General features: G+C 50.0%; 41 protein-coding genes (1 of these 41 running past the window's edge). 17 read left to right on the top strand and 24 right to left on the bottom strand.

Features of this window, described 5'->3' with window-relative positions:
• The 3 genes from upp to PN498_RS10235 all read right to left on the bottom strand — a co-directional run.
• A protein-coding gene (upp, locus tag PN498_RS10245) for a uracil phosphoribosyltransferase (RefSeq protein ID WP_272062645.1) crosses the window boundary here: on the bottom strand, nucleotides 1–272 show its 5' end (the start). 361 nt of this gene lie to the left of the window's left edge; 272 of the gene's 633 nt are visible here — the first part of the coding sequence; its start codon is at nucleotides 270–272; its stop codon lies beyond the left edge, outside the window.
• Between the two features lie 258 nt (nucleotides 273–530).
• Nucleotides 531–1,766, bottom strand: coding sequence for a URC4/urg3 family protein (locus PN498_RS10240; protein WP_272062644.1), 1,236 nt, complete (start codon nucleotides 1,764–1,766; stop codon nucleotides 531–533).
• On the bottom strand, nucleotides 1,763–3,031 hold the full coding sequence (locus tag PN498_RS10235) for a GTP cyclohydrolase II (RefSeq protein WP_272062643.1): 1,269 nt from the start codon (nucleotides 3,029–3,031) through the stop codon (nucleotides 1,763–1,765). The genes PN498_RS10240 and PN498_RS10235 overlap by 4 nt, the downstream gene beginning before the upstream one ends.
• A 547-nt stretch (nucleotides 3,032–3,578) precedes the next feature.
• On the opposite strand from PN498_RS10235, the gene PN498_RS10230 reads away from it, so the two are divergent.
• Entirely contained in the window at nucleotides 3,579–4,202 is a 624-nt protein-coding gene (locus tag PN498_RS10230) for a TMEM165/GDT1 family protein (RefSeq protein ID WP_334312241.1), read from the top strand.
• Between the two features lie 88 nt (nucleotides 4,203–4,290).
• Here PN498_RS10230 and PN498_RS10225 read toward each other — a convergent pair whose 3' ends face one another.
• The gene (locus tag PN498_RS10225) at nucleotides 4,291–5,049 is read right to left on the bottom strand and encodes a nickel/cobalt transporter (RefSeq protein WP_272062642.1); all 759 of its coding nucleotides are present in this window, start codon (nucleotides 5,047–5,049) and stop codon (nucleotides 4,291–4,293) included.
• A gap of 107 nt (nucleotides 5,050–5,156) precedes the next feature.
• Entirely contained in the window at nucleotides 5,157–5,954 is a 798-nt protein-coding gene (locus tag PN498_RS10220) for an MlaE family lipid ABC transporter permease subunit (RefSeq protein ID WP_272062641.1), read from the bottom strand.
• Nucleotides 5,955–6,257: 303 nt separating this feature from the next.
• On the opposite strand from PN498_RS10220, the gene PN498_RS10215 reads away from it, so the two are divergent.
• Together PN498_RS10215 and PN498_RS10210 are read left to right on the top strand one after the other, a co-directional pair.
• Nucleotides 6,258–7,835, top strand: a complete 1,578-nt coding sequence (locus PN498_RS10215; RefSeq protein ID WP_272062640.1) for a M16 family metallopeptidase — start codon at nucleotides 6,258–6,260, stop codon at nucleotides 7,833–7,835.
• A 49-nt stretch (nucleotides 7,836–7,884) separates the two neighbouring features.
• The gene (locus PN498_RS10210) at nucleotides 7,885–9,381 is read left to right on the top strand and encodes a M16 family metallopeptidase (RefSeq protein WP_272062639.1); all 1,497 of its coding nucleotides are present in this window, start codon (nucleotides 7,885–7,887) and stop codon (nucleotides 9,379–9,381) included.
• 337 nt (nucleotides 9,382–9,718) lie between these two features.
• Here the strand turns inward: PN498_RS10210 and PN498_RS10205 are convergent, their stop codons facing one another.
• Nucleotides 9,719–10,354 (bottom strand): hypothetical protein, encoded by a 636-nt coding sequence (locus PN498_RS10205; protein WP_272062638.1) that lies wholly within the window; start codon nucleotides 10,352–10,354, stop codon nucleotides 9,719–9,721.
• A 206-nt stretch (nucleotides 10,355–10,560) separates the two neighbouring features.
• Nucleotides 10,561–11,046 (bottom strand): allophycocyanin subunit alpha-B, encoded by a 486-nt coding sequence (locus tag PN498_RS10200; RefSeq protein WP_272062637.1) that lies wholly within the window; start codon nucleotides 11,044–11,046, stop codon nucleotides 10,561–10,563.
• Between the two features lie 173 nt (nucleotides 11,047–11,219).
• On the opposite strand from PN498_RS10200, the gene PN498_RS10195 reads away from it, so the two are divergent.
• Nucleotides 11,220–11,432: a hypothetical protein gene (locus PN498_RS10195; RefSeq protein WP_272062636.1), complete on the top strand. Its 213-nt coding sequence runs from the start codon at nucleotides 11,220–11,222 to the stop codon at nucleotides 11,430–11,432.
• Between the two features lie 99 nt (nucleotides 11,433–11,531).
• Nucleotides 11,532–12,311, top strand: coding sequence for a DUF4058 family protein (locus PN498_RS10190; RefSeq protein ID WP_272062635.1), 780 nt, complete (start codon nucleotides 11,532–11,534; stop codon nucleotides 12,309–12,311).
• Between the two features lie 120 nt (nucleotides 12,312–12,431).
• Here the strand turns inward: PN498_RS10190 and PN498_RS10185 are convergent, their stop codons facing one another.
• Complete coding sequence (locus PN498_RS10185; protein WP_272062634.1) at nucleotides 12,432–13,082, bottom strand: HAD-IA family hydrolase; 651 nt, start codon at nucleotides 13,080–13,082, stop codon at nucleotides 12,432–12,434.
• A 7-nt stretch (nucleotides 13,083–13,089) separates the two neighbouring features.
• Nucleotides 13,090–14,283: an NAD(P)/FAD-dependent oxidoreductase gene (locus PN498_RS10180; RefSeq protein WP_272062657.1), complete on the bottom strand. Its 1,194-nt coding sequence runs from the start codon at nucleotides 14,281–14,283 to the stop codon at nucleotides 13,090–13,092.
• A 125-nt stretch (nucleotides 14,284–14,408) separates the two neighbouring features.
• Here PN498_RS10180 and PN498_RS10175 point away from each other — a divergent pair, with 125 nt between their 5' ends.
• From PN498_RS10175 to PN498_RS10165, 3 genes are all read left to right on the top strand, one after another.
• Nucleotides 14,409–15,725: a recombinase family protein gene (locus PN498_RS10175; RefSeq protein ID WP_272062633.1), complete on the top strand. Its 1,317-nt coding sequence runs from the start codon at nucleotides 14,409–14,411 to the stop codon at nucleotides 15,723–15,725.
• A 319-nt stretch (nucleotides 15,726–16,044) separates the two neighbouring features.
• A complete protein-coding gene (locus PN498_RS10170) occupies nucleotides 16,045–16,686 on the top strand; it encodes a Uma2 family endonuclease (protein ID WP_272062632.1) in 642 nt (213 codons plus the stop codon).
• Nucleotides 16,687–16,807: 121 nt separating this feature from the next.
• The gene (locus tag PN498_RS10165; RefSeq protein ID WP_272062631.1) at nucleotides 16,808–17,044 is read left to right on the top strand and encodes a hypothetical protein; all 237 of its coding nucleotides are present in this window, start codon (nucleotides 16,808–16,810) and stop codon (nucleotides 17,042–17,044) included.
• Between the two features lie 340 nt (nucleotides 17,045–17,384).
• On the opposite strand, the gene ggt is transcribed toward PN498_RS10165, so the two are convergent.
• From ggt to leuS, 3 genes are all read right to left on the bottom strand, one after another.
• Nucleotides 17,385–18,986, bottom strand: a complete 1,602-nt coding sequence (gene ggt / locus PN498_RS10160) for a gamma-glutamyltransferase (RefSeq protein WP_272062630.1) — start codon at nucleotides 18,984–18,986, stop codon at nucleotides 17,385–17,387.
• A gap of 26 nt (nucleotides 18,987–19,012) precedes the next feature.
• Nucleotides 19,013–19,774: a response regulator transcription factor gene (locus tag PN498_RS10155; protein ID WP_272062629.1), complete on the bottom strand. Its 762-nt coding sequence runs from the start codon at nucleotides 19,772–19,774 to the stop codon at nucleotides 19,013–19,015.
• Between the two features lie 875 nt (nucleotides 19,775–20,649).
• Nucleotides 20,650–23,229: a leucine--tRNA ligase gene (leuS, locus tag PN498_RS10150; protein ID WP_272062628.1), complete on the bottom strand. Its 2,580-nt coding sequence runs from the start codon at nucleotides 23,227–23,229 to the stop codon at nucleotides 20,650–20,652.
• 840 nt (nucleotides 23,230–24,069) lie between these two features.
• Between leuS and PN498_RS10145 the strand changes: the two genes are divergently transcribed.
• Together PN498_RS10145 and PN498_RS10140 are read left to right on the top strand one after the other, a co-directional pair.
• Entirely contained in the window at nucleotides 24,070–25,443 is a 1,374-nt protein-coding gene (locus PN498_RS10145; RefSeq protein ID WP_272062627.1) for a hypothetical protein, read from the top strand.
• A 423-nt stretch (nucleotides 25,444–25,866) separates the two neighbouring features.
• Nucleotides 25,867–26,751: a hypothetical protein gene (locus PN498_RS10140; RefSeq protein WP_272062626.1), complete on the top strand. Its 885-nt coding sequence runs from the start codon at nucleotides 25,867–25,869 to the stop codon at nucleotides 26,749–26,751.
• Between the two features lie 14 nt (nucleotides 26,752–26,765).
• Here PN498_RS10140 and arfB read toward each other — a convergent pair whose 3' ends face one another.
• From arfB to PN498_RS10120, 4 genes are all read right to left on the bottom strand, one after another.
• Nucleotides 26,766–27,170, bottom strand: a complete 405-nt coding sequence (gene arfB / locus PN498_RS10135) for an alternative ribosome rescue aminoacyl-tRNA hydrolase ArfB (protein WP_442951411.1) — start codon at nucleotides 27,168–27,170, stop codon at nucleotides 26,766–26,768.
• Between the two features lie 189 nt (nucleotides 27,171–27,359).
• A complete protein-coding gene (locus tag PN498_RS10130; protein ID WP_272062623.1) occupies nucleotides 27,360–27,608 on the bottom strand; it encodes a hypothetical protein in 249 nt (82 codons plus the stop codon).
• A gap of 334 nt (nucleotides 27,609–27,942) precedes the next feature.
• The gene (locus PN498_RS10125) at nucleotides 27,943–28,113 is read right to left on the bottom strand and encodes a chlorophyll a/b-binding protein (protein WP_272062622.1); all 171 of its coding nucleotides are present in this window, start codon (nucleotides 28,111–28,113) and stop codon (nucleotides 27,943–27,945) included.
• A gap of 256 nt (nucleotides 28,114–28,369) precedes the next feature.
• Nucleotides 28,370–28,738, bottom strand: coding sequence for a YccF domain-containing protein (locus tag PN498_RS10120; RefSeq protein WP_272062656.1), 369 nt, complete (start codon nucleotides 28,736–28,738; stop codon nucleotides 28,370–28,372).
• A gap of 300 nt (nucleotides 28,739–29,038) precedes the next feature.
• Between PN498_RS10120 and PN498_RS10115 the strand changes: the two genes are divergently transcribed.
• Entirely contained in the window at nucleotides 29,039–29,506 is a 468-nt protein-coding gene (locus tag PN498_RS10115) for an orange carotenoid protein N-terminal domain-containing protein (protein WP_272062620.1), read from the top strand.
• A 221-nt stretch (nucleotides 29,507–29,727) separates the two neighbouring features.
• Here the strand turns inward: PN498_RS10115 and PN498_RS10110 are convergent, their stop codons facing one another.
• A complete protein-coding gene (locus PN498_RS10110; RefSeq protein WP_272062619.1) occupies nucleotides 29,728–30,207 on the bottom strand; it encodes an S-layer homology domain-containing protein in 480 nt (159 codons plus the stop codon).
• 207 nt (nucleotides 30,208–30,414) lie between these two features.
• Between PN498_RS10110 and thrB the strand changes: the two genes are divergently transcribed.
• Both thrB and PN498_RS10100 read left to right on the top strand, forming a co-directional pair.
• On the top strand, nucleotides 30,415–31,353 hold the full coding sequence (thrB, locus tag PN498_RS10105; RefSeq protein ID WP_272062618.1) for a homoserine kinase: 939 nt from the start codon (nucleotides 30,415–30,417) through the stop codon (nucleotides 31,351–31,353).
• Nucleotides 31,354–31,469: 116 nt separating this feature from the next.
• Entirely contained in the window at nucleotides 31,470–32,291 is an 822-nt protein-coding gene (locus PN498_RS10100; RefSeq protein ID WP_272062617.1) for a DUF3598 family protein, read from the top strand.
• A gap of 69 nt (nucleotides 32,292–32,360) precedes the next feature.
• Here the strand turns inward: PN498_RS10100 and PN498_RS10095 are convergent, their stop codons facing one another.
• Entirely contained in the window at nucleotides 32,361–36,743 is a 4,383-nt protein-coding gene (locus PN498_RS10095) for a choice-of-anchor Q domain-containing protein (protein ID WP_272062616.1), read from the bottom strand.
• Between the two features lie 609 nt (nucleotides 36,744–37,352).
• Between PN498_RS10095 and rlmN the strand changes: the two genes are divergently transcribed.
• Nucleotides 37,353–38,429 carry a 23S rRNA (adenine(2503)-C(2))-methyltransferase RlmN gene (gene rlmN / locus PN498_RS10090; RefSeq protein WP_272062615.1) on the top strand — a complete coding sequence of 359 codons (1,077 nt, stop codon included), beginning with the start codon at nucleotides 37,353–37,355 and terminating at the stop codon, nucleotides 38,427–38,429.
• Between the two features lie 37 nt (nucleotides 38,430–38,466).
• On the opposite strand, the gene PN498_RS10085 is transcribed toward rlmN, so the two are convergent.
• From PN498_RS10085 to PN498_RS10060, 6 genes are all read right to left on the bottom strand, one after another.
• Entirely contained in the window at nucleotides 38,467–38,991 is a 525-nt protein-coding gene (locus tag PN498_RS10085; RefSeq protein WP_272062614.1) for a chemotaxis protein CheW, read from the bottom strand.
• Between the two features lie 82 nt (nucleotides 38,992–39,073).
• The gene (locus PN498_RS10080; protein WP_272062613.1) at nucleotides 39,074–42,130 is read right to left on the bottom strand and encodes a hybrid sensor histidine kinase/response regulator; all 3,057 of its coding nucleotides are present in this window, start codon (nucleotides 42,128–42,130) and stop codon (nucleotides 39,074–39,076) included.
• A 138-nt stretch (nucleotides 42,131–42,268) separates the two neighbouring features.
• Complete coding sequence (locus PN498_RS10075) at nucleotides 42,269–45,799, bottom strand: GAF domain-containing protein (protein ID WP_272062612.1); 3,531 nt, start codon at nucleotides 45,797–45,799, stop codon at nucleotides 42,269–42,271.
• A gap of 262 nt (nucleotides 45,800–46,061) precedes the next feature.
• The gene (locus PN498_RS10070; RefSeq protein ID WP_272062611.1) at nucleotides 46,062–46,580 is read right to left on the bottom strand and encodes a chemotaxis protein CheW; all 519 of its coding nucleotides are present in this window, start codon (nucleotides 46,578–46,580) and stop codon (nucleotides 46,062–46,064) included.
• Nucleotides 46,577–46,963: a response regulator transcription factor gene (locus tag PN498_RS10065; RefSeq protein ID WP_272062610.1), complete on the bottom strand. Its 387-nt coding sequence runs from the start codon at nucleotides 46,961–46,963 to the stop codon at nucleotides 46,577–46,579. The genes PN498_RS10070 and PN498_RS10065 overlap by 4 nt, the downstream gene beginning before the upstream one ends.
• 312 nt (nucleotides 46,964–47,275) lie before the next feature.
• The gene (locus tag PN498_RS10060; RefSeq protein ID WP_272062609.1) at nucleotides 47,276–48,424 is read right to left on the bottom strand and encodes a response regulator; all 1,149 of its coding nucleotides are present in this window, start codon (nucleotides 48,422–48,424) and stop codon (nucleotides 47,276–47,278) included.
• Nucleotides 48,425–50,679: 2,255 nt separating this feature from the next.
• Between PN498_RS10060 and PN498_RS10055 the strand changes: the two genes are divergently transcribed.
• The 3 genes from PN498_RS10055 to PN498_RS10045 all read left to right on the top strand — a co-directional run bounded on the left by PN498_RS10055 (nucleotide 50,680) and on the right by PN498_RS10045 (nucleotide 57,628).
• The gene (locus PN498_RS10055; protein ID WP_272062608.1) at nucleotides 50,680–52,473 is read left to right on the top strand and encodes a hypothetical protein; all 1,794 of its coding nucleotides are present in this window, start codon (nucleotides 50,680–50,682) and stop codon (nucleotides 52,471–52,473) included.
• 202 nt (nucleotides 52,474–52,675) lie between these two features.
• Nucleotides 52,676–54,958 carry a tetratricopeptide repeat protein gene (locus PN498_RS10050; protein WP_272062607.1) on the top strand — a complete coding sequence of 761 codons (2,283 nt, stop codon included), beginning with the start codon at nucleotides 52,676–52,678 and terminating at the stop codon, nucleotides 54,956–54,958.
• A 300-nt stretch (nucleotides 54,959–55,258) separates the two neighbouring features.
• Nucleotides 55,259–57,628, top strand: coding sequence for a cellulose biosynthesis cyclic di-GMP-binding regulatory protein BcsB (locus PN498_RS10045; RefSeq protein WP_272062606.1), 2,370 nt, complete (start codon nucleotides 55,259–55,261; stop codon nucleotides 57,626–57,628).
• Nucleotides 57,629–57,671 lie beyond the last annotated feature (43 nt).

The following is a 57,671-nucleotide window of genomic DNA, read 5'->3' as shown; positions in this document are numbered from 1 at the left end:
TGCAACATGCCGTCTAGAATCCCCTGTCCGGCCCGCATGATGGAGATGAGAACGAGCTTTTTGCCTGCCAGCACGGGGGCGTCCATTGAGGCTAGAGGCGTTTCAATGAGAACTTTTTCGAGGGGCATACTGCGGGTGACCTCATAAGCCAACAACATGCTGATCTCACCTAGAAGCTGGCGAAATTTAGCAGTGCTGGTATCTTTTTGCCGCATTAGCGTGAGCTTATGTTGGATCAGCGGATGGTCAATCAGGGTCACAGAGTTGTTCATAGAAGGGGTTAAAAAATAAGGGTCTGAGGAGCAGAGAGCAGGAAAGGGTTACCTAGCAGCCTTATCAAGGCCATGTTCAGAGCGCTATTGGCTGAAGAGAGATTGCTGTGGCTTGCAGACTGGGGGTTGTAGTGCGTTCAGGACAAAATAGTGAGCTATTTATGGCGGTTTGGAACCCAGTGAACCCCAGCGGCATTAAACACGGATGGGCAAGTCTTGTGATCTAGAGAAATCTGGGGCAATAGAAGCGGGCAAGGATTAGAAAACGGTGCCGTCGCTTTGAATCGTGATGGGGGGTGCCCCAGTTTCAGGCCTGAGGTGTTTGGCAATACGACGCCCAGCTGTCCAGGTGCCGCCTTGCAGGATTTTGATCAGGGGGAGTTCATCAGCCGTTTTGTTGAGCTGGGTGCGAACCCGATCGCCTACCCGATCTAACATCATTACCGTTAGTGCTCGCCATTCAACCACGATAGGTGAACTTGGCAGGTGAGCATCTTTGATGACAGCAGGATGTTTCGGAATCAGCAGTCCCAGATCGACACACAGACCCCCGTTGCGATATTCCGCTAATCCTGTTAGGGCATTGAGATTTTGAACGGTGAGTCCTGCTGTCTGCAAGGGTTCTACCAAAGAGTAAGTGAGCCACTGAGAAAGCTTGTGCAAGGGCACTAAATTGGAGCCGAGATCAGTCTCTGGTAGTGCCGGATGGGGCCAAACGTCGCCCAGATTAGTTTGAGCGATCGCGACTCTGCCGGGCCAAATGGAACTAAAGCTCTCCAACACGTCTGTCAGCAACTTTCCAGCATCCAGCGTTTGACCAAAAGCAGACTGCCAATAGTCCAACAAATTTCCAGGTCGAGGACAGTAATCACCAAAGCGCTGGGGCTGAGAGGCAATCGTTTCACCTAACTGATGGAGCAGCGTGAGGCGACCCGACAGTCCGACTAGGGGATTGTCAGCAGTGACCTGAAAGATGGCAGCTAGATCGGTTTCAGTGAGCTTTTGCAGCGCGGTGGCATCGACTTGGTAGGGTGCTTTGGGATCAGACGAGAAAAGTCCTTTTTGAAATGCGCGAAGACTCGCGACAGCCAGCCCTTCGGAACGACTCAGGGTTTGATCGACATCGTGGTCGTAATAGCGCCACTGGCTGCCTGCGCCTGCATCTAGCAAGACGCTGATAATGGCTAGGTCCAACCGCGATCGCGCGGCCTCTTCTAGCAACAAACCTGATAACGCTGCATTCAGCGCAGGCAAACGGGAAACGCCATCCGTATCGAAATGACGCCAACGGCTATGGAAAGGGACATCGAAATTAGGATAGTCCTGCTGCGTTGTCTTAATCACGTAGTCTGCAACGGGGTCTAGCTGAGCCAGATCGCAGGCAAAATGGTCGAGTTGATCCGCCTGACATAGCTCGAAAAGGTCGTGGCAGCGTTCGCGAATGGCCTGAGGCTGACGAAGATAAGCGATCGCAGTGTGTTCGTCGGGCGTCATTGCACATCCTCATATTGCCGACCAATCGTTTGTGCTAGGTCGGATTCATCAGGAACGTCATCCTCGGTATAGTAACCTGCGGCTTTCTTTGCGTTAATTTCGACCTGAGCGTCTGCAGGAATGAGGTCCTCTGGAATGGTGACGCGCTCTACGATCTCGATGCCGGATTCAGTAACGGCATCGTACTTCAGATTGCTCATGGAGACGAACTGGTCAATGCGAGTCATTCCTAGCCAGTGCATCACATCGGGCATTAGTTCTTGAAAACGCATATCTTGAACGCCTGCAACGCACTCCGTACGAGCGAAGTAAGTATCAGCGCGATCGCCTCCCTCCTGTCGCTTGCGAGCATTGTAGACCAGGAACTTAGTCACCTCGCCCAAAGCCCGGCCTTCTTTGCGAGCATAAATAACGACTCCGGCACCGCCTGCCTGAGCTGTCGTCAGAGCGACCTCAATGCCGTGTACTAAATAGGGGCGGCAGGTACAGATATCGGAGCCAAAAACATCAGAGCCGTTGCATTCATCATGGATGCGAACGGCTAGAGGCCGTTCTGGATCAGTAATAGCGTCAAGATCGCCCAGAATATAAACCGTATGTCCACCAATCGGCGGTAAGAAAACCTCTAAGTCAGGGCGCGTCACTAATTCTGGGAACATCCCGCCGGTTTGTTCAAACAAAGTCCGACGCAAATCGCTTTCAGCCACGCCAAATCGATGGGCAATACCCGGTAAGTGCCAAACGGGTTCGATCGCCGCTTTTGTCACAACCAGTTCGCCACCAGGCTTCAAAATCTTGCCATCAACGTTGAGGCGTCCCTTCGTAACGGCTTCCTGGAGTTCAGGCAAGTTGATGTGAGCTTTTGTGATGGCGATCGAAGGACGAATGTCATAGCCTTGTGCCCGAAGGTCTGAGAATAGGCCGTTGTCAAGGGCACCAAAGGGATCAAGCGAGACAATTTTGTGAGGATCACCCCAACTCGGGTGAGGGCCAATCGCCGTCGTTGGTGCTGTATTGGTTAGGTCAGCGCGATGGTCGCGTTCTAAACTGCCGCTCGCGATCGCCAGTGCTCGATAAACCGCATAGCCGCCTGAATGCGTCCCAATTGCGTTGCGATGTGAGCGATTCCCTAACGTTGCAATAACAGGGCCTCGCTCGTTGGGATCAGGCTTCCCCCACTGAATAGGACATGCTTGGTTGCCAGATTGCCCAGGGTGAGAGGTCAGAACAATGTGCTTATGGCGCGGTGACTTAGCCGATGTCATCGTAGAGTCCCTTTGACGTAAAGATTGAACCTATCTTGTCAAAGTACCTCAGACTGTATTGCAAATTGCAATGTTTCGGTGGGAAGAGATAGATCAAAGGGCAGGAAAACCGCTCTACTTGTTTACTGGTTCGGGGGTTGAGATCAACCCTTGATTTGACTACAGTCTTTTGAAAGCGATCGCTTTTAAAGCCTGAAAGCGGGTATTAAAACCTTGATTCGAAGTTATTCAAATATGAATTAAAAATGAGTAAAAATGGCTGGCTGAATATCAAAAAACAAATCGGTTGTGAGTTTAAAGGCCTTTTTTGTGAGGCTTTTTCATGGTAGTATTGCAATTAATGAAGGGGAGTAGCTCTGACTTTCTGTGAAGGTCAATGTGTCTGAATCAACATGCTGACGATGAGTCTGGTTCAGGCAGCAAGTTGCAAGTTGCAAGTGATTTGTTAGCGAGACCTTCACCGAGTCCACTAGTTGAGATGGGCTTGGTGGGGGCTTTTGAGTTTTCCGTCAAGCCTGCTCAATGGTTACTTAATTGAGAGGTAGATATGACTATACTGACAGGCTTTACTGCCGGACTCAGTCTGATTACACTGTCAGAATTGGGTGATAAGACTTTTTTTATTGGTGCCATTTTATCGATGAAACACCCTCGCCGTTGGGTGTTTTTGGGAGTCACAGCTGCTCTATTCTTGATGACGATTCTATCGGTTCTGTTAGGGCAAATAGCAACCCTTTTGCCGCGACATTATGTTCAAGCGTTAGTCATTACTCTTTTTTTGGGTTGCGGTATCAAGCTTTTATATGATGCGAGTCGATTATCTGCGCCGATGGGATTGTCTGGTGAACAGGAAGAGGCTTTAGAGGCTATTGAGCAACGAGAGCAAGGCGTGGTGAGGTGGACGATAGGCAGTGTTTTGATAGAGGCGTTTAGTCTGACCTTTGTGGCTGAGTGGGGCGATCGCACTCAGCTCGCAACAATGACACTGGCGGCGGCTCACCATCCAGTGGGTGTTGTGGCAGGGGCAACATTGGGGCATGCAGTGTGCGCAGCGATCGCGGTCGCGTGCGGCAAGCTAATTGCTGGACGGATTTCAGAGCGACTGCTCGCAGGATTAGGCGGTACTTTATTTATTCTCTTTGGTTTAATTGCCGCTTGGGATATGGCCTAGAGAAGGCCGTAGGACGACGCAAGTTTGACTCGATCTACTGCCTCGTAGATCTCTGGGTTAGTCCTATGGGGAAATTTTTTAGGTGACTTTAGCCCATAATGGCTACTGTTGTCAGGCTTAGGCCCAGGCAAACTGTAATAGCGGCGCTGAGTACCGAGAGTTTTTGGATTAAATCGCCTGCAATTGTCATCTGCTCTAACCAACGGCGGGCGTAGACGGCTGTTAATCCCAAGCCTGTCAAAACAGCGGCTAGACCGAGGCTAAATCCGCTGATCAGGACTAGTCCATAGGCCACCTGATGGAGTGCGATCGCGCTGAGCAGCAAAACTAGTGCTGCTGGGCATGGCACTATTCCCCCAGAAATTCCAATCGTTAGAAGAGAAGGCCAGTCGGTAGGAGGATCGTGAGTATGGTCGTGGTTATGAGAATGAGGATGGGCGTGAGGATGTTCAGTGCTGCCTGCACGGAGACGAATCCACAGTAGCCGTAACCCAACCCAACAAATCGTCAATCCACTGAGTGCCCCTAAGACAGGATAGATCTGATCCAGATCAAGGTATTGAGCCGTGATCAGTGTCGTCAAACCTAAGATGAAGACTGTCAAGGTATGGGTAATTGTGGTCGTGATTCCTAGCCAAAGAGCGGCCCCTGGCGTTCCTTGACTGCCCACGAGGTAAGCTCCCACAAGCGCCTTGCCGTGACCCGGGGAGAGAGCATGAACAGCACCCAAGGCGACTGCGATCGCCATACCGGTCGCGATCGCTCCGGTACTCAATGGTGTTTCCAGCAGTCTAGTTAGTTGATGAGCTGCTTCAACATGAGCCAGAATTAGCGTCAGTGTCGTCATGACATCCTCTGCAAGACTGTTTTCAGAATCATAGCGATAACTGATTGAACCATGATCATTCCCTGTGCTCAACTGAACTAGGGGAACTGACGATAGTTATATGAGAATCAAAAGTTACCGATAACGGCACTTCCAGTCCCTTGGAACATGAGCCAAGACAGAAAGAAATTGCTGATAAAAATAGCCAGCAGCGCCGTTACAACCGCTGTTGTTGTGGATTGCCCCACACCCTTAGCACCACCAGACGTTGTTAAGCCCCAGCTACATCCAATGACGGCAATTAAAATGCCAAACACAAACGCTTTGATAATCGCGGTGACCAAATCCCAAATAGACAAAAAATTTTGGGCTGAGTTCACAAAAACGGTTTGCGAGATACCGTACAAATTGGTTGCAATAATAAAGCCGCCCGTCATGCCTGTAATGAAAGACAGCAGGCTTAAAACGGGCAACATCAAGGCACAAGCAACGACTCGCGGGATGACAAGATAGTCAACCGGATCAGTTTTCAGAATTTGTAGGGCATCAATCTGCTCCGTCACTTTCATAGTGCCAATTTCTGCAGCAAATGCTGAACCCACGCGCCCGGCTAAAATCACTGCTGTCAATACAGGTGCTAACTCACGTGCCAGCGTCAGAGCCAGAACCCCGCCAACAGCAGTCCCGGCGCCAAAATTTAGGAATTCTCGCGTCACTTGAATAGTGAACACCATTCCTACGAAGCTTGCTGTCAGCAGAGCAATCATCAGTGATTCGGGGCCAACAGCAGCCATTTGATCAATGGTATTGCGATTATGGATAGGGCGGGAAATCAGATGAATAACCACTTGCCCACCTAGCATGACTGCTGCAAATAGGCGGCGTCCCCACTGTGCAAGGCTGGAAAGTTCTACGGCCTGAGCCAAGGAATACCTCTCAAGTGCTATCAATTAAGTGCAATGCAGCGCACTGTTACCCGAGCGACAACGAAGACGCTGTAGTTCAGCGCCTAGTCTAGTTTTAACGTCATTATATAAACAACGTTCTTCACTACACACAGGGGTTAGAACGCGCGAAGGCAAAATAAGAGCAAGGTGTGTTGCAAACCTCAAATTAAATTCTCTTCTCCATCAGAAAAAGTTGCATCTTCCCAAGAATTGGGTTGTTTAAATGGTCATGAATGGAATTCATGTGCTGAAATGACTATGGAATGGTGATGGGCGATCGCAATGATACATTTTCACAGACCTTTACCTTCAGGCAAGTTTTGGCGACCCATTCTGTCGCTACTAGTTGTTGGGGTATTAAGTTGTTCGACTCTACTTGGTTGGCCGACGGCGGCTTTAGGGCGAGAAGCGACCGCCGAGACCACCTCAATTCAGCCCTATCTTGATCGGGTTGCAGAGCAAGTCAGCGAGTTTACCCTCGACAACGGCATGAAATTCATCGTGCTAGAGCGCCATCAAGCCCCTGTAGTCTCTTTCATGCTGTATGCCGATGTTGGGGCCGTCAATGAGGCCGATGGCGCAACAGGGATTGCCCACTACCTAGAACATTTGGCCTTTAAAGGAACTCAGCAAATTGGTACAACGAATTACGCAGCTGAGAAAGCGTTGCTTGATGAGATGGATGCTATTTTCGATCAACTGTTGGCAGCTGAAGCAGCGGGGCAGGCGGAAGTAGCAGAGACCTTGCGATCGCAGCTATTAGATTTGCGTCAACAAGCCTCCCAGTATGTTGAGCAGAACAAGTATGGTCAAATTGTGGAACAGGCCGGAGGTGTGGGTCTCAATGCCACCACCGGTGCTGACGCGACCCGCTATTTCTACAGCCTGCCATCCAACAAACTAGAGCTGTGGATGTCTTTAGAGTCTGAACGCTTTCTAGAACCTGTCTTTCGAGAATTTTACGAAGAGAAAGAAGTGATCCTGGAAGAGCGGCGGATGCGGGTTGATAATTCTCCCATTGGTCAGCTTATTGAAGTCTTCTTAGAAGAAGCCTTCGAAGAACATCCCTATCGCCGTCCGATTATTGGCTATCAAGAAGACTTGTACGTAGCAACTCGTGATACTGTGCAAGGCTTTTTCGATAATTACTATGGGCCGAATAACCTGATTGGGATTGTCGTTGGTGATGTCGCTGCCGAGACCGTGCAGGAGATGGCAGAAACCTACTTTGGTCGGTTCAGCGCCCGTAGTTTGCCTGCTGAAGTGACCATTGAAGAGCCGCCTCAACAGTCTCCTAGAGAATTTACGCTGGAGCTACCGTCTCAACCCTGGTATTTGGAGGGCTATCACCGCCCTGGAATTAACCACCCTGACCATACTATCTACGGCATGATCGAAGGAATTTTGGTCAGAGGCAGAACATCGCGCCTCTACAAAGAATTGGTTGAAGACCAGCAAATTGCCTTGGATATTGGAGGATTCAGCGGCTTTCCGGGCGACAAATATCCCAACATGTTGATCTTGTATGGACTCACGGCTCCTGATGTGGCACCGGACCAAATCGGCGAGGAAATTCATCAGCAGCTTGAACAACTCAAAACCGAGCCGGTCTCTGAGCAGGAGCTAGATCGAGTCAAGACACAGGCTCGGGCTGGACTGTTGAGGCAGCTAGACTCTAATGCCGGAATGGCGGCTTTACTGGCTGAATATGAGGCCAAAACGGGATCCTGGCGCAATATTTTCACGGAACTGAAAGATATTGAGGCGGTTACGGTTGAGGATATTCAACGAGTTGCTCAAGAAACCTTTCAGGCCAACAATCGAACAGTCGGCAAGATTATTCCTGTTGAGGGATCCTAGCGATCGCTCTTCCGTCTTTCTCTGTTAACCCCTTATCAACACTGTCGCTATGCGTGGGTCCTTCTCCTTCAAAATGATTCGTCGCTTCCGTTGGATGTCTTTTCTCTTGGGCATTTTGACGTTAGCGAGCGTTCTTGCTCTGAGCTGGCAATCGCCTGCTACCGCTGGCACTGCTCGTCACTACACCGAACTGGAATTTCCGCCTCTCGGTGAACTGCAAATTCCAGACTATGAGCGCTATGAATTACCCAATGGCCTGGTCGTGTATCTCATGGAAGATCATGAATTGCCCTTGGTTACGGGTAGTGCCACGTTTCGGACCGGAGAGCGACTGGTTCCTAATAGCCAAACGGGCCTTGGCGACATTATGGGGGACGCCATGCGTCTAGGAGGTACCGAGACCTACTCGGCTGAGGAATTGAACCTAGCCCTGGAGCAACGAGCGGCGTCTGTCGAAACGTCTGTTGATGTCGATTCGGGTGCTGCTAGTTTTAATACGCTGACCGAAGATTTGGAGGACGTCTTTGCGCTGTTCGCAGATGTCGTCCAGCAGCCAGCTTTTGCCCCTGACCGTATTGAGTTTTTGAAGAACCAATATCGTGGCTCGATTGATCGCCGCAATGATAATCCTGATGACATCGCTTCGCGTGAATTTCGTAAGCTGGTTTATGGCCGTGAAAGTCCCTATGCCCGCACCTATGAGTACAGCACGCTCAACAATGTCTCGCGGGATGACATTACTGAGTTTTACAACGCCTCAGTCCGTCCTGATCAAACGATATTAGCAATCTCAGGCGATATTGACCCTGAGCAGATGAAAATGCTGATCTCAGAGGCATTCGGTAATTGGCAAGCGCCCGCAGATGCGCCCAGCCTGCCGACGGCTCCTACCGCTGACCAAGCCCAAACAGGCATATTTCTCGTCGATCAGCCGCAACTCTCCCAGAGCTATGTCCAGATTGGACACATTGGGGGGCAGCGCAGCGCCGAAGATTATCCGGCGATGTCGGTCATGAATGAAGTGCTTAATGGCTTTGGTGGCCGTCTGTTCAATGAGGTGCGATCGCGCCAGGGGCTAGCCTATGTGGTGTATGCTTTCTGGGCAGCCCGCTACGATTACGACGGTATTTTTATTGGTGGGGGACAGACGCGATCAGACGCGACCGTTCCATTCATTCAATCGGTTAAGGAGGAGATTGACAGAATTCGTCAGGTTCCTGTTTCTACTGAGGAACTAGCTAGAGCCAAAGATTCTGTTCTCAACAGCTTTGTTTTCAATTTCCAAAGCCCTGAACAAACGCTGTCTCGTCTGGTGCGCTATGAGTACTATGACTATCCTCAGGATTTCGTTTTTCAGTTCCGCGAGGCTGTGGCTAATACAACGTCTGAAATGGTCTTAGAAGCGGCTCAAACTCACCTCAAGCCGGAAGATTTAGTTGTGCTGGTGGTTGGGAATGCTACCGAAATTCAGCCACCACTAACGACTTTAAGCCCAGACCAGCAAGTGACTCAGGTCGATATTACGATTCCCTCACCAGAGGCGTAGTGTCGTGGGTGTTGGCAGCAACACTACGCTGCTGAACGTGTTAGCAACAGGTGCATGACTGCGCATTGGCGCAGCCTGTCCTTTAACATTGTGCACTCTATGGTGAGAAGGCTGGGATGGTCCGATAGCCCACGTTGAAGCGACCTGATCCGTAAAGCAATACGCTTAATGGTGAGAACGATCACGCGATCGCATCACTTTTCTCACTTGAGCGGGTGACATGCATCCTTGGAGGAAATTACTTAGTCAAACATACTGATATTGACTCAACTCTAGCCGAGTCATCTACAGGGAACACACACCAATCGGCAGGTCACGGGAGTCCTGCCGATTTTTTTTATCGCATTGCTCCCATCGTGTTTTTCCAAGACAGTTCTTTGCAGAGCACGGTCAATGCTCGCTGGTCTACGCCCTCAAAAAGATTGCTGTTGATCAACTCATCAAGGACCTGTTGCGTGAGTTGGGCCGCGAACAGTCCCCCTGACCGCAGCAGATGGCTGTAATAGCAAAATTGGGGACGACCCTCTTGAGTACAGTGAAATCGATGAACTGTAGCTGTATCCAAGCTATAGACGTTGGTATTCACGGGGACGACCTCCTTGGGGATGCCGTGTTCGCCATACACTGTATCGACGGCTTCGGTTTTGAGGCTGCCGACCAAAACGACCCCCAATAGCGTACGGGTCTCACTGATGAGGTCAGGCGTAAAGATGGGGTCAGGTTCGCTTGATAAACGAGGACCATTGCTGAGAAACATGGGGTTGACAAGCTGAGAGTTATAAACCAAACCAACCGCCCAATGGCGATCGCCATCGTCTAGCGCGACAAACTGTCCAAACCCATAGTTCTCAGGGCTAGGCGGGGTCACAACGTCATGACCATCGTCCACCTGAATCACATAGTCGCAGTGAGAATTTGACTTCACGACCTTACCAATGCGTTGGGCCGTCTCAAGGCGCTCTAGAAAATCCATTGCTAGGTTTCCTCCAAAAAGGGGCAGTGGTTAACACCACTGCCCCTAGATTTTGCTATGTATGCACACAATGCGTCGCGTTTAGCCCGTTGAAAATAGCTTCAGCCCTCTAGGACTTTGCCTCCAACGACATCTAAGGCCTGAAAGCATAGTCAGATGGCTTGCTGACTTGTCCTAACGGAACCAGTGACAGCGATAGCTTGGACTTACGACATGGCTTGAATGATGTAGTCGAAGTAAGGTTCTGCTTCCTTCGCATCATCTTCAGACAATAGGTCAAGGGAAGCTTCCTTCAAACAGCGGATTGCCTCTGCCATCCCAGGAACTGGCACGTCGAGAGCGTTGTACATTTCACGCACTCCAATCAAGCCGATATTTTCAATGGGATCTTTGTCACCTGCAACAATGCCATAAGTGATCAAGCGTAGATACCAACCGTAATCTCGCAGGCACAAAGCTCGTTGCTTTTGTCCAAATGCGTTGCCGCCAGGTGCAATAAAGTCAGGACGACGACGCCATAGCTCTTTACTGGCCTTATCGACAATTTTCTTTTCGTTTTCAGAGAGAGTCTGAACGATTTGGGTGCGCTGCACACCTGTGGCTAAGTAGGCCTGAATACTCTTCAGCTCGCCAAGGGTGGGGTAGCGCAACTCATCATCGGCGTTCAAAATGACTTGGCTAACTACAGACATGTTTTTATAGAAACAAAGATGAATGACTGCTTATCATTGATAGTGTACAGATTTCAGTCTTTTCAGGAAAGGAATTGGTAGTCTGTGTAACCTGTTAATCCGGTTTTTAAGGCGTTTTCAGAGGAAAAAGTTTACACTTCTTCAAAGAGACGCTCAGAATTCAGACTCCAAAGATGGGAAAGCGAACACCGCAGGCTGGTTTTCAGGATTGGGAAGAAGCTCAGAGCCTAGATGAAATTGTTGTTGACAAGCGTACGGCTAAGCGGGCTGGGCGAGCTAAGGGCAGGCGTCGCGATCGCCGCTACGAAAACCGCCTTCTCCGCAGTACCCTTGATACGCTTGAGGTGGAAGAGGACCTAATGACTATTTCCGAAGACGCCAAATGAACCACTAGTACGGAACGCCCTGCTCTTTCGTAATCTTCAGCTGGGCTTCGCTACACTGGAACACATTAATGCTCGTCTGCTGAAAGTGCGATCGCGCTCATGAAAAATCCTTTTCCGGGTATGAATCCTTACTTGGAACAGCCAGGATTGTGGCCTCAAGTTCACAATCGGCTGATTATTGCGATCGCTGATGAAATTACGCCTCAAGTTGCTCCCCAGTACCGAGTTTCCATTGAAGAACGTATCTACGCCAGTACAGAATCTGCATCCTTGATTGGTATTGCAGATGTGGCCGCATTGTCTCGGAAGCAACTGACCAACCCATCGACACAAAGTACAGTCCAACTTGTAGAACCTCGGCGCGTCACATTGCCCATGCTAACCGAAGTTAAGGAGCGCTTTTTGCAGGTACGACTCCTGTCAACGGACAAAGTTGTCTGTGTTGTGGAACTACTGTCTCCTGCCAATAAGCGAGCTGGGGCAGGGAGGATTGCTTACGAAACAAAACGCCAGGCAATCTTATCGTCTGCGACAAACCTGGTTGAAGTTGATCTACTGAGAGGAGGCGATCCCTTACCCATCTCGCCTTCGGCCCAGGGATCTTATAGCATCTTAGTTAGCCGGAGCGCTGATAGACCTGAAGCTGAGCTGTATGAGTTCGAGCTATCTACCCCAATTCCTTGTTTTCCGATTCCCCTTGATTCTAATGACTTGGAGCCGATTGTTCCTCTACAAGAGCTTTTGAACACTACTTATACCCGTGCCCGGTTCGATTTAGCGATCGATTACTCTCAAGCTGTCAAGCCTGAGTTGTCTGAGAAAGAAATGGCTTGGATAGAAGGACTTGACGATTTCGCTCGAAATACTAACGTGCAGTAGGACGCCAAAGTTTGCATAAAAGTCGACAGCTACAACTGACTCGCAAAAATTGCTGACTGGGAAAGGACTTGCTCCTTCCCCAGTCTCTGGATGCTTGTCATCTTGTCTACGCTGAGTTTGCTACGTGCTAGGACGCCGTAGCCAGATGCCGCGCATTCCAGCAGCCTGTGCCCCTTCATAATCATCGGTGTAGCTGTCACCAACGTGCCATGCCTCAGAAGCTTGGCAATTGTGTTTTTGTAGAGCAGCCGCAAAGACAATAGGATCAGGTTTGGCGGCCCCTATCTCAGTTGAAATGGTGATGCTCTTGAAGAAATCGGCTAGGGCAAGCGCATCTAAAACAGTGTAGATACGCGAGTCGAAATTAGAGATAAGGCCAATCTCGATACCCTTAGCCCGCCACCGTTCTAGAGAGTTATAAGCATCGGGATAAACGACCCAAGGGTCTGCCCCAGCAAAGTAGGCATACAGATCGGCAAAAAAGGCTTCGAAATCATCAAACTGAGTACGCTTGCCGACTTCTTCAAATGTTTCGACGGCGATCGCCTTCCACCAAGCATATTCTTGAGCCGGAACGTCCGTTGGCTCGGCTTCTGGGAAAGCCATCGACTCAGCATCATTGAAGTGCTTGAAGAAGGCTGTGTTCAAAGCGTCCTTGTCCGCTTCGACGCCGTGACGCTGAGCAATGTCAGCATAGGCAGTACCGACACTATCTTTCACCCCGAACAAGGTCCCGACAGCATCTACGAAAATAACTTTGGGTTGTTGCATGCGATCGCTAAACCGATAGTAGATCTCTCAAAGGTTGCTGAATCCAGTTCAAGCCAACTCGGATTTGATGATTGACCGTAGGCATCCGATACAGATAAGTCAGTCGCCGGGCGACGTGAGCTAGAGGTCCTTCTAATCGCAAACCTAGACCTGTTAGGGTAGCGTTGTCGATCCCCAAAGTCATCATCTCCCCAAGATGCTGGTAATGGAACGGCAGCAAGGGTCTATTAGTTAAAGATGCCCAAATATTCCAACCAACATAATCTGCTTGTTGTAAAGCTGACTGCGCTGTGTTGGGAACTTGCTGCCCTGAAGCGTCTTTGCAGTCTGCTAAATCACCCAAAGCAAAGATGTCAGGACAATCCACAACTTGAAGCGTGGTGTCTACTTTGATCTGCTGACGATCGTTGCGCGGTAAATCGAGGGATTCCAACAGGGGGACAACGCGGGTTCCCACAGTCCACAGGATCACATCAACAGGTAGCTCATCCGTCTGCTCTCGGTAGGTCAGCGTCATTGAGTCAGCCGTAATGGTCTCGACGGAAGTTTCTAGATCGAGCCACACGTTACGCTCTGACAAGGCATCCCGAGCTGCTTGGCGGTTAAATTCTGCTGATGACAACAAAATGTCGTCGGCCCGCTCGATGAGACGAACACGTCCGCGATCGCCCAATCTATCTGCAACTTTACAAGCCAGCTCGACGCCACTATAGCCGCCTCCTACAACCGCCACACGAATTTTCTCTGCGTCCGACAGTTCTAGCTGTCGTAGTTGATCCTGAAGCTTGTGGGCATCTTCAACCGTGCGGAAGGGAATCGCATGTTCTGCAGCCCCCGGCGCCATATTCATGGGCGTTTCACCGCCCAAGGCGAGCACTAAGCGGTCATAGGCCAGTGTTTCTCCTATGCCCAACTGAATCTGTTTGCCAGCCAGATCAATCGATTCAACACTGCTTTGAACAAACTGGATCTGAGTCCCGACAAGCAATTCTGCATAGGGGGGGGCTACTTCCCAAGTTGCTAATTCCCCAGTCACCAGCTCATACAGTAAAGGAGCGAAGATGAAGCGATCGCGCTGATCAATCAACACGATTTCGACTGGCTCATGGGAACTCCACGGCAGAGAGTTGAGGCGTAAAGCCGTGTAAAGCCCACCAAAGCCTCCACCTAAAATACAAATGCGTCTTACTGAGTCAGTCATGATGTGGGTGAGATAATTGCGTTCCTTCTTTAAGATAATGGCCTGTTGGAGACAGGGGGCTTCTTGCAAAGGAAATTACCCGCATTACCTTAATCGTTGCTGCCATTTCGTTGTTGCCCACCGGTATGACCATTGCTGCCTACGCCTATATCGATCCCTATATTGAAGCAGCCATCCAAGCAGAGGATTTTCAGCCCACTGCTGATCGCCTCTATGTCGACTACAGCCGTTCCCCTGAACCCCGTTCAGCCCTCCAACAGCTTTTCGCAGACTGCAAAGTAACCCCACCTGAGCGTTTACTCATCCGGGAGTTGGGGGAAATTGGGGACTCGCTCAGCGACGTTTTTCAAACGGTGACGGCTTTGGAGAACTCTGGCGTCCAAATTATGGCGCTAGACCAGAGCTATTGCACATCGGATGGGGTGAAGGGTGAAGTAGACAACGCTCAACTGCTGAAATTAGCAGAGCAGATCCAAGTTCAGCACCGCCGTCAGCAGCTTCAGGCAGGTCATGCTCGTAATCGGGTCAATGTGCTGCCACCGCCAGGTCGTGCTCCCTATGGTTATCGACGCGGACGCTATCGTTATGCCCTTGATCGCGCAACAGCCCCTGTTGTCAAAGCGTTTTTTGAGCATTTCATTCTCTATGGTTCTGTACGAGGCTCTGCCCGATATTTGGAGAAGACGTATGGAAAACGAATTTCGGCCTCCACTGCTCAGCGTTGGTTACAGCATCCTGTCTACCGAGGCGATCTCCTTTACAAAGACGACAGCGTTGTTCGCGATACCCATACTCCCATCATCTCTCGTGAGGAAGCTGCTCAGGTCGATCGCCTGCTACGACGCAATCGTAAGCTGCCTCCCAAAACAGCTAGTGCTGAGCGATCGCTGGCGGGTCTGGTCAAGTGTCAAGAATGTCAGAGTAAGCTCAAAGTCTCCAAGGTGACTCGCCCTCGTCAGGACAAGAGTTATCTATATCTGCGACCGATGCAGTGTGGACGCGAGGTGAACTGTCGGGCGATCGCCTACGAAAGCGTGCTAGAAAAAACCATTGATGCTATTTGCGCTCAGTTACCCGAAGCCGTTTCCAATCTCAAAGGCCCCCCTATTGGGGCCATCAAAGAGTGCTTACTCACTCAAATTGAGAATAAGGAGCAAGCCCTTGAACAGCTTGATGATCTCCAACAGCAAGCCATTTTGGACGAGACGAGCGCTAATTTGCGGGCTTATACCTTGAGAAATGAACTCTCTCAATTGCAGCAGCAGCTCTCACAGTTGCCCCCCGAAAACCTACCACAGATTGCCCAAACGCTTTCTGTCAAAGCCTTTTGGCTAGATCTCTCGGAAGCCGAGCGCCGTGTTTACCTCCGCGAATTCATTCAGTCGGTTCAAATTGTGAGAAAAGACAACAGCTGGGATGTTCAAATTCAATTTGTCTTTTAACAACGCTTCGACGCAAGTTTTGTTGTCATCTTAGAAAGCACTCGGATAGTGCAGAGTATTCTGTTAGGGGATCTCCAGGATTTATAGCTGTAGCCATCTAGGTTTGTGCATTCCCAATACCCTCAATGTGCTTAGCATAGGCCAGATGGCTCGCCGTCTTGTCCTAACGGAACTGGCGACGGCCATACCGCTGGTAGGGTGTCATTAGCGCAGCATAATGCACCACAGCCGGATATTTTTAGTTTCAGAAATCTCCTTCATTGCTCTTTTGATAGGATTGTCGATAGTCAGCCAGTTCTGCATTGGCAAGTCCATCAAAATGGTCACGCTTCAACTTCAACAACTTGATGTTCCTGTTGGTCAGCGACTGCTCGTCCGCAACCTCGATTGGCAGCAATTTGAACGCATCTTAGAAGAATTGGGGGAAACGCGCTCATCACGCATTGCTTACAGTCATGGCACCTTAGAGATCAGAATGCCTTCGCCAGAACACGAAGTAGATAAAGAACTCATTGGTGATTTGGTTAAAATTGTGCTGGATGAGTTTGAAATGGATTGTGAATGCTTCGGTTCCACCACGTTTAAACAAGAAGCAATGGAGAGTGGAATTGAGCCCGATCAGTGTTTCTACATCCAGAATCAGGAAGAGATGAGGGGGAAACGACGTATCGACCTCACCGTTGATCCACCACCCGATCTGACAATTGAAGTGGATGTTACCTCAAAGACGCAACTGGAGGCTTATGCCGCCCTTGGCGTTCCTGAACTGTGGCTGTATGAAAAAGGCCGATTAAACATTTATGTCCTAGACGAAGACCAGTATCGAAGCACTGCCGTGAGTCCTACGTTTCCAAATCTGCCGATTCTAGAGTGGGTTGCGAGAGTGATCGAGCAAAGCCTTGCGGTCGGCAGAAGCCCTGCTCTACGTGCTTTCCGAAAGCAGGTTCGGCAAATGACTTAATTGTCGCAGCTGATACTTCTCTTGCTTTCAAGCGATTCAGGCTGATGTTGGTTAAACGCGATCGCCTCCTAGCACCCAGAAATATCCGTTACTGCAACCGAGTCACACCATTGCGTGATCCATGACAGTATGCAGCCAGGATCAGAAACACAAAATTGATATCGAGAAAGCTGGAGCCAATGCTGTTTCTATCAACAGCAAAACGATTCGAGCTTTGCACCATGACAATAACTATCGTTATGAAACCAAACTCCAGCGCCAGGTTAAAGCTGAAATAGTACCCACTGTTTCGGGTATCCGGCGTCGGATTCGTCCTCGCCTAACTGGGCCTTGGAAGTTGGAGATAACGGTCAGTTGACCTGTCATGGGTCTCGCTAGTTTCTCTTTTGCGACTTTCCTCCTAGACGACAACAGCAACCATGCCTTAAGTCCCTTTTGCTGATCTAGCAGGAGGGACTTTTTTTGAGTTGTCGTTTTAGCCCTCTAGGCTTTTGCAGCTTGGTCAAGTACATCTCAGTATCTTAAGGGAACAGGGAATGGGGTGCGTTGATTTAATGCATGCCGCTATAGGCTTGTGCATCCAATAACATCCAGGTCCTTGACCCATAACTAGATGGCTCGCTGTCTTGTTCTAACGGAACTGGCGATCGTATGACTTTAGTCATCTGTCCCGTTTCTGGGGAAAACAGGTCATCAACCTATAGTCCGATCGCGATACCGTCGCTGCGGCGATCGCATCCTCCTTCCATCGTCTCGGTATCAGGAGCGTAGCGAATAACGTGGGCGTGCCCCATTTTGACGTTCCAGTCAGGGCCAACGGTCAGAACATGACCCCGCTCTCGTAGCGCCTGCCGTACAGCAATTGGAATTCGCCCCTCCAGCGTTAAGCTAACCGTCTCATCTCCCCAAGTCCGCCCCCAAAGCCAGCGTGGTTCATCGATCGCGGTCTGCGGATCGAAGCCAAAATCTAGCAGCCTAGTCAGTAATGCCAGCTGAGTTTGAGGCTGTCCCTCGCCGCCCATAGTCCCCAGAATGAGATATGGGTGACCGCTTGGCTGCAACACCATCCCCGGCATCAGGGTATGAAATGTTCGTTTCCCTGGCATCAAACAGTTGAGATGATTGGGATTGAGGGAGAAAAAGCAGCCGCGATTTTGTAAGACGAAGCCTGTTTGGGGAACGACAACAGCTGAGCCAAAATCAAAATAAATGCTCTGAATGACTGAGACTGCGTTGCCGAATGCATCTGCGACTGCGGTGTAGGTCGTATCGCTGCCCATAGGAACCGCTGCGTACTGTCCGGCCCGGGTTAACGATAACTGGAAGCGACGGCGATCAGCGTAGGCTTTAGAAACCAGTTTGTTGATCGGAATCTTGACAAAGTCGGGGTCGGTGAGCCAGTGACCGCGATCAACCAGAGCTAATTTGGTTGCTTCAATCATCAAGTGATAGTAATCAGCGCTGTCATGTCCCATCCCTTGCAGGTCAAAGGGTTCAATTAGGTTCAGCATTTGCAAAACGGCAAACCCTTGGGAGTTGGGCGGCAGCTGTGCGATGCGATAGCCCTGATAGGTTGTCTCAATTGGCTTCACCCAGTCCGAATGATGCGCTGTAAAATCGTCCAGCGTCAGAAGTCCGCCTACGGAATTGAGGTGATCCGCAATTTGCTGTGCGATCGCCCCCTGATAAAAAGCCGATGCCCCTTCATGCGATAAAGTCTCTAGGGTTCGAGCCAAGTCTGGATTTTTCAGTATTGATTGTGGGGCAGGAACTTCTCCTTGCGCTAGGAAGGGACAAGCCGATGGCGAATGCTGCTCAAAATGAGGACGATCACGGCGTGTCCAGTACGATTGGGAGCCGGATACCGGATATCCCAATTCGGCCAGGGCAATCGCGGGCTGTAAGAGTGTAGTCCAGTCCTGCTGACCAAAGCGACGATGAGCTTGCTCCCAAGACGCTACTGCTCCCGGCACAGTCATCGCTGCTAGAGGACCTCGTTGAGGAATGAATTGATGGCCTTGCTGCTGATATAAATCAATAGTGGCTCTTTGTGCAGCTCGGCCTGAACCGTTGAGACCGTAGAGCGCCTGACTTTTGGCATCGTAGATTAGCCAAAAAGCATCACCACCCAGCCCCGTCATGTGTGGATACACAACGCCCAGGGCTGCTTGAATGGCGATCGCTGCATCAACGGCATTACCGCCGTCTCTCAAAATCTGCGCGCCCACTTCAGAAGCCAAGGAATGGGGACATATCACCATTCCCTGCTTTGACGTTACAGGTTCCTCTGTGGGGTTCATGCTTTGTTTAGAGGCAGAATACGAGACTAGCCCAAGCGATAGCCGAACCCTCTCACCGTTTTCAAATACTTAGGTTTGCTGGGATCCTCTTCCAGCTTTTCCCGAATCCAGCGGATATGAACATCTACTGTCTTGTTATCGCCCATAAAGTCATGCCCCCAAACCTTGTCAATAATTTGGTCACGGGACCAGACCCGGCGAGGCTGGCTCATGAACAGCTCTAGAATCCGAAACTCTTTTGGAGAAAGGTTAACCTCTTCACCTTTCAGAAAGACACGGCACTCTTTGGGATTCAGCTCAACCTCTTCAAACCTCAAGACGGGATCTGGCTCTTGTTTGCTCATTCCACGCTGGCGACGAAGCAGGGCGCGACATCGGGCAATCAACTCTCGCATACCGAACGGTTTTGCTAGATAGTCATCGGCCCCAACCTCTAAACCAACTACGCGATCAGTCTCAGTACTCTTTGCACTCAAAATCAGAAGCGGTACGTCGATACCTTGATGCCGAAGAAGACGGCATAAATCAAGCCCGTTCATACCGGGCAGCATTAAATCAAGAATGACTAAGTTAATGTCCGAAGAGGATCGATGGGAGCTTTTCTGAGTTCCTCCCAGCATTTCTAGAGCTGTAAGGCCATCCTCTGCGACCAAAATCTCGAAACCAATTTCTGCCAGGGCTAGACCCACGGTTTCACGAATTAGTTCTTCGTCCTCAACGATTAGGACTCGCCCCAACCCAATGCGAACGCCCTGTTGATAGGCAGAAGGCAACGTGAGAGATGTCATAGGGAGAATTTGCATCTATATACAACGCCACTCTACCAATCCGTGCTCCTCTTTTAAACCAACAATAACCTTTATTTTTCCTCTTCTCTATACTGACTATGCTCTAAAGTCACGACCCGAAAGGATAACAGGGTTTATGAAAATTTCAAAAAAGTCATTCACTGTTTGAACAGGTTTAAAAATACGCTAATCAATTGAGCCGCGATCGCGCTTTATGAGGACAAAGGTATAGACCAAAACCGCAATAGCACAACTGCTCTAGAGACGCTTGTAGACCGTGCTCTCTTCATGCTGTTTGACTCAAAAGCCTTGAGAAACGAGGCCTATGGATTCAAAGACTATAAATCCACAGCCGAAATAGTCCTTGTTTTGACAGCGATTAATGTGTCGATCAATAGAATTAGAATTATTTAAAATCTTTTTAATTGGTTACTATTTATCTTCTTGAGAAATGCATAATAGTGATGCTTAGAGGACTAAAAATAGAACAATGGCGAGTTTTAATTCACAATTTTATTTGATTGAATTCACTTGAAACCTTGTTTTGGATTAAGCTTCATTTAACCTTTGCTGTTGATAATTGCTAGCCCAATATCAAGTAACCCTGCAATCCCAATTTTGATACTCTGACATATCAAAAGAATTCCATTCCTTTTACATGAGCTTGAAATGAGGAAAAAGAATTCCAAAACGACTTGGATTGCTGCCATATTGATTGGCTAACAATTTTCTTAAGTGATCTGTACACATCCCAGTAAAAATATAAAAGTTTACTGTGAACGTTTTTTGTGCTTTTCTTGCGTAATTCCTCTGAGAGTCTTTTGCGGATCTATCTTTCTAGAGCGATCGCAAAACGTAAGGTTCTATCCGTAAACTTACACAGCCACAAAGTTGACGAGTTTGCCTGGAACCACAATCACTTTCTTGATTTCTTTGCCATCTAGATAACGCTGAGCAATTTCAGATTCTCGGGCGTATTTTTCTAAAGCTGCCTTATCAGAACTAGCAGGAACGCTAATAGTGCCGCGCGTTTTACCCATGATCTGAATAACCAAAGTGATTTCATCGGCGACCAGCGCTGTTTCATCCAACTGGGGCCAACTTTGGCGATGGATGGAATCAGAGTGGCCTAGCTGATGCCAGAGATCCTCAGCGATATGAGGGGCGAACGGAGCGAGTAATTTGACGAGTGTCGCAATGCCCTCTGCATAGACTGAAGAAGCTTTATCGCTAGTATCGCTCATGGCATTGCTAAGCTTCATCAATTCTGAGATAGCCGTGTTGAACTGATACTCACCTTCAACGTCTTCACTGATTTCTTTGATAGCAGTATGGACTGCACGACGAAGATCCTTGTCGGCCTTAGACAAAGACTCCATTTTGGAAGCAGCTAGACCATTGGGATGGGAAGCAGCAAAGTCCGTTACGAGTCGCCACACTCGGTTAAGAAACCGATGCTGTCCTTCAACATCCGCATCATCCCATTCCAGGTCTTTTTCCGGTGGCGCTTTGAACAGGATAAACATGCGAGCCGTATCAGCTCCATATCGTGCTAAAACATCTTGCGGAGCGACGCCATTATATTTAGACTTGGACATCTTCTCGTAGAAGCCTTCCAACGCTTCACCCGTCTCCGGATCGACGGGATTCTCTGGATCAGCAATCTCCTGAATTGGAATATACTTGCCCGTTTTGGGGTTCTTATAGGTGATGTTCTGCACCATCCCCTGCGTTAGTAGGCGTTTGAAAGGTTCATCAACGTTTAACAAACCGCGATCTCGCAACACCTTCGTGAAGAACCGCGAATAGAGCAAATGCAAAATGGCGTGTTCAATACCGCCCACATATTGGTCTACAGGTAGCCAATCGTTGGCCTTGTCAGGATCGAAAATAGCCTCTTCGTTGCGGGCATCAGCAAATCGCAGGAAATACCAGGACGAATCAATGAAGGTATCCATGGTGTCAGTCTCTCGCTGGGCAGGTTCGCCACAGGTGGGACAAGGCACATTGATCCAGTGGTCGAGTTTCGACAACGGTGAGGCTCCCCGACCACTAAACTCAACATCCTGAGGCAACTCAACCGGAAGCTGCTCGTCAGGCACGGGCACAGTTCCACAACTGGGACAGTGGACCACAGGAATCGGAACGCCCCAGTAGCGCTGCCGAGAAATTAACCAGTCGCGTAAGCGGAAGTTGGCTTGACCTTGACCTTGACCTTCATTTTCTAGCCAAGCGATCGCCTGTTCAACACTTTGTCCTTCTCCTTTCCCCGCAGGCACCCCATTTAAAGGACCGGAATGAACCATCACGCCATCCCCCGGCCATGCTTCCGCCATCGTTGCACCATCCAGCGTTTCCCCTTCTGGCTGCACCACAACTTTGATGTCTAAGCCAAATTTGCGGGCAAATGCGAAGTCTCTCTGGTCGTGGGCTGGAACGGCCATAATCGCGCCAGTGCCATAGCCCATGAGAACGTAATCGGCAATCCAAATGGGGATTTTTTCCGCATTGACGGGGTTAATGGCATAGCTGCCTGTCCAGACACCCGATTTCTCCTTATCTTCAGCCGTGCGATCAATATCGCTTTTAGCTGCCGCCTCTGCCTGGTAGGTGGCGATCGCGTCGCGCTGCTCAGCCGTGGTTAGTTTTTCGACTAAAGGATGTTCCGGAGACAATACCATGAAGGTCGCGCCCCACAAGGTGTCTGGACGTGTCGTGAAAATTTCTAAGTCGTCTCCCTGCTCGGTCTTGAACGTGACCTTAGCGCCTGTGGATTTGCCAATCCAGTTTTCCTGCATCAGGCGCACTCGCTCGGGCCAACCGGATAGCTGGTCAAGGTCCTGAAGCAATTCATCGGCGTAGTCAGTGATTTTCAAAAACCACTGCCGCAAAAGTTTGCGCTCTACCTTCGCACCGGAGCGCCATGATTTACCCTCGCTATCCACCTGTTCATTCGCCAGCACGGTTTGGTCAACGGGATCCCAGTTCACTGCCGCTTCTTTTTGGTAGGCTAGACCCGCTTTTAAGAACTGGATGAAGCTCCACTGAGTCCAGCGATAATAGTCAGGTGAGCAGGTTGCGACTTCCCGCTCCCAGTCATAAGACAGCCCCAACCGCTTGAGCTGCGATCGCATTTGGTCAATATTCTGATAGGTCCACTTAGCGGGATGAATACCGCGATCAATAGCCGCATTTTCTGCGGGTAGGCCAAACGCATCCCAACCCATCGGATGCAAAACCCGATAGCCCTGCATGCGCCGCACTCGGGCAATGACGTCAGTGATGGTGTAGTTCCGCACGTGTCCCATGTGCAGGTTGCCAGACGGATAGGGGAACATAGACAGCGCATAGAACTTGGGTTTGCTGGAATCGTCTTCAGTTCGATCCAATCCTTGCTCAGCCCAAATCTGCTGCCACTTTTCCTCGATCGCTGCGGGAGTATACTTATCCGCCACGTCCGAACTCCTTCCTTGCTATCCGCTTGACTCCACAATTCTAAAGGTTAGACGCGATATACGGCAGCCAATGCAATGCATCTCACTGCCGTCCATAAACCGAAAATCAGACAATCCCCTTAGATGTGATTCATCGCGTGTAGTCCAATAGCTTGCCGCCTTGTTCCAACGGAACTGGCGATCTAGCATTAAATACTTTTAGGCATTTGATAGATTATGGAGCGCTCGGTTAGTTCAAATGTTCAGAAAGTAGCTAATCAAGCTCATTATGAAATAGCTGAGACAGCAAAAAAATATTTAAGACTGTTCGGTTTGTTTAGCGAAAAGTGAGAATGACAAGTATGAAGAGTACTTCTATATTTATTCCTTCTCTGAAGTTATTAGAAAACGCTATGAGCCGCCAACATTACTTTTTGCGGTAAAGCGACTCATCAATTTATTTGCATAAAAAATTTCTAATACTTTTCTTAGTTGACTCTTAGAAAAGGCTGTATTGCAAGGCTGTGGACACTGCTCGCAAATTGAATATCTGTTTTCTTAAATTGCTACGCCCGAGATAGTCCGCAAACTACTCGCTTAGTGGCAAATGTTTGAGCCATAGCAGACTCATGGAAGCCTCTTGTGTCGACCTTTGTAAGCGTTTCAATTTTTCTTTGTGTTTCTCAATTTCCACATCAAGAAAAATTGGTCAAAATAAATTTTTCTTGTCAAAATTACACGAAAAAATATGTTTGTATTTAAAAGTACAAAAATAATGGGATGTCAGCTTGTACTTTTCTAAGAGGTGAGCTCTTGAAAGTTGATATCAAATTTGACGTTGATACTAAGGAAGTTGCATCGATGAAATTTTGGCAAAAAGGGGTGGTGGGTGTTGGTATTTTTACGGTTATTGCAATAGGAGCAGGGGTAGCAAAAACATATGCAAAGTACAGTGACCATAACCTTGCAGCAATTGACCTGATGAATGAGCCGGTTTCGGGGCAATTGGTTTATACCGGTGAGGCTATCAATTTTGTCCAAGCGGAAGAGGGTTCTAATATCTATGACATCTCATTTGATTTGGAAGGTGACGGCTACAACGAAACCTTAAAGTTACAAAATATCGATCTCGATTTATTTATCCCTGCTGTGCCTGAGCATGTTCAGGGCGATGATCAATTAGTTCGCTGGTTTTTATCTGAACGAGAGTTCAATCGGCAACGGGCTGTGTTTTCAGCTGGTTCAGAGCACATCTATGCTCCTGATGGGTTTGCGGGTTATGACAGCGATCAGCTCGTGATTTCTTTGACCAATAATTGCTTAGGGGCAGGGCATTGGGAATTAGCAGTCTCTGTTGTGGAAGAGGACGGTTCGACGCGCAAAGTCTATCAAGGCTTTTTTGGATTCCCGATGGGAACCTATGCCCAGATGGTCCGCGATAGAAATCCGGATGTTAGCTACCTGCTTCATGCTCGCTCCATGGAGCCTTGGATTGGGTTTAGATTCCTGAGAGGCAGTACTTTTGATATTGATCGTCTCCGGACGGTCGTCAGTGATACTCGTGTTGAAGGGTCTGACCGCGCTGATGCAGCAGTATTAGTGCGTAACGAGCAGGCGGATAAAGCTGATCTAGTTGTCTACGACGGGGCTCCTTGGGAGAACTATGCAGAGCTACGGCAATCTTCAGTGAAGTTCCAGAGCTTTGTTGCGCCTGGTATCTATACTGACCAGCGATTGTGGGGGTCAAATTTGAGTGAAATTGCCACTCTGGACCATGCGATCGCAAGAAAGATTGAGTCGCCTCTGTCGGATAAAGAGCTGACAGAGATCGAGCTAGTCATGCTCAACAACGAGGGTGTACCTCGCCGTTTGATCGTGAGCGGTATTGATTTGGAACAAGTCCCTCAACTGCCGATAGAGAACTATTCCGATGGTGTCTATCGTCCTATGGGATTTGGTACGCCGTTTACCCAAGACTATGAAGAATTGAAGCAACAACCCCCTGAAAGCGTGCCGTTCTTCAGCGTTTTGCTGGATGAGAATGACAAAATTATCAACTATCGTATGGATGTGGGTATAAACGGGTTGGTTCTTCACCGAGATGAAGCCGATCCCAGCGTATTACACCTCTATCTCATGGCTTACGAGCGCATTCTCTTGGTTGGACACTACGTTATTGATGTTGATAAGGAAGCATCAACAACGGCGCAAACTACCGTGGATACAGCGATGTGATCGAGACGGTTGGATACACGAGCCTAGATGGCTAAAGCTTATATGTCGCCTCGGCCACTCTGTGATGGTTGAGGCGATTTTTTCTAATTGGACAATGCTGCTCCGTCGCCAATTTTGTTGAGACCAAACGGTAAACCCTCGCGCGAGACGCTAGGAACCCGGACGCTACCCAGTGCACTTTTGCAATGGGATTCCTGTAGTCTGTCTTCACCTTGCGTTATGGAGTGTTGCGTTTTTCGAACAAGCTCAAAGTTTGTTGAGGTGGTGCAGCCACTCCTCAGTATTCTGCCGTATTACTGAAATAAGAAGCAGTGATGATGACTATTAGCAAATTTTATGTCTCATCTAGCTCCCCCTAGCCGTCGAGGACCTTGAATGTGCCATCTCGGCGGTTTTTTGTAGGTGATTGACCAGGTAATCGAGATGATTTCTTCAGACTTGATGAAGCTTCAGGAAAAGACGTCTCGACTTGATCGCAATCAAGTTCAGTTGGCGTTGGCGATCGCCGATACGGCTCTATTGAAATCACTGTTAGTGGACTGTACACCGGCGATCGCCCTACCGCATCAGATCAATCAGTTGAAAGTAACGGTTGGCCCGCCCCCTGGTCAGAAGGGCGCTGAACACGCCGATGCGGTGATTGAGTACGAACAGCTCTGGTGTACGCCATCGGAAGGAGCACCCAATGAAGACCATTTTTCAGTTAAAGATTATCAATCGTTGACGCGCTGTCAGTCTGAGCTAAAAACGTTGGGCTGGCGCATCAGTCTGTCGGACGCGATCGCCCTGCTGCAACATGGTGGCTTTCAAGAGTCACAGATTCAGCGCATTCTCCAGCTTCCGTGGGAAGGATGGTACCGTTCTTGGTGGGATACGTTTGAGCCTCAGGGTCATCTGGGTTTACCTTTCCAGCGGTGGTTTCGCACCCGTTGCTACAGTGATGGTACTTATACGCTTCAGTATCGGGATCACTACGCTCAAGATGCACCGCCTTGTTTTCGCGGAATCTGGCAGCAGGTGCCCGTTGTGATTAACCAAGCGGCTGGGCAATTTGGAGAAACGCTAACCGGATTAAAGAAAGCCTGCCACACTCTGAATGCTCAGCGCTGCATTTTATTAGCAGATGAGCTACTAACTGATTTAGAGGCTGAGGGGTATATTCGTCAGGGAGTTAGCCTTTACCCGCTTCAGCAATCAGCCCTGGCAGAGCAATCACTTTGTCAAAGGTGCGATCGCAACCAGTGTCCGATGAGGCATCAGCAGAATGCGCCCATCATCAACTGCCGCGATTATGTTTCGTATGCGTAGCGCTCGGCTCGCTGTTACTCGCGAATATTACCCCGCAAAGCTTTGATTTGACTGCGTTTTGCTTTCCGCTCAAGGCGTTTTCGCTGGGCGCTTTTAGAAGGTTTGGTTGGCTTACGTTTCTTCGGTGTTGTCGTGACACTCTTGATCAAGGCCTTCAACCGTTTCAGGGCATCTTCTTTGTTGTGCTCTTGAGTGCGATGCTGTTGGGCCTTAATTACAACAATTCCATCTTGGGTAATGCGGTGATCATTTAGCTTGAGCAGACGCTCTTTATAAATGGGAGACAGGGAAGAAGCTCTGATGTCGAAGCGGAGGTGAATGGCCGTAGACACTTTATTGACGTTCTGACCACCAGCCCCTTGGGATCGAATGGCACTGAGTTCGATTTCGCTGAGCGGAACGGCAATACGGTCTGTAATTTTCAGCATATCTCCCTTAAGACTCTCTCTCTACCATACCGGCAAGGGCAAGGATAAAGGTCGCTCTGTCGATCCATAAGTCGTTCGCCTGTCAGGACCTCGACGAGAAGGCAAAGTTTTCACTCTGTCCAATCCCAATCCACATGGCGCATAACTTTGGTTAGACCGATCAGCTCCTTCTGACCTGGTTTAATCTGGCTCAGAATCGCGGCGGGAGGAGAGACCGATTATGGGCATGGGTGGACGAGACGTTTCTTCCGGCAGGTAACGAATGGGAGTGCGTTCAGGAATCTGGACTTCTAAGCGTCCATATTTCTGCCAACCGCGTGCTGCGATCGTTCCACTGACGACCAAAACGCCTAGAAATGCTAGCATCGCTTGACCTTCCAGCATTCCCAATAAGATATTGACCGTTCCTGCCGTAACGACAGTACTCACAACAGGCTCTTTTCTAAACAAGCGTTTAATAGACACGGGCGATCGCATTATGAACGACAAAGCTTAGGGGGTTGGACACCCTGACGGCGGTATTTGGAGGGGTTGCGTGTGGATCCGCAGTATTCCCAATGGGCTGGAACACACATCACTGAAAAGTAAGTGAACTACGATAACAGATTTTGGCAAAGCAGCCTTTCTAACCTGGCCAAACTAACGTAGACTGCGTTGCTACTGTCCCCTACTTAAACTCCTTCCCCACTCTAGAAATGGCAATCCGTACAAAACAAGGCATCAGTGACAGATCCTTGTGAGGCACAAGGCGCGTTTGCAGTTCCTAAACAATTCCTAGCAGCGATAAAAGACCTTTGCCTGTAAAGTACTCAATGACTACGAGGGCAATAAAGCCAACCATCGCGGCTCTTCCATTCAAAAGCTCGGCGTAAGTTGTGAATCCTGCTTTGGGACGTCGAATTTCTGGCTTTAACGTAGGCTCTAAGTTAGTCATACTCTGAAAAATCGGCAAGTGATATTGATGATCAAATTCTCTACAGTGATGGACAAAACGTCAATTTCTTAAATCTTGTCGTTGAGCCCAGAGGGCTTGAGCTGGCCCCTTGGCCCTATAAATTCAGGGATTCTGAGATCAGGCTTCTTCAGCATTGGAGGATAGAGGCAAATTCAGAATACATGTGCACTGGTGCAACAGATCAGAATTTCGGATCACCAAAGGACTGGGAAACGTGATAGCGAAAGTAGAGGGACTATTCGAAGCTGCGGCCAAAGGGAAATAGAGCCAAAACCATTAGTTTAAAGTGCTGCTTGGCAAAGGGTAGGCCAATAATCGTAATCGCAAGGATAGCGCCCCAGATCAAGTGGTTGAGAGCGATCGCCCAGCCGAAAACTACAATCCAAACAATATTGAGAATCTGGACCAAGGCCGTATCTGCAGCCGGATCCTTTTTAATCTCTCGACCAAAGGGAGTGAAGGTAGCAATGCCGATTTTAATGGTTTCCAACCCAAAGGGAAGACCAATGATGGTCAGGCAGGTGCTAATGCCGCCCAGAATATAGCCCACACCGCTGAGAAAACCACCAAAAATCAGCCAGATAATATTGCCCAGTAAGCTCATGTGATCAACCCATAAAATTACGGCATACCGCCAGCATAGCCCGCCGTCTTTGCCCATGGACCGTACCCAGGACGTGTAATTTGCGCCTATAGACTGTACGGTTTTCCCTTTGAGTGTGATCCTGTCGTCTGGTTTTCTGTGCCCAACGAAAGGTGTCAAGGTGCTGTTAGGAATAAATTCGAAACGGTTGCATTTGTTACGTTTGAGGGTGTTTTGTCAATCAGAATCTCGCTAATTTGTAAATCAGATGCGGTCGTGAATCGAACGATTTGCAGCCGCCTGATGTAATTTGAAATCTTGATGACATATACAACACTTGAAGAAGTTAGACAGCCGTTAGAGCAATTTGCACAATTTGATGCAGATACTCAGTTAGCTCTTCTGTGGTACGGCTATTTAGATCTCAAGGAAAATTTGACGCCGGCACCTGGTCATAAAGTTGAAGGTGTAGCCCTACCGATTTATGACAAAATCAAGCCGCTTTCCGAAGAAGATCAGCTGCAGGCACAGCGTGATATTGCGAACGGTACAGACACCGAAGTGAGTCGCGAATATGGTGCGCTAAGCCCTAGTGGCAAGCTTGATGTTTGGCTGCTGTTGGCTCAGGGGATGGAGTCTGGGGATATCGTGAATGTCCCTGATAATTACGAACTGCCTGAAAACACGAAGGAATTCACTGAAACCATTAAGTCCTTCGACTTTGAGCAGCGTGTCAACTTCACCCGCAATGCAGTCAGTGCGATGGGTCATAGCGCGGCCAAAAGCTAGAGCGCGATCGCCCCACTATCGCAAAGCGCAAAGGCCGATAAGCCTTTGCGCTTTTTCATGTTTTCAGATCTTGTACTGAAACATTATTCTCTGCATTCGCCCCGGAAATCCCCCAAATTTGGAGGGCAGGGAGCCAAAGCAGTCAGCCTCAACTCAACTGCAAGATCTGGATTGACTCACGATTTTGAGCTTGATGCTGCTCTAACCAACGCTTCCAGCCATCATTCAGAATCTATCTCTTCGACTTCGTCGGACACAGTACCCAGCTCACGTTGCAGATCAGTCAGCTCTTCCAAAATGGCATCAACCTCGCTGTTGGTTTGCTGTCCTTGTTCTAGCTCCAGCAGAGTTCCCAGGCAAGCATCCATCGCCGCCGCAAACTCGTAGCGAGTGACGAATTCTTCTCCACGGAAGGTGTCATCTGGATAGCCCGCTAAACAGCCGTAGTCTTCTGCCAAATTGGTGACCGCAGTGTAGGCCCAATGAGTTGGCGATACGTCTGTGAAGCCCCCTTCGGGCAAAACTTCGGCCAGCTTGGGTGCATCGGTCACTGTTTTGGATGGAACTGCGTTCTCTACAACAGGCAGTTCTAAATCGGTCATGGAGGTAGTGGGGGATGGCAAAGGGTTCGCGATCGCCCCAACTGCTAGTGCGTTACTGCCTAAAATGACAAGTCCAACTGATAAAAAGCGCGTTTTCATGGCAACCCCGTCTCCGGTATCAATCTTTTAATCGCTTGTAATCCCAGTCAAGGGACGTTTAATCAACACGAATGTTTCAAACTCTCTTATTCTGCCAGTTGACCTTTTGATACGGCCAATCTTTGTAATTCAAAACCCGTTGAATGGTAATATGCGATTCTCAAAACGGGGGGTGACCTTCGATACCTATTGAGGGGAGTCGTAATTTTGACGGATTCGTTTTTGGTTTCAGTACCTGCAACAACCGCTAACATTGGTCCCGGTTTCGACTGTTTGGGAGCCGCTTTGACTCGCTATAACCGCTTCCAGTTCACCCGCTCTAGTGAATCAAGCCCTTTGGAAATCGTTGTGACCGGGGCGGAGCGCGATCACGTTACAACGGATTCCTCAAACTTAGCCTACAAAGCTTTTTGCGAGTGTTTCAAGCATATGGGTCAGACGGTGCCAGCTGTCCACATCACTGTTGAGCTAGACGTGCCATTGGCGAGGGGAATGGGCAGCTCATCAACGGCGATCGTAGGCGGGATTTTGGGGGCTAATGCTCTAGCCGGCTCCCCACTTGATGGGGCGGCGCTGGCTCAGTTAGCCACTGCAATTGAAGGCCATCCCGATAACGTCGTTCCGGCTTTGTTGGGGGGTTGCCGATTGGCAACGGTCAACGATCAAAGTCAAGGTGTTCTCTGCGAAGTTCCTTGGCATTCCACGATTGTGCCCATCGTCGTGGTGCCAGCCTTTGAGGTCTCTACGGCAAAGGCGCGTCAAGTGTTACCTCAGCAGTATTCGCGAGCTGATGCTATCTATACCATGGGACACTTGGGCTTGCTGATACGAGCACTGGAGACCGGCAACGGTGATTGGCTCCGAACGGCCATTGGCGATCGCATCCACGAGCCTTATCGCAAGTCACTTATCCCCGGTTATGACTCGGTGGCGCAGGCGGCTTTGGCGGCTGGGGCCTATGGCGTCACAATTAGCGGCGCTGGTCCAACGCTGCTGGCTTTGGGGAGTGAGGCAAGGGCCGGGGCGATCGCTCAGGCCATGGCGGAAACTTGGCAACAGCACGATATTGAAGTCGTCGATGCCCGTCCCCTCAAAATTGATACTGTTGGGGCGACAGTTGTTGAAAGGAGTCAGGACGAAGGATGAACAAACCTGGTGGACGGCGAGTACTCTAGTTTTCTCAATCGATCAGGTGCTGCCTATGTCCTGACCTGCCCCAAAATGTGCGACCTTATCCGCAGGGCAAGGTTTAGGAGAACGACATGGCATCGCAGTGGGAACGGTTGTTGAAAAACGCGGGAACTTGGGTAGGGTCATTTACCCAGCTGTCTGCTCAGGGGGACCTGCTTCAGGACACTCCTTCAGTGGTAGCCTTGAAGCCTCTGAATGGGGGAAACCTCATGCGTCAAGAAATCACCAAGCACCCTGCGGGAGAGCCAGCTCAGGAAACCGTTTTGGAGTACCGTTCTCTCGCGAAAAGTGTTCTGTTTTTGGAGAATGGGGCGTTTTCTCAGGGATCAATTCAGTGGGGACCATTTTCAGAGTTTGGGGCTGAATTGGGGCTAATTGCAGATCATCATCGCCTGCGGCTGGTCCAGCTTTTTGACAAAACCCGACAGCTTAGCCAATTGACGTTGATTCGAGAACATTTGAAGGGAACGGCACCCTCAGAGCGCCCGCAGCTGACTTTGGCAGCTTTAGTGGGAACGTGGGTTGGCGAAGCAGTCACGGTTTATCCAGACTTGCAGCCCAGCGATACGTATCCTACCCAACTGGAAATTGTGCGCCAGGGCAGTACTTTGCAGCAGACACTCCAGTTTGGCGAAGGGAATCCTCCCATTCAGTCCCAGGGAACTATTCTGGATAATCGCATTGTATTTGAGACGGGTTCACAGGCCGTGCAAGTCTTACTGCTACCAGATGGCGCTTCATCGACCTGCCCCACTCACATCGAACCGCGTCAGCCAATCTTGCTAGAAGTCGGATGGCTGATTGCTCCGAATCAGCGACAGCGGCTGATCCGTCAATACAATGCTCAAGGGGGATGGGCGAGTTTGACGCTGGTAACCGAGACGAGACGTTAGCACAATTCCATATCGCAGTCCCAAATAGAGCAATCAGGAAGAAGCCGCATTCTCGCAGCAATGCACTGCTTACGCTAATGCAGCAAAAATAGCCTCATCCAGTCCAATCACCCCTTGAATGACTCCGATCGCTCCACTCTCTGGAGCTAGAACGACAGTGTCATTGCCGGATTCAACTAAGTTGACCTGAGCGATGGTGAGAGTATTCCCGAGTGAGATGCGATCTCGGTCCACCTCAAAATCGGTAATGGTATCTGTGCCCTCCTGATTGGTCAGAGCGAAAATATCAGCTCCTTCGCCGCCTGTGTAAACATCGTCGCCAGGACCGCCGTCTAAAACATCATCACCTTCACCGCCTCGAAGGGTGTCATCACCACCGAGACCGAGGAGGGTGTCATCACCACCCAGTCCATTGATGATGTCGTCGGAGTGCGATCGGCCTTGAACGGTGTTGTCCAAATCATTCAGGAACGTGACGGTGTTGGGATTCCACAGATAGCGCTGAGTAGAATCCGCATCAAACACATCAAAACTATCTTCGACAGCGGACTCGTCACCAAAAATAATGTTGCCCAAGTCGACAGCGCCTCCCGTTTGTCGCTGGAGGTTGTCTAACTCGTCTAGGGCGAAGTTCTCCAGCGTAACCTGTGTGCCAGTAGTGTCTCCCAAAAAGCTAATAACGAGGTCGGAGCCGTTTTTCATCAGCTGCATGGTGTCCGCCGTGAATGCTTCGCCGACGAACTTGAGGGTATCCACTTCTTGAATGGTGGCCTCACCGGGACGTGCCCCACGCCCGACGCCGCCAAATCCTGTAATTGCGACGGTCTCACCTGCCGCGATTTCAAAGAGTGCCTGTCCTGCGGTTGGGTTAGACATAGCGGCAAGCGCTTCAAACGCCCCAATATCAGGAAGCACAACGCCATCGCCGTCGCCGTCGAGCACCCGAAGAAACCCATTACCGCGCTGATCGTTCGTCAGGTTGTCAGGATTGCTGCCGGCATCAATGGCTAGACTCTCGTCCTTCAATGCATGAGTTTGAGTCGGGCCACCGTTATCGGCCAGCGGTTCCAGTCCGGGGTCCGTGATGCCAACACTATCCGTAGGCTGGTTGAAGCTAACAGCGCCATTTCCGGTGCCAATCAGGTTATGCCCCTGGCTCACAAAGTTGTTGTTCTCTCTAAATGAGCTAGCAATATCGCTTTCCTGATTCCCCGCAATGATGCTTGAAACAACTGTCGTCGCCACCTCACTGTCCATACCTCCTACTGCGGTGAACGAAGGAAAATTTGATGTCGGTGCCAGATTATCAGTGACGGTGCTGTTGCTAATTACGAACTCGGTTTCGGTGGGGTTAAGCGATACGGACGACCCAACAAAAACAGCTCCGCCCGTCGTGAAGTCTCCGCCGCTGACTGAGTTACCACTCAAGGTGCTGTTATGAATAGCGACAGACTCTTTACCAGTAATGTTGAGACCGCCACCAATGGCACTGATCGAGGCCGCAGCAAAATTGTTGCTAACAGTACTGCTTTCTAAGGCAAAGTCGCCAGAGGTATTGATGCCACCTCCAGCAGACCCCGTCCCGGACACTCCATTACCATCAATCGTGCTGGTATTAACGCTCAGTAGACCAACATTATCGATGCCCCCACCCGTCATGCCACCTCGACTGGAGTCAATCGATGCGCGGTTGTTGCGAATAATCGTGTTTGCGATTTGCAATGTGCCATCAGGCGAATTGTTGGCAATCCCCCCGCCAGCGCCTGTTGTTCCTAAAACTGAATTACTGTCTATTCTGCTGCTATCGATGGTGACGTAACCGTTTCGGCTGTTGAGACCTCCACCAAATGCATTCATACCACTGACTGAGTTGCCGCTAAGCGTACTGTCACTAATAGTGAGAAAGCCGTTTTGATGAGCGATCGCCCCTCCATTGCTTGACAGTCCGCTCGCGTTATTGCCGAAAAACTCACTATTGGTGATGACCGTTTCAGCCTCGTCGGTCAGGGCGGTGTGGGTAACATAGAGGCCGCCGCCAGCATTGTTTGAGCCATTGGCTGCGTTGCCTGAAAAGGCGCTGTCGTTAATTTGAACCACACTATCTTCAGCGAAAACGCCGCCACCCAGTGAGTCAGCATTTCTGGCAATGTTGTTCTCAAAGGTGGAGGCATTAATCGTTAGGCGACCCTCTTGTAAGAAAAGAGCGCCTCCCGATGAAGTCCCTTCGTTGACCTCAATGGATTCTTCCGCCAAGTTGCTGATAAACGAACTGTCTGAGACCGTGACATCGCCTTCTGTTAGGTAAAACCCGCCGCCGTTAATCGCCGTATTGTCTGCTATAACACTGTTGAAAATTGAGAGATTTACGCCCGCGCCATAGATGCCACCGCCCTTCTCGGCTTTACCATTAGCGATAGTGAGGTCGTTAATCTCAGTGTCGGCTTCGAGGCGAAAAACGCGGGTTTGGTCATTGCCGCTGACTGTAATACGGTCTGAGCCAGTACCGTCGATAGTCAACGCCTTATCAATAACTAACTCGCCCAGTGCTGCATCCAGGGTGATGGTGCCTTGTAGATTGGGGTCGAAGGTGATGGTGCCGCCTGCCTCGGTAAAGGCGATCGCCTCCCTCAAAGACACATCACCTGCGCTGAGATCACCGTCGTTCTCATCCACCAGCGTGTCTACGACCAAGGCGTCTGCATACGTTAGCGATCGCGTCTCCGTTTCCCGGTAATCGATGCTGCCATCGGCATCTTCATCACGTTCTAAGGTCAACAGTACCCAGTCACCGCGATCGTTATACTCCCGGACCGTCGTCTCGATAAAGCTATCAGGATTGCCCCGATCTAGATCCTGCGTTGTTGTGACGGATTGAACGACAACTGTTTCAGACGCCAGGACGCCTGTTGGACGGTAAGCAAATGTTCGCTCTGAATTGACAACGGTTTCTTCACTGGAGAAAAAATTAGTCTCAGTGCAAGTTTCTGACTCCGAAAGAATAGTGCCATCGTCGTCGTAGAGGGTAACAGTTTCCCCTGAAATCTTGCCGAAACTGGAGGGATCGAGAGAGCCGAAATCTTCGGATTCATAGGAACGAACAACCCGACTGCGATCGCCCTCAGCATCGTAATCATAGATAGTTTCAGAAGTGGATGATCCGCTTCGAGACCAGTCATAGCTGCGGGTGTAGGCCAGCTGACCGTCTAGATTGGACAATTCAATATCCTCTGAGCTGTTAGAGGAAAAATCATCAGAACTGTCAATGCTTAAAACAGGAGTGTCTTCAAAATAGGCTTGAAAAGAAGCCGCACTTGTTGTGCGCGGACTTCCTCCCGTAAAAGGTGTCTGCGTCAGCTCAAACACTAGTCCATTAACGTCATGGACGGTCAAATCCAGCTCACAAGGGGTGTACAGAAATCTACTGGAAGGAGACGGGCTGCCAAAATCGTAAGAGATGGCCTCACCGGTCAGATCAAACTCAGCCGAGTCAATCGCGGCTAGCTGACCGTCATTGCTGTAGGTCCGAGTGTGATAGACCTCTTGAGTGTCAAAATCGCCGTCACCATTCCAGTCAAACTCGTAGAAATAGGATAGAAAGCGTCCCTGATCGTCAGTTTCAATTGTGAAATTCCAGATCTCGTCAAAATCAGGACTATCCGTATCATCTACGGCATAATCTACGGCGTATTCAACAAGATTGCCTAGATCATCGTACTTCCAGGTTTCTAGAGTGCTCTGGTCAATCTGTCCGTCGCCATCCTGATCGTCTTGTTCAATAAGCAAAATGAGATTGCCGTTCTCGTCAAACGATCGCCTTTCTTCTGAAGTGAAAATAATCTGGAGGTCTTCACCCAGTCTTTCATCAATATAAAGAACTGGATTGCCAACTGCATCGTAAACCCAGCTTTCGCGAGTACCAAAATCGCTTTGTCCATCGCCATCACTGTCTACGTTGTCAAGCTTTGAAAGAAGTCGACCAAAATCATCATATAGCCAGCTCTTTTCAGCAACAAAACTTGGCTGACCATCAGCGTTATTGTCTGCTTCGACCTTCAATAATGTTTGATTTCCTTGGTCATCGTAAGCAGAAGATCTTCGGTTGATACTTTCGGCTTGACCATCTGCATTAGTATCAGATTCACTAATAAAAATTATTTCTTGACCGGCTTCGTTATAGTCATAATTTTCGGTGACAACGCTGTCACTTTGTCCATCCCCATCAAAATCTAGTGTTAGAACGTAGGAGGTTTGGTTGCCCTGATCGTCGTAAGACCACGATTCCTGAGTGACGCTATCTGCCTGACCATCAGCATTCCAATCAGCGACTAGCCTGTATGCCGTTTGATTGCCAGCAGCGTCATAGGTATACGTTTCAGTGCGAGCACTTTCGGGGATGCCATCATTATCAGAATCAAGGGTAAATGTAAGAAATTCTTGAACAACTCTATCCACGTGTCACTACCTTTAGACAACTTATTGAAATTGCGGTAATTCGTCTTTCCTGAAAAAAGACTGCCAATTTTATCGGCAAGAAAATTTAATCAACCTGAGTGTTACTCGACTCTTCTTCCCAGAAGAAAATCTTGGAGCAAGTCGTTAATCTGTAGCCCTGTGTAGTTTGGTCAGTACATCGCAGTGTCTTAAGGAAGCAGGGAATAGGGAACAGAGAGTAGGGTGTGCTTGACTCAAATGCATGCCGCTATACTTCAAGGATTTTGTGTTCAAATATACCGGATGTATTTGGCGAGAGTGATTATTTAAATATGATGTTTAGTGAGGAACTCAAACTCAAATATTGCCTTTCAAGAAACTTTTTGCCTCTGCCAGTAAAACGCTTTAACTGAAAACAGGCTGATACGGTTGGTATTGGCGAATTGTATACGTTGCTCTCCAATAGAAACCCCCGACGCTGGTAGGGTTTTTGCTGAATGTTCTGGAGTTGAGCTGACTAATCGCTTCCACGACTGCTCTTAAAGTGTGCTGAGGTGGATTAATGGCGATAAGGGACAACTATCGGATGAGTATTAGAATGGTGAGAGTCTCTTATCGATGGCTCTTTACATGCCTGCACGTTTGGTTCCTGATAGTCCTGCGATCGCTTCAGCTTCGCCGTCTCTAGCATCATCTCCCCTATTGGGGAAGTCGCTGGATGAGCTAACGGAGTGGGTGACGGCTCAAGGACAGCCGAAGTATCGGGGTAAGCAACTGCACCAGTGGATCTATGAGAGATATGCGCGTAGCCTATCGGATATTACGGTGTTCTCGAAGGCATGGCGGGCTGAAATTGCGGATGTTCCCATTGGCCGATCGCAGCTTCATTTTCGTTCTGTATCTCCAGACGGCACAGTCAAGTATCTTTTGAAATTAACAGACGGTCACATCATCGAAGCGGTGGGTATTCCTACCGCAAAACGGCTCACGGTGTGTGTGTCATCTCAGGTAGGCTGTCCGATGGCCTGCGACTTTTGTGCCACGGGTAAGGGTGGGTTTTTGCGAAACCTAGAAACCCACGAAATTGTGGATCAGGTGTTGACCGTGCAGGACGATTTTGGTCGGCGGGTGAGCAATATTGTGTTTATGGGTATGGGCGAACCCCTACTCAATAGTAAGAACGTCGTGAAGGCAGTGCGATCGCTGAATCAGGATATTGGTATTGGCCAGCGATCGATCACCGTTTCTACCGTCGGCATTCCAGGACAAATTCGCCGCCTCGCAGAGGAGCATCTACAAGTTACGCTGGCAGTCAGTCTTCATGCTTCCAACCAAGCTCTGCGAGAGACGCTGATTCCCAGCGCTCGCAAATATCCTTTCACCGACCTCATCGAAGAGTGCTACGAGTACGTCAACATCACGGGACGGCGCGTCACCTTTGAGTACATCTTGCTGGCGGGACTGAACGACCTGCCGCATCACGCGACCGAGTTGGCCGAAATGGTCGGCGGTTTCCAAAGCCACGTCAACCTAATTCCCTACAATCCCATTAGTGAAGTGGATTATCAGCGTCCCAGCGATGCTCAAATTCAAGCCTTCGTACATGAACTGGAGAAACGCCATGTTGCTGTTAGCGTGCGATATTCTCGCGGACTAGAGAAGGACGCCGCCTGTGGGCAACTGCGAGCACAGAAACTGGCAAGCTAGCTGTAAGAACAAAGGGTGAGAACTGAATCGATGAGACTTAAGCTGGGAGTAGCGCTTCAATCGATAGGAAGAACATTGGCTCGGCGGACCTATTGGTTTCTTGCGCATTAGGGTTGACGACGTGGCTGACGCCGTTTAGCCGATGCACAGTGAGGTAAACTGCCGGGACTGGGCTGAAGGCAGATTGACGAACTCGTTTGAGAACCGGGGTGCCATCCACGAGTAGTCCAACTGAGCCTCTCTGAGGTAATTCGACAATAACGATGTTGTGCTCCTGTGGCTGAGCGATCGTTGCTGATGGAGAAGTTGTTGTTTCTCCGGCTAGTTGGGGAATGTCCACACCATAAATTAATCGAGCCGCATCCAAGACAAGAATATTTTCGTCTTTCAGCTGAATCAGTCCGGCGGCTTTGCCCTCTGGCGTAACCGGTCTGGGAATGACTCGACGAGCGATCGCCAGTGGTAGGCAAAACCAATGCTGTCTAAGTCGAAACGCGAGTAGCCTCAGAGTCGGCTCATGCGATCGATTGCGACGGACTCGTACGAGGGCATTTTGGGACACAACGTCCTCCTCAGGGACAGGGCTTAGTCTCGTCGTGCAGAAGAGATATCGTCAATTCAGCCTCAAAGGGACTTAGGAAAAACTACACCAAGGCTGGTTCAATTAGGCTTTCTAAGGTTTTGAGTAGAGTTTGTTCGTTATAGGGTTTTGTGAAATAGGCTGCGGCTCCCAAATTCATTGCCATCTGACGATGTTTAGGGCTGCCCCGAGAGGTCAGCATGGCGACTGGAATTTGCTGGTGCTCAACGTTTGACTTGACACGGGATAGGAAGCCATAGCCATCTAAGCGGGGCATCTCAACATCACAAAGGATAGCTTCAACGGCTAGTCCGCTTTTGAGTTTGTCAAGGGCATCTTGACCGTCTTTGGCCTGTGCCACTTGATAGCCCGCCTTCTCCAACGTCAGGGCAATAAAGCGACGGACGTTAATAGAGTCATCCACCAGCAGGACGGTCGGCTTTCGTAGCAGCGGTGAGCCTGTATCGCTATCAGCGCCTGCGGGCAAATAGGTTGAGAGCGAATCGTCTACGGACGGCTTAGTCCCAGATGCCTCACAGCTCGCAATCCAATAAAGTAACTCGGGCACTGCTACTAAGGGGACTACTTGACCATCGCCTAAAATGGTGCAGCTATTGAATCCGGTTGGCATGGGTAGGTTGCCGATAACCCGCCTTAGCGCTACTTCTTGCTCGCCCCAAGAGCGATCAATCTGAATACCGACAAGGCGCTGATTGTATTGCACTAACAGGACGGTTGGGGTTGAAATAGCTGGAGCGATTTCTGGACTTTCCAACGACACCGGACAGTTAAAGTGGAGCCAGTCGGACAGTTTGACGAGCTGTAGCAGTTCTCCATTCCATTCGAAGCTGTCCTTGCCGACGGTTGAGAGAATTTGCTCCGGTTCAAGACTGAACATTTCTTCCACAGCATCAACGGGGAAGGCCATCCGCATCCCGCGACTCTCGACAATCAGGACGCGAGTGACTGACAACGTGAAGGGAATTGAGAGTGTGAAGACAGTGCCGACTCCGGCCTCGGTATCGACTTGAATATCGCCTCGAATCTCCTTCAGCTTGCTGCGAACAACGTCCATGCCGACTCCGCGTCCTGACAGGTTGGTCACTTCGCTAGCGGTGCTGAAGCCGGGTTCAAAAATAAGCGACAGCAGATCTTGTTTGCTAGCCGCAGCGAGGAGAGCTTCATCAAGCCCCATTTTAATGGCGCGATCGCGAATTTTCTCTAGCGCGATGCCGCCACCATCATCGCGAATGGTAATGATGGTTCGTCCGCTGCGCTGCTTCGCTGAAATAGAGATGGTTCCCGTCGTCGGTTTGCCGTGTTGCTGACGGGTTTCCACGTCTTCAATACCGTGGTCGAAGCAGTTGCGGAAAATATGCATCAGCGGGTCTTGCAAAGCTTCCAAAACATTGCGGTCAACCAGCGTATTTTCGCCTTTGAGCTTGAGCGTCACCGGCTTGTCGTACTGAAGAGACATTTGCCGCAGCGCCCGAGGGAAACGATCAAAGATATCGGCCAAGGGACGCATCCTCAGCTGGGTCAAATATTTCTGCAACTGACGAGATGTCTTCCGAAGCCCCCGAGCCGTTTGTTCCGTATTGTTGAGCGACAAGTCAATATCGTCGCCGACCTCTTGCAGCTGCACGATGGTTTCGATGATTTCTCGAAAGGGCAGATGAGCCTCACCATATCGATCCAGTTCAAGAACGTCAAAGGCCTGTGTAGAATTGTCGGACATTGTCAGTTCAGGAGAAGCAACCGCTGCTGTCGATGTTGCCAACTGGGTTTGGCTCTGGGTTGCGACGCGATCGTAGACATTGCGTAAGTCGCTATTGACCGTTTCCAGAGTTCGCATTCGGGTTTGCATGGTGGTGACCAGTCCCCGAAGTCGCCGCACCTCAACTTCCAGACGATTCCGCTCAATAATCAACTCTCCAAACATATCGCTGAGCTGATTGATTTGCTTAACTGGAACCCTCACAGTGCTGTCAGTCTGGGGAGCGGCCTCAGTGTCGTTCACCGTCTGCGAAGCTGTGGGTGGTGTTTCGTCAAAGGGAACTTCAGCAGGGGACGGTTCAGTCGAGTCAGGTAAGAACGCATCGCTACTCTGCGCTTCGAAGTAATCACTATCGTTGCCATTAACCGTGACGTCGGCAAAATCTTCTTGGAAGAACTCGGAGGGGACGAGACCCACTTCTGTCAGCGGCAACGTCTCTTCTGAAACTTGAGAAGAGTCGATCGCAAGCACGGTATCGTCACCGTTCTGTTCCCAAGCTTCCGCAAAGGTCTGAGCCACTTCCTCTTCGGAAAGCGGTGCCAAGGGATTGTCTGCACTGCCAGTAAACTGACTGGGAACGGCTGCGATATTCCCTGCAATCACGAGGGCCTGAGCGCTTCTCCAAGTTTCCAAAGCGGCTTGTACAGTGGCCGATAGCTGATCGTCGGCGATCGCAATCACCTGAGCACCAATGGCCTGACAGAGCTGAGTAAACGACTCCAGCTGCAACATTTCCCCTAGCCCAGCTAACTCCTGAGCTAGAATTTGTGTCTCTTCTCTAAGGCAGGGCGAGGACTCTGCCAAAACACCTTCAAGCCGCTGCAAACAGCCTTCTACTTCACTTTGAAAGAGAAGCGGAATGATATCGTGGTCCTCCTCGGGGGCTAGCATTGAGTAGGCGTCTTCTTCTTCAGGCTCGCCCAGTCGCTCTCGTAGCTGTTCAAAGACAGGCAGCACATGCTCCTGTAGCCAGTGATTGTCGGGAGCTAGCGGGATACTGTGACCTTGCTCAAAATGCTGGCGACTATGCCCAACGATTTGCCCCATGCAGTCCACTGCAATCAGCAACTGCGATTCCAAGGCCGCATCGAAGCTGACTTGTTGGCGCTGCACCTTGAGCACCTTGAGGTTGTCTTCCAGTCGGTGGGCTAGATCGCTCAGCATTTCAAAGCCCATCAGTGCAGCGCCTCCTTTGATGGAGTGAGCTGCCCGTAGCGCGTCGTTGATGGTTTCTCCATCAACACCTTGGGCAAGACCAATAAGTCTTGACTCCAGCGTATTGAGATATTCTTGGGCTTCATCGAGAAACTGAAGTCGGATTTGCAGCTCTTTATCGTCAGCCATGGCGAATTTCAGTGAAGGGAGGTGAGAGGGATTACGAGGAATAGATGTGGAGAGGAGCAGGATAAGGAGGGCGGAGAGAGGAGGGGAGAATCAGTTTATTGCTTTCATTGCCCCATCGCTCTGTCGCCCATCATGGCCTCACTGTTCTCCAGTCTTGAAGGCGCTAACAGACTCTTGTAGGGTTTGCGCGACTTCAACTGTTCGTTGGAGTGAGGTGCTGATTTGGATCGAAGAATCTGACGTCCGCTCCGAGACCTTGGCAATCTCTTGCATCAGTTTGGTCACCGTTTCAGACACCTCAACCTGGGAAATTGTGGTCTCAGAAATGGAATTCACGAGCTGATCAATTTGCTGGGAAACATCCAGAATGCGAGTGAGATTTTGTTTGGCATCTTCGACTAAATGGGTTCCTGCAACAACCTCAGTCGTGCTCTGCTCCATCGCTTCCACCACCTCTACAGTTTCCCGCTGAATAGTTTCAACAATGCGCTCAATCTCTTGGGTTGCATCAGCTGAGCGAGCAGCAAGTTCACCAACTTCTTCTGCAACCACTGCGAAACCTTGGCCTTCTTCACCCGCACGAGCTGCCTCAATTCCGGCGTTAATCGCCAGGAGGTTGGTCTGCATTGCAATCTGATTGATCAAGGAGACCACCTTAGAAATTTGCTGAGACGATTCGCCCAGACGCTTCACCTTCTTGGACGTTTCACCAATAATGTCGCGCAGGCCAAGGATGTTTCGGACCGTCAAATCCATGGCTTGTCCACTCGTTTCAGCCGTAGATGAGGCAGCATTCGCAACCTCAGCTGCTTGCTGCGCACTGTCCGCGACCTGTTGGATCGAGTTGGTCATGCGCTCTACCGAAGACAGGGTGCTGGTGACTTCTTCGGCCTGACGTAGTGAATCTTCTGCTAGAGCCTGAATGGAAGCTTTGTTTTCGCCAAGGGAACTGTTGACCTCTTCAGCAGATTGTTTGACTTGAGTCACAATCTGGCGCAAGCTTTCCACGATCGCATTAAAGAAGTCAGCTACCGTGCCGATTTCCCCAGCGGTGACATCAGCGCGAACCGTGAGATCACCTTCAGAGGCTCCTTCCACATCGCTCAGCAGTTCCACAAGCTGCATTTGAATAGATTCTTGTTTCTGACGCCGCTCTTCTGCCAAAGCTTCCGTTCGGGTGAAGAGTTGCGCCTGCTCCAAGGCATACCCTAGTTGCATAGCGACTTGCCGGAAGAAGTTGATGTCGAGCTGACTCCAATTACGAGGACTGGAACACTGGTGAGTAATTAGGAGTCCCAGCAATTCCCCTTCAACGATGATGGGGGCAACCAGATTTGCCTTGACTTGGTAGGGTTCTAGCTGCTGCAGATGACACTCAGTTAGCCCTGCCTCGGCTATGTTGCCGGTCGCCTGTACCCGTCCTTGGAGATACTGCTCAATGTAGTTCTCTTTGAAGCACGGATCATAGATATCATCGCCCAAGGCAGACGGATAAGCCGACTCCACAGACTCTGCTACGATAGTGCCCTTCCAGTTTTCGTCAAACAGGTAGACGACAGCCCGATTGGTTTTGAGGGCTTCACGCGCTTCCTTAACCACAATCTGGTAAATCTGCTGAGCGTCTAGGTTTTCGCGAATGTGGGTAATGATGTCAGCAAGCTGTCGTTCTCGGTTGGCGGTGAGTCGTTGCTGCGTGACAGAGCGGGCCTGGTTGAGGGCGTAGCCAATCTGAATTGCAACCTGCTGTATTAGTTCTAGCTCTTCGGGTTCCCAGTGACGCGGACCAGAACACTGATGGACGCAAAGCAACCCAATTAAGTCTTCACCGGCTAACAGAGGCGCCACCATATTGGCTTTAACCTCAAGGTCATCGAGAATTTCACAGTGGCACTGAGACAAGTTGGATTGGTCCCGGTTCGCCATCGAAGAAACACGCCCTGTGTAGTACCGCTCTAGGGCTTCTGGTGTCATGGGATCTTCGAGGTCCTTACCCATCGCTTGCGGCCAACCTCTGCCGACCGATTCAGCCGTGATTTCGCCGGATTTAAGATCAGGATTGAACTTGTAAATCAGAACTCGATCTGACTTCAGCATGTCCCGTAGGCTGTTGACTGAGGTGCTCAAAATCTCTTCTTCATCCAGCGATTGACGAATACGGCTGGTGATGTCGGTAATTAAATTCGCCCGCTCTGCAATGATTTTTTCCCGTTCGGCTTGGCCTTTGAGCAAGTTTTCTGATTGGGAAATGCTGTCTGCTAGCTGGTTGAAGATTTGCGCGACCCGACCCACTTCGTCAGTCGAATAGACCTCGGCTCTGGCTTGTCGATCGCCCAATCCAAATTTCCAAGCTGACTGCTGCAAACTTTTCAGAGGTTTGGTGATGGAGTTTCTGAGTAGCTGAGCCAGGAAGATATTTGCAATGAGTGCGATCGCTGCAACCAGTAACTGTAGCTTGAGGCTGTTGAGCAATAGCGCATTGAGAGGAGCCTCGGACGTACCACGAACTATAACCGCAACGGGCCTTTGGTTGAAATCAGTAATGACTTCAGCCGCCACCGTGTAGGTGTTGTCGGCAATGTCTTGCCGTCCAGTCACTGCTTCATCGGGATTGGCGATCGCCTGTTCGAGTAAGTCAGTGTTTCCTAAAGGAACGCCAGTAACTGCCTCCTCCAAATCCGGATTGTCTTCTGCATACATAGACGTGGCAAGCGTAAAACCCTCATCTTCTTGGTATTGATAAACGGCACTGTATCCGTTACCAAAAGAGGACAGCGTGTCGAACGGGATAGCTCGCTTCTCGTTAACAATGTCGCCGGAGACCAGAATGCCGACGACCTCTTCCGAATTGTCTGCGGTGACAGGCGTAAAGGTGTAGCGGATCAGGGCGTCTCCGCCCTCAAATCCTTCCGGCAGGGGGGGCTGCTCGTTTTGCAGTTCTTCCCAGGACACAATGGCGCTGACTTTGACCTGGCGAGGATTTTGTAGAACCGTTCCAACTAGCCCACCCGGGTCAAATGTTTCACCCCTGCGATCGGCGTTAGCGCTGACAATAATCTGCTTATCAGTCCCCACTAATGTGGCGTATTCAATCTGACGTGCCGTAATCTCATTTTGCAGAACTCGTCTTGCATTCTCTAGGGCGGTTGGAGTAATCGTTGTGCCTTGTGCATCGGCTGTAGCGACGTCAATGATGCCACGGCTGTCTGACTGTCCTCGAAAACCGAGACCCATCTGGTTGATTTTAGCAACGTACCCAGCCTGAGTTACCGAAAGTTCTGACCGAGTCTGATTTAAGAGCTGACTTCGTCCGCCTGACACAATCAGAAAAGTTCCCACCCCCACCAGTCCTAATACAGAGATAGCTTCCGACGTAAACAAACCCGCCAGCTGCTTGCGGCCTACACTCAGGTTACTAAACCATTGCAAAACCTTATTCTTGCTAGGTTTTGTGAGATGGACGTAGGACTGAAAATCCTGACTATGACCGGCGTCTGGGTAACTGGAAGCAATCTGACGTGCCTGGGTTGCCTTCATCTCCATGTCAACGGCACTTGAGCCACTTGTGGCATACCCTGCCCCATTGGTATTGTGCTTTTCGGAATGAGACGCATTATTGACATCGGAATTGGGAAGTCGGTTATCAGGAGAAGGTCGAAATTCTGTAGTCATTAGTCAGCTACCTTATGGGAAAAACGGTGAGTAGAGGAAAGTAACGGGACAGGGTCTATCAAGTCGGGAGATGCAATTTGAGTTCAGGTCCGAAGAAGAGAGAGACTTTAGAAGTAAGGTCTTGTGTCATTACCCTTGAAGACCCCACAGTTCTGAGAAGATTCCGTTACGCTCGGCATCAACCCAAAGGGATCAGTGTTGACTAGCTGCGTCAGTTCCAAAAAGAGACTGTTGGGCTAATTGACAGAGACCCTGAAAGTTTTCAAGCTGCTTTGAGCGCAGGAGCATGGAGAATGGCCTCCGCATTCAAGACGAGTAGAACATCGTTCTCTTTGACGTAACAGCCTCGCAGAAATGGCACTAAACCAGCAGGAACATGTGCCGGCGGCGGGCAAACCTCCTGATGCGGCAAATTAAGGATGTTGTCAATTTCTTGAACACGAAGACCCAGCAAAACCTGGTTGACTTGGAGTAGAACCAGGTTGTATTGCTGAGAGTTGGGATAGGCGACTGGGATGCCCAATAGCAATGCCAAATCGGTGACCCACATGACCTGACTACGGCGGTTAATCAGTCCCAACATGGCCGGTGGCATGTTCGGCATTGGGGTGACACTAGCGGCTGGGACCGTGATCACCTCCAAAATTTGCCGGGTGGGTAAGAGGGTCAGGTGCCGACCTAAACGGAATTTCAGATGGCTGTGGGTATATTGCACGATCGCGGGAGACGCAATTGTGCCAGTTTCTTGAACGTTGAGGCTAAGAGAATTGTCAATGCTCATGGTTTCCTTTGCATCGCCGAGCGCACAACTTGTACTAGCTCGTCTTGGGTGTAGGGCTTGGTGAGGTAAGCATCTGCTCCCTGCTTCATGCCCCAAAGTCGGTCGATGTCCTGATTTTTGGACGTGCAAATAATGATTGGGACGTTAGCCGTCTCAGTATGCTTCTTGAGATTGCGGCAAAGCTCAAAGCCGCTAATCCCTGGCATAACTACATCTGTCACAATGACGTCTGGGCGCTGTCTGCTCACGATTTCTAAAGCGTCTTTGGCGGTTGTTGCACCAAGGACAACACAGCCACTTTCACGTAGATAATGGCTCATCAACTCCATTTCAGAGGGAGTATCTTCAACGATTAAAACAGTGGCAGTTAGAGTGTTCTGCATAGTTTTTCCTTGGGTGGATGTCGAGTCAACTTAAAGAAAGGGTGGTCTGTTAAAAAAACTGACGTTTTAGCAATCGTTTGCGGTGGCTCAGGAGTAAACAGTGCAGTCAATTTACTGCTGCCGGCCTTAGCCGTTGTATCAAGGGCATTTGAGAGCGGCTTGAGCTACAGTCGGGTATTTTTTAGGCAACACTCGCAACGCTCTGTCGTGGTGAAGCCTAGACAATCCAGAACGCGACAATTCACACTGGGTTAGCAGCGGATTCTGCCTTGGGTCTTGAGTTTGCCTTCCGCCTGTGGCTGCAAGAGGCCGCTAACTCAGATGCTTAAACACAATCTTGAGCAAATCGGGCTGGGTAAACGGCTTAGTTAAATAGCCAGAGGCACCGACAAGCTTGGCTTTGGCGCGGTCAATGAAACCTCGATTTCCGGTCACCATGATGATGGGTGTTTGCTTGAAGAGTGGATGCCGCCGCAGCAATGAACACAGTTCATAGCCGTCTAGGTTGGGCATTGTCACGTCTAGCAGAATGAGATCGGGTTTGTTCCGGATGATTTGCATCAGCGCACTGACCGGATCGGCAATCCTCAAGACTTTAAAAGCGCGATCGTCTAAAAACGCTTCAATAGCGCTTAGTACAGTCGGACTGTCATCAATACAGGCAACGGTGTAGGTTGCTTTGGGTTGAACAGTGGACGATCGCGTGTTCGCTAGTCCTGCGGGGCGAGACGGCTCCGATTGCTGAATCGGTCGCTGAGCGGGTTGCTGAGCCGGAATGGTAGGTCGCTTTAAGCCCAAAGGAGACGGCATCTCTTCCCGCGCAACAGGAGTTTGAGGCTGCACGCGGAAGGTTTGGATAGGGGGCTTGTTAGGTGTGGCAGCAGGTGAACTGACGTTATTCCGACTAACAATGCCGTTACTGTTGCTCGAAGGTTGCCGTCGCGATCGTCGAACCTGGCACGCCTCAACCAATGTCCGCAGATCGAGCTGGCAAAACCGAGGTCGGTTTGACAAAGGGGTGTCTTCTACCAAACTATAGCTGCCGTAGCTTAGAGGCAGCAGTGTCTCCAGAACTTCCTGAGCCAGCCCTTCAATGAGTTCACCCGCTTGAGCTTCTGTCAGATATTGCTGTTCGACTAGCCAACAGATGGCTTCATAGTCATTGCAGGTAATCTTGTTTTCTTCAACAGGTTGCTCAAACAGCAGTCTGATCTGAACCCGCACAGGACTGACCAAACTCAGAACTCGGCTGCTGAGCCGCTTGAGGAGGCGATCCAGGCGATCGAAGGGAGCCACCGAGTCGGAAGCAAACACCAATTTGCCCTGTTCTAAGAACAGTAGCCAATACTGGGAACCATCAGTCACTCTCAAGCAGCCACTTACCTGTCGACTGGCAGATTGAGCCAGAATACTTAATAAGTGCAGCTCTTGAGGAGACCGGTATTGATGGTAGCTGGTCATACCAGAATTCCTCATTCCTACATGCATTGCAGCCTATTTCTCAACAACGGCAAAGCGATCAACGGGTAGAGCAGATCCTGAATTATTGAGCCGGGTAAGCACCTGAGCGTTTAGTGAGGCACAGCTATGACTGTTTCAGTGACTAACCTGATGTTCAAGCTGGATTAGCCCTTCTGAATACAAAGACAGAAGTCGTAGCTTTTTCTAGCCGTCTGCTCAGCGATCAAGGGATAGAAGACTCAAAAATAATTTGCAGAAGCAAGATTCCGAATCTCCAATCTCAACCCCTCGCAGTTCACACAACACTTAAATTTGGGATTTATCAATTATCGAGATGAGTCAATAACACAACTTGACGATTCGGCAGCAGCTTGGGGTGATGCCCAGAAGCTGGAGTAACCCAGTTGCAGCAGAAAAGTTCGTCATTAAAGCTTTAAGTTGACCTCGCTTAGGAGATCTCAAAACAGTACTAAGTTCTGGAAAAATAACTAAAACTACACAGAATTTTGGTGAGATGCCCTATTGTCTGCCATATGCTGAGGCAAGTGGTGATGCGGCCCCTTTCAGCTAACTGACAAGAAGGCAATTAAAACTTGTCAAGCCGTTCCTGGACAATAAGGTTCAAGATATCCTCAAACAAAGTCTGCCCATTTATAGTCTTGCTCAATCAGCTGACATTTATTTCTTTGGTTCGCATCATCAACGATGAGCGATAGTTCCTAATTTATAACACTCAATTCAGTTCTCTACTTTTTTGCTTTCATCAGGAAGAAAGATAGGTGCAAGATATAACTTTTCCTTCTCTCACATAAAACTAGGATTAGCGATGAGAAGTTTAGCCGTTCTTGAAACAGCTCGGTATACAAATCCGGCTTAATCGTGCGAAATCCAAATAAAAAATTAGCCTAAGGACAGTCAAGACGTTCACAGACCTAGCCTACTAATATTGCTTGGCTATCAGGTCGCAATGCTTGAATGGAGTGGTAGATGCTTGAAAACTGCCCTAAGGCTAAGACTTCACTCAAGGAGCACAATTCTTCTGATGTTCTGTCAGAGAGTGTAAAGTCGTCAATTCAAAAAAAGAGTGCTTCATAATTTCTTAATAGATTGACTTTCGAGCTTTATCACGTTGATAAACAACTCCAGGTTAGTTATGGATGAGTTTATGCGCATCAAGATCCATTTTCTAGGACCCTAAGTAATTTCTCTATGGATTCAGACCTGTCAATAAAATGGGCCTCAGTAATGTTACTGGAGCTGGGAGAGTAATGTGAATTTGTTGCCCGTATAGCGGCAAATACTTCATCACGTACATGTACTTAGTTTGCCGGGTGATAAAAATCTAACAAGCAACGTGAATATACGTAATAATGATTTTAATCCGCTTGAATGCCTCAACTTCAAGCTTGTGAGGCTAGGATTAAGCTTGATTTGGTGCGTGTAAACACTGATGCTCGTTTCTTTTTATGAAGGGTATCTTATATGTCAGACGAGTGATAGCAGGTCAGTGATCTTCCTATGGTGATATTGCTGCCGCAAGAATACCGGACCTACAGATTGTTTTTTAGGCTTTGCCGATTCTGTATGAGATTATTCTTCTCCTGATTCACTCATTTTCTGCTGGTAGAGAGTGTGCATCTTCCCAAGGTTTTGATCTTGTTTAAATCAGGTCAATTTAATTTAATGCTTTCTCCCAGCCATTTTTTAGTCAGACAAAGGCGTCAAAAGTTTATCTTCGTTTAGTGGTCGAATGAATTAACCAGCTTGATTTTTAGTCTTTATAAGTGGAGGCGTCTAAATTTTACGTTCCGCTGATTTGAAGATAAAGGAATCACAGTTTGATATGTTCACTTGAATCTTGTAAGGCAATTTGTGGAGCGATCGCTTATTGCTGAAGATGAAGACCAAAATGAACATCTTTGGCTTGTCATCAAAATGCAGCATAGAATTTGCGCTTGCTTAAGTGACCTCGAATTCAAGTGTGGCTGTTTTTGCATGACTCCATGTATTTAAACCTTTAATTTAAGTGTCTGGAAGTTGCGAAGAGCGTCTTTTGGAGAAAATATCGAGTTTTCTTATTTTTGCCTATTGCCCGCTTGATTTATCTGCTAATGATTGGCTCAGAAAATCAGACCGAATACAAAAAATCTGCGGTGGATTTTCCGTTTTAGACTATGAAAATATTGTTCTACAGCTTATGTAAAAGTGCAGCTGATGCTGCCTCTTGCAGCCCTTTGTCTCAGCGCGTCAGATTCGTGAGCGGGCTGATATTTGGGCTAGCGATTCTTGGACAATCTGCCTACGCCTCAACGCCAGAAGCAGAACCAGAATTGGAGAGTGAGTCTGATCGCGCCGAGCAACTGCACGGTGCCTTGCCCGCTGGTGATGTTCCTTCGCCAGCAACTATGGATCTAGAGGGAACTCCCTCTGAGTCCGTGACAGCCTATTCAGTTCAGTCAGAAATCCCTGATTTTTGGCAGAACAACGCTGTCGATAGGGTTTCGGCGGAGACACTTCCAACAAAACAGTCTGTCAAAACAGTGGCTGACTCTGAGACAGTAGCCGTTGAGCCAGTGATAGAAGCTTCCCACTCGGCAGTGGCGATCGCCCCAGGTGAAGCGTCTCCTACGATTGAACCGAACGAGGCGATCGCTGTGGTGCCGCTCAGTGCCGTTGATGAAACGCCGAGCGATGCTCCTGAAAATGATCCTGAGATAGTTACAGAGACGGAGAATTGGACCGAGCTTTACGATCAGGCTTATGAGCTGGAGCAGCCGTCAACTGTCTATGACAATGTGGAGGCCGCTCAACCGATTGCGGTTGTCCCATTTAACGAAATTGACGAGGCGCTAGATCGCCACCTGGCCTCCACAGACGCTGATACGCTCAATGCTGATGAGGATTGGACGGCTCTATACGATCAGGCCTATGACCTCGACCAGATGTTCAATACCCCTGAGGAGGACGGGGCGATCGCTCAGTCGGTCGAGTCCCCTGCTGATGGGGAAGAGGTGGATGAAGCGGGAGACCCTATTGAACCCTCTACGTTAAGCACAGAAGCAACCGCCTCTGCACTCGCTGGTGTCGAACCGATTGAGAATTTTCGCCCCCTCCTGCAATTCCAAGCCGCCAGCATTTATCAAGACGATGAAATATCAGGACGGCTGAGGGCTACAGCGCTCTATGCCCTAAATGACCAAGTGATGTTTGGCGCAACCGTAGATTTGGTCGGCGGCAGCGCTTTCGTTGATTCTGCAGACGAGGGACTGAGCCTGAATGAATTGTATGTTTCGGCAGCGCCTTTTCGGGAACTGCCGAACCTGCGGTTTGTGGGAGGACTGATTGATTTAACCTCCTACTTCGACCGCAACAGCTTTGCTAAAGACGTCGTGACTCACTTCTTCAACCCGGTCTTTCAGACCAATCCAGCCCTGAGCGCTGCTGGTATTGGCAGTCGTCCAGGTGCCTTGGTCAACTGGAGTGCCACAGATCAGCTGGAGGTCAAGTTGGCTGCATTCTCCTCTAGCCGCAACTTAGGTGACTTAGCGCTGGATGGATTGGCAGCCGAAGTAGGTTTTCGATCAGGCAACTTCATTATCAGAGGCACCGTCGCAACAGCTCGTGATGCGGGTAATGACAGTGGCTTTGAGGAGCTTTTTCAGATTCAGCGAGATGACGGCAGCTTTGGTCTGTCCGATGACGATCGCGAAATTGCCTACGGTCTCAATGTCGAGTACTTCATCGATTCCATTAATGTGGGTCTGTTTGGCCGCTATGGCTGGTATGAGAACCGGGATGTTGGCCGCAGTGGCAGCACCTTTAGTCTGGGCATGAATGCTCTTGACCTGTTTCTGGAGGGCGATCGCCTAGGTCTGGGATATGGTCAGCAGCTGTCCAATGGCGACCTCCGCTCTGGGAAAACGCCAGACGTTTGGGAGGTGTTCTACGACGCGCCTGTGTATGAAAACGTGCGGGCGGGTGTCAGCTTGCAGAGCCGTGACGAATTCTCTGAAACGCTTCTAGGCATTCGCATTCGCGCAGATTGGTAACCCATCAGCTATCCCAGAACGAATCTCTCAAAATCTCTCAAAACATATTTCAACGACCGATTTGTCCCCTGTAAACCCTCGCCCCTAACTCGACGCCCTGTAGACACTGCAACGCTTGATTTTGACGTAACTTGCCCCTTCCTGAATCCCTGAACGATCTCTCCCGAATGCTATTGACCCCAACAAACAGGGCTATAGACCCATGAGCAAACGAAATACCCTCAAACTCAGCCTTCACACCTTATCGCTAGTCGCTGGTCTCCTGTTGACCCCCGTGCTGGATATCCGTCCGGCGATCGCTCAATCTGCCTCTACCCAAGCAGGTTACGACTACCTGCAGCAGGGGTGGGTGAATGATGCTATTCGAGAATTTGAGCAGGCTGTGCAGCAGCAGCCCCAATCCGTCCCGGCTCAGCTGGGCCTAGCGATCGCCTATGAACGCTCTGGACGAGATGCTGATGCTTGGCAAGCCTATCAGCGTGTACTCGCCCTTGAACCTCAAAACCGCCGTGCTCTTACTGCCGTGGGCGAATTGGGCGGATATCGTTCGGAGTGGCAATCTCAAGGCATTGAAGCGCTCTCTGAGTTGCTGAGATTAGAGCCTCAGAATGCCGAGGCAAGGGCACGGCGAGCTCTGTTGCTGGGGTATCAAGGCCGATTTGTGGACGCGATCGCCGACTACGACATCCTCCTTGCCGGGAGTCCTTCGCCCCAACTTCTGGCAGAGGCCGCTGAAATTTACACCTATAGCGGCAACTTTACTCAGGGGCGATCGCTGTTCGAGCAGGCCATTGCACGGGGACACTCGCTGACGGATGCTGGCGCGATCGCCTATGCCCAAACGCTGCTTCCTGCTGGACGAGCTGATGAAGCGATTATCCTTTTGGAGCAGCGGTTACAGGCGACTCCTGAGGATGTGAATCTACAGGCGGCTCTGGTGACGGCCTATCAGCAAGATGGCCAAACTACAGTAGCGCTGAATCTATTAGACGAGCTACGCGATCGCCCAGACGCCGTTCTACCTCTGGCTAGGGCCTTGAGTGAGATTGGTCGGCAGTCTGACGATATGAGTCTTTACCAAGAGGCGATCGACCTCTACTGGCAAGCTCTCAGCGACACGCCTAACCCCAGCATCGGCTTCGTCGTTGAGGTTGCTGATGTGTTGAGTGAAGCACCCAACTATCAAGCCGAAGCCCTTGAGCTATATGACGTGGCGCTAGCACAATCGCCTGACCAACTAGCCCTCCAAACTAAGCGCTTAATTCTGGCCAACACCCTGGGCGAGGTGTCGGATGTTGATCTGTCATCACAACTGTTGAGTGTGCTACAGCCGTTACCCAGTGAGCCGCCTGTTCAACAGCAAGTTGGTCAGGCACTGATTCGGCTCGATAATCCTGACCCGTCACTCCTTCCCATTTACGAAGATCTCATTTCAGCAGGTACCCCTGTGGACTTTATCTACTACCGACTCGCTCAAATGCAGATAGCACGGCAAAATTGGGCCGAGGCTAGAGCTGCCATTGTTGCTTATCAGGCAACCCCTAGCGGCACCAACGATATTGCACCTGCCCTTCTGATGGCTGACCTGGAACAGCGGCAGGGCAATTTGGACGCTAGTGTTGCGCAGTATGAGGCTATCTTTAGCCAAGCGGATTCCTTGCAGGTGCAGGAGACAGCTCTACTGGGTATCAGTGGGGTGCGGCAGCAACAGCAGCAGTGGCAGCAGGCCCTCATGGCTTACGAACGATTGCTCAACCTCAAGCCCCAAAGCGATCGCGCTCAGTTAGGCTCAGCCTACCTCTCGCTGAAGCTACAGCAGATGCCTCCCGCCCAAGCAGAGCAGGCCTTGAACACGTGGTTGGCTAACTATCCCACCGTGCCCGCTGCAATGGTGCCCCCCGAGTTGCTTAACTTAGTCGGAGAATTGCCCGCTGATCCAGAACGGCAAGCGCTGTACGAGACGCTGCTGGCGATCGCGCCTAATCACCTCGGTCTTAACCGTCGCTATGCGCAAACGCTGGCAATGACCGATCCAGCAGCAGCGATGGATTATTTAGAACAGCTGACGGCAACTGACCCGACCGATGTATCCCTCTACTTTGTGCAGGGCGAAGTTGCTCAAACTCTAGGCGAGTTAGAACTGGCGAGCGAAGCTTACGAAACCATCCTGGTGCAGGAGCCGGATAACGTGAATGCGCTAGCAGCCTTGGGCGGCGTTCGGTTTCAACAGGGACGGTTGGATGAGGCAGAAATTCTCTATGAGGAAGTGTTAGCTTTTCGTCCTGATGACTGGGAAATCCGCCGCGTCATGGCAGAACTTGACCTCGCTCAAGACGAACCAATCGCTGCCTTTGAGCAGTTCACGATGCTGCAAGAAGAGGCGGATGGACAAGTGGCTGACCCCCCTTTGGAACATCGATTACAGGAAATGCGGCTGAATCTGCTGAGGCGGCGAGGATTTCAGCCTCCGTGGGAGCAGTACTGATAGCGGGTTCTACTAAGGATGTGGGGGTGCAATATACCGCGTCCCCACACGAGGCTGAGGTTTCCACATATCAACCGGGTTTTCTCACACAGGGACTAAGCGTCCCCACACAAGACCGGGATTTTTCAGGCAGGGACAGGACTTGTTCGCACAAAGATGGCTGAATCTGCACCAAAACTGAAGCTCCCCATGTCGAAGCTTGGGCCCCCCAGCACAGGCGATTTCGAGAGGTCGAAGTCCTCACACCGACCTTGAACTATCCATCTCAGTAGTTTTGACACTTATTTTTAATCTATACCGATGAACCGCTTTCGATTTGCTGCAATATCTCCCCTAGTGCGATTTTTGCTGCTGATGGTGCTGACTGCCCTACTGCTGCAATCGACTCCACTGATGGGCAAAGTTCAGGCTCAATCGTCCTTACCTGAAACGGCTGAGGAGGCAACTGAAAACCCGACCGGTACTGCCTCATTGGAAGGCGATGCCACAGCGGACGGGACTAGCCAACCGGCCTCTGACTTAGCTATCCCAATTGTGAAGGCCGCTCCAGCAGGACAATACGTGCTGGAGTTTAATCGTAGTCCAGTGGTGCAGGACCGACTGCGCTTTGAAGGTATCTACGATGAAGCCCGCTTATGGTTCACGCGACCGCAGAATTGGGAGCCAAAATCAGTAAAGGTGCTTTTGCGCTATCGCCATTCTGCGGCCTTATACGCGACTCGCTCAAACATGACTGTGCTGGTGAATGGTACGAGCATTGGTAGTGCTCCCCTGAATCGCAAGCAGGGTGAATTAGGAGAGGCGGTTTTCGAAATTCCCGCTCGATTGATTCGCGATTATAACGAACTTGTCGTCGCTGCTTTACAAAACAACTCGCCGACGTGCACTCAGGATCCTTATGATCCTTCCCTTTGGTCAGAGATCTTGCCTGACTCTAAGGTTGTATTTGATTTTCAGCCTCAGCCCATCCCGTTGAGCTTTCAGCAATATCCCTATCCCATTGTGGATGTATTGAGTCTAGAGCCTAATCGGGTGACCTATTTGAAGCCGTTAGAGACGACGGATGAGTGGCTTACTGCAGCCAGCCGATTGCAGAGCAGTCTGGGGCGAGTCTTGGAATATCGTCCGCTGGAAACGCGACTGGCTACGGCTCTCGATCAAGTGACCGCTGATGAGGCGCTGATCATCATTGGAACTCCTGAGAATCAACCTATTCTTCAGTCGCTGGATTTGCCACTGCCCCTCGACGGGACCAACCTGTTGAATAGCGACAACCAGCAGTTACCGCCTAATTCAGGGGTGCTGATGATGACAACTGCATTAGATGATCAAATCCCCGTACTCGTGGTTACGGGAAATGGCGTTGCAGGGGTTGCTAAAGCGGCTCAGCTGTTGGTTCAGAAGCAGGATGAGGCGATCGCCACGGGGCAAGCCATCATTGTCGATGAACTTACTGAGGTGCCGAGTCCTGAACCCCGCAGCTGGCCCGACTATTTGCCTACGACCGACACTTTTGTTCTCCAAGACTTGACTGAAGGTGATCAGGAATCCGTACAAGACATTACCGTTTGGGGGTCCCACTCACCTGCGCTAGAGGTTGACTTTCGAGCACTGCCAGATGATCAAATCCTGCCTGGCAGCACAATGGATTTGACCTACAGCTATGGCCCCCAAATCAATCCTCTCACATCTCAAATCGAAGTCACGCTAGATGGTGTAGCCATTGGCGGTGAACGGCTCCGGTCTGAAGATGGCGGCAAGCGAGAAAAGATTCGCCTTGACCTGCCAACTGATACCATCAAGCCTTACTCCAAAATGCAAATCAACTTTCGCCTAGATCCTAGGGAGAGGCGGTCTTGCAGTCGTGTCACCGATCAGCAACTGTGGGGAACCATTCATGGCGATACTCAATTTCAAGTCAATCGAGAAGCTACGGCTTGGCTGCCAGACCTCAAGCTTCTGAAGTATGGCTTTCCTTTCGCAGCCCCTCAGGATTTGTCGCAGACCGCGATCGCCCTTTCTGCACAGCCGACCGATCCTGATCTTCAGGTGCTTTTAGAAGTGAGCGAGCGGTTGGGACGCCTGAGCAAAGCGGACTCTATCAAACTAGCGGTTTATCAAGGAAACGCACTCACCCCAGAAATCAGGCAGGACCATCACCTAATTGCGATCGGTGAATATGACGAATTTCCACTGCCGGAAGCCTTTGACGAACCGGGATTCAAATTGGGAGATGCCACCTCTCGACAGTATGCTCAGACCCGTATTCAGCCACTGACGGATCGAGAGGGCTTGATGAAGCAGGTCACTTCTCCCTGGAATGACGATAAGGTCTTGCTGGCATTAAGTGGCCAATCCACGACGGGCCTTGATCAAGTTCGTGACCTACTTGATCGAGATGCACTGTTCTACCAAATTGAGGGCGATACCGTACTCGTCAGCCAGATCAACCCCAACCCCTCAGAATACGATCCTGATAATTACAGCGTCAGAATTCTGAAACAGGCAAGACAGCAGAAGACGTCGTTAGAAACTAAACCCAGTCAAGTTTTAGCTAGGTTCCAGCAGAATTGGCTCTTTCTCTCGGCAGGCGCAGTTGTCATAGCACTCCTGTTTTACGGCATTGCTCAACACCTGATCAAGCGCTTGTTGGAGCAAGTTGGAGAGTGATCCTCGTTGACCTGATGGGGACTCGGGGACGCGATGCATCGCG

Origin of the sequence: Oscillatoria sp. CS-180, from assembly GCF_028330965.1 — a bacterium.
GTDB lineage: Bacteria > Cyanobacteriota > Cyanobacteriia > Phormidesmidales > Phormidesmidaceae > Halomicronema.
This window is presented reverse-complemented; position numbering and strand designations above follow the sequence as displayed.

What these genes read in the sequence shown, in the direction of transcription:
- PN498_RS10240 (WP_272062644.1), bottom strand. Translation starts at nt 1,766, where the DNA reads ATGACGCCCGACGAACACACTGCGATCGCTTATCTTCGTCAGCCTCAG.
- PN498_RS10235 (WP_272062643.1), bottom strand. Translation starts at nt 3,031, where the DNA reads ATGACATCGGCTAAGTCACCGCGCCATAAGCACATTGTTCTGACCTCT.
- PN498_RS10230 (WP_334312241.1), top strand. Translation starts at nt 3,579, where the DNA reads ATGACTATACTGACAGGCTTTACTGCCGGACTCAGTCTGATTACACTG.
- PN498_RS10225 (WP_272062642.1), bottom strand. Translation starts at nt 5,049, where the DNA reads ATGACGACACTGACGCTAATTCTGGCTCATGTTGAAGCAGCTCATCAA.
- PN498_RS10215 (WP_272062640.1), top strand. Translation starts at nt 6,258, where the DNA reads ATGATACATTTTCACAGACCTTTACCTTCAGGCAAGTTTTGGCGACCC.
- PN498_RS10210 (WP_272062639.1), top strand. Translation starts at nt 7,885, where the DNA reads ATGCGTGGGTCCTTCTCCTTCAAAATGATTCGTCGCTTCCGTTGGATG.
- PN498_RS10205 (WP_272062638.1), bottom strand. Translation starts at nt 10,354, where the DNA reads ATGGATTTTCTAGAGCGCCTTGAGACGGCCCAACGCATTGGTAAGGTC.
- PN498_RS10200 (WP_272062637.1), bottom strand. Translation starts at nt 11,046, where the DNA reads ATGTCTGTAGTTAGCCAAGTCATTTTGAACGCCGATGATGAGTTGCGC.
- PN498_RS10195 (WP_272062636.1), top strand. Translation starts at nt 11,220, where the DNA reads ATGGGAAAGCGAACACCGCAGGCTGGTTTTCAGGATTGGGAAGAAGCT.
- PN498_RS10190 (WP_272062635.1), top strand. Translation starts at nt 11,532, where the DNA reads ATGAAAAATCCTTTTCCGGGTATGAATCCTTACTTGGAACAGCCAGGA.
- PN498_RS10185 (WP_272062634.1), bottom strand. Translation starts at nt 13,082, where the DNA reads ATGCAACAACCCAAAGTTATTTTCGTAGATGCTGTCGGGACCTTGTTC.
- PN498_RS10180 (WP_272062657.1), bottom strand. Translation starts at nt 14,283, where the DNA reads ATGACTGACTCAGTAAGACGCATTTGTATTTTAGGTGGAGGCTTTGGT.
- PN498_RS10175 (WP_272062633.1), top strand. Translation starts at nt 14,409, where the DNA reads ATGACCATTGCTGCCTACGCCTATATCGATCCCTATATTGAAGCAGCC.
- PN498_RS10170 (WP_272062632.1), top strand. Translation starts at nt 16,045, where the DNA reads ATGGTCACGCTTCAACTTCAACAACTTGATGTTCCTGTTGGTCAGCGA.
- PN498_RS10165 (WP_272062631.1), top strand. Translation starts at nt 16,808, where the DNA reads ATGACAGTATGCAGCCAGGATCAGAAACACAAAATTGATATCGAGAAA.
- ggt (WP_272062630.1), bottom strand. Translation starts at nt 18,986, where the DNA reads ATGAACCCCACAGAGGAACCTGTAACGTCAAAGCAGGGAATGGTGATA.
- PN498_RS10155 (WP_272062629.1), bottom strand. Translation starts at nt 19,774, where the DNA reads ATGACATCTCTCACGTTGCCTTCTGCCTATCAACAGGGCGTTCGCATT.
- PN498_RS10145 (WP_272062627.1), top strand. Translation starts at nt 24,070, where the DNA reads ATGAAATTTTGGCAAAAAGGGGTGGTGGGTGTTGGTATTTTTACGGTT.
- PN498_RS10140 (WP_272062626.1), top strand. Translation starts at nt 25,867, where the DNA reads ATGATTTCTTCAGACTTGATGAAGCTTCAGGAAAAGACGTCTCGACTT.
- PN498_RS10125 (WP_272062622.1), bottom strand. Translation starts at nt 28,113, where the DNA reads ATGACTAACTTAGAGCCTACGTTAAAGCCAGAAATTCGACGTCCCAAA.
- PN498_RS10120 (WP_272062656.1), bottom strand. Translation starts at nt 28,738, where the DNA reads ATGAGCTTACTGGGCAATATTATCTGGCTGATTTTTGGTGGTTTTCTC.
- PN498_RS10115 (WP_272062620.1), top strand. Translation starts at nt 29,039, where the DNA reads ATGACATATACAACACTTGAAGAAGTTAGACAGCCGTTAGAGCAATTT.
- PN498_RS10110 (WP_272062619.1), bottom strand. Translation starts at nt 30,207, where the DNA reads ATGAAAACGCGCTTTTTATCAGTTGGACTTGTCATTTTAGGCAGTAAC.
- PN498_RS10100 (WP_272062617.1), top strand. Translation starts at nt 31,470, where the DNA reads ATGGCATCGCAGTGGGAACGGTTGTTGAAAAACGCGGGAACTTGGGTA.
- rlmN (WP_272062615.1), top strand. Translation starts at nt 37,353, where the DNA reads ATGCCTGCACGTTTGGTTCCTGATAGTCCTGCGATCGCTTCAGCTTCG.
- PN498_RS10080 (WP_272062613.1), bottom strand. Translation starts at nt 42,130, where the DNA reads ATGGCTGACGATAAAGAGCTGCAAATCCGACTTCAGTTTCTCGATGAA.
- PN498_RS10075 (WP_272062612.1), bottom strand. Translation starts at nt 45,799, where the DNA reads ATGACTACAGAATTTCGACCTTCTCCTGATAACCGACTTCCCAATTCC.
- PN498_RS10070 (WP_272062611.1), bottom strand. Translation starts at nt 46,580, where the DNA reads ATGAGCATTGACAATTCTCTTAGCCTCAACGTTCAAGAAACTGGCACA.
- PN498_RS10065 (WP_272062610.1), bottom strand. Translation starts at nt 46,963, where the DNA reads ATGCAGAACACTCTAACTGCCACTGTTTTAATCGTTGAAGATACTCCC.
- PN498_RS10060 (WP_272062609.1), bottom strand. Translation starts at nt 48,424, where the DNA reads ATGACCAGCTACCATCAATACCGGTCTCCTCAAGAGCTGCACTTATTA.
- PN498_RS10050 (WP_272062607.1), top strand. Translation starts at nt 52,676, where the DNA reads ATGAGCAAACGAAATACCCTCAAACTCAGCCTTCACACCTTATCGCTA.
- PN498_RS10045 (WP_272062606.1), top strand. Translation starts at nt 55,259, where the DNA reads ATGAACCGCTTTCGATTTGCTGCAATATCTCCCCTAGTGCGATTTTTG.